General features: G+C 63.9%; 67 protein-coding genes, 1 other RNA gene and 1 pseudogene (2 of these 69 only partly in view). 56 read left to right on the top strand and 13 right to left on the bottom strand.

The window, feature by feature from the left end; all coding sequences use genetic code 11:
* The 8 genes and pseudogenes from rpsA to gyrA form a co-directional block, all read right to left on the bottom strand.
* Positions 1–1391, bottom strand: partial view of a 30S ribosomal protein S1 gene (gene rpsA / locus AQ610_RS05590; RefSeq protein ID WP_006025716.1) — the 5' portion only. Its footprint begins 322 nt before the window's first position; only the first 1391 of its 1713 coding nucleotides appear in the window; its start codon is at positions 1389–1391; the stop codon falls past the left edge of the window.
* Positions 1392–1538: 147 nt separating this feature from the next.
* Complete coding sequence (gene cmK, locus AQ610_RS05585) at positions 1539–2225, bottom strand: cytidylate kinase CmK (protein WP_006025715.1); 687 nt, start codon at positions 2223–2225, stop codon at positions 1539–1541.
* Positions 2226–2241: 16 nt separating this feature from the next.
* The gene (aroA, locus tag AQ610_RS38045) at positions 2242–3546 is read right to left on the bottom strand and encodes a 3-phosphoshikimate 1-carboxyvinyltransferase (protein ID WP_009916402.1); all 1305 of its coding nucleotides are present in this window, start codon (positions 3544–3546) and stop codon (positions 2242–2244) included.
* Positions 3547–3699: 153 nt separating this feature from the next.
* Positions 3700–4386, bottom strand: a pseudogene (locus AQ610_RS38040) (prephenate dehydrogenase/arogenate dehydrogenase family protein); the annotation flags it as partial.
* A 305-nt stretch (positions 4387–4691) separates the two neighbouring features.
* A complete protein-coding gene (gene pheA / locus AQ610_RS05575) occupies positions 4692–5774 on the bottom strand; it encodes a prephenate dehydratase (RefSeq protein ID WP_006025713.1) in 1083 nt (360 codons plus the stop codon).
* 34 nt (positions 5775–5808) lie between these two features.
* Entirely contained in the window at positions 5809–6891 is a 1083-nt protein-coding gene (gene serC / locus AQ610_RS05570; RefSeq protein WP_006025712.1) for a 3-phosphoserine/phosphohydroxythreonine transaminase, read from the bottom strand.
* Positions 6892–7064: 173 nt separating this feature from the next.
* Complete coding sequence (locus AQ610_RS05565) at positions 7065–7661, bottom strand: DUF2059 domain-containing protein (RefSeq protein ID WP_009916801.1); 597 nt, start codon at positions 7659–7661, stop codon at positions 7065–7067.
* A 100-nt stretch (positions 7662–7761) separates the two neighbouring features.
* Positions 7762–10362, bottom strand: a complete 2601-nt coding sequence (gene gyrA, locus AQ610_RS05560) for a DNA gyrase subunit A (RefSeq protein WP_043282363.1) — start codon at positions 10360–10362, stop codon at positions 7762–7764.
* A gap of 522 nt (positions 10363–10884) precedes the next feature.
* Between gyrA and ompA the strand changes: the two genes are divergently transcribed.
* The 5 genes from ompA (at position 10885) to AQ610_RS35785 (ending at position 13846) form a co-directional block, all read left to right on the top strand.
* Positions 10885–11559 carry an outer membrane protein OmpA gene (gene ompA, locus AQ610_RS05555; RefSeq protein WP_006025709.1) on the top strand — a complete coding sequence of 225 codons (675 nt, stop codon included), beginning with the start codon at positions 10885–10887 and terminating at the stop codon, positions 11557–11559.
* A gap of 168 nt (positions 11560–11727) precedes the next feature.
* Positions 11728–12426: a bifunctional 2-polyprenyl-6-hydroxyphenol methylase/3-demethylubiquinol 3-O-methyltransferase UbiG gene (gene ubiG, locus AQ610_RS05550; protein ID WP_006025708.1), complete on the top strand. Its 699-nt coding sequence runs from the start codon at positions 11728–11730 to the stop codon at positions 12424–12426.
* A gap of 26 nt (positions 12427–12452) precedes the next feature.
* Positions 12453–13178: a phosphoglycolate phosphatase gene (gene gph, locus AQ610_RS05545; RefSeq protein ID WP_009916803.1), complete on the top strand. Its 726-nt coding sequence runs from the start codon at positions 12453–12455 to the stop codon at positions 13176–13178.
* A gap of 6 nt (positions 13179–13184) precedes the next feature.
* Positions 13185–13554: a transfer-messenger RNA gene (ssrA, locus tag AQ610_RS05540) on the top strand.
* Positions 13555–13573: 19 nt separating this feature from the next.
* Positions 13574–13846 (top strand): hypothetical protein, encoded by a 273-nt coding sequence (locus AQ610_RS35785; protein ID WP_144411920.1) that lies wholly within the window; start codon positions 13574–13576, stop codon positions 13844–13846.
* 41 nt (positions 13847–13887) lie between these two features.
* Here AQ610_RS35785 and AQ610_RS05535 read toward each other — a convergent pair whose 3' ends face one another.
* Both AQ610_RS05535 and AQ610_RS05530 read right to left on the bottom strand, forming a co-directional pair.
* On the bottom strand, positions 13888–14526 hold the full coding sequence (locus tag AQ610_RS05535; RefSeq protein ID WP_009916804.1) for a hypothetical protein: 639 nt from the start codon (positions 14524–14526) through the stop codon (positions 13888–13890).
* A gap of 13 nt (positions 14527–14539) precedes the next feature.
* On the bottom strand, positions 14540–14992 hold the full coding sequence (locus AQ610_RS05530; protein WP_059213559.1) for a helix-turn-helix domain-containing protein: 453 nt from the start codon (positions 14990–14992) through the stop codon (positions 14540–14542).
* A 176-nt stretch (positions 14993–15168) separates the two neighbouring features.
* On the opposite strand from AQ610_RS05530, the gene AQ610_RS32725 reads away from it, so the two are divergent.
* The 48 genes from AQ610_RS32725 to AQ610_RS05310 all read left to right on the top strand — a co-directional run bounded on the left by AQ610_RS32725 (position 15169) and on the right by AQ610_RS05310 (position 49562).
* Entirely contained in the window at positions 15169–15540 is a 372-nt protein-coding gene (locus AQ610_RS32725; RefSeq protein ID WP_231748950.1) for a helix-turn-helix domain-containing protein, read from the top strand.
* A gap of 1 nt (position 15541) precedes the next feature.
* Positions 15542–16057, top strand: a complete 516-nt coding sequence (locus AQ610_RS05525) for a phage regulatory CII family protein (protein ID WP_231748949.1) — start codon at positions 15542–15544, stop codon at positions 16055–16057.
* Positions 16057–18315: a TnsB C-terminal domain-containing protein gene (locus AQ610_RS05520; protein WP_009916808.1), complete on the top strand. Its 2259-nt coding sequence runs from the start codon at positions 16057–16059 to the stop codon at positions 18313–18315. Before AQ610_RS05525 ends, AQ610_RS05520 begins: the two co-directional genes overlap by 1 nt.
* Before the next feature lie 25 nt (positions 18316–18340).
* Positions 18341–19093, top strand: coding sequence for an AAA family ATPase (locus AQ610_RS05515; protein ID WP_045554825.1), 753 nt, complete (start codon positions 18341–18343; stop codon positions 19091–19093).
* Positions 19093–19395 (top strand): hypothetical protein, encoded by a 303-nt coding sequence (locus AQ610_RS05510; protein WP_006025702.1) that lies wholly within the window; start codon positions 19093–19095, stop codon positions 19393–19395. Before AQ610_RS05515 ends, AQ610_RS05510 begins: the two co-directional genes overlap by 1 nt.
* A complete protein-coding gene (locus AQ610_RS05505) occupies positions 19385–20020 on the top strand; it encodes a hypothetical protein (RefSeq protein ID WP_006025701.1) in 636 nt (211 codons plus the stop codon). Before AQ610_RS05510 ends, AQ610_RS05505 begins: the two co-directional genes overlap by 11 nt.
* Complete coding sequence (locus AQ610_RS05500; protein WP_006025700.1) at positions 20013–20372, top strand: hypothetical protein; 360 nt, start codon at positions 20013–20015, stop codon at positions 20370–20372. The genes AQ610_RS05505 and AQ610_RS05500 overlap by 8 nt, the downstream gene beginning before the upstream one ends.
* On the top strand, positions 20372–20677 hold the full coding sequence (locus AQ610_RS05495; protein ID WP_009916811.1) for an HI_1482 family protein: 306 nt from the start codon (positions 20372–20374) through the stop codon (positions 20675–20677). The genes AQ610_RS05500 and AQ610_RS05495 overlap by 1 nt, the downstream gene beginning before the upstream one ends.
* A gap of 54 nt (positions 20678–20731) precedes the next feature.
* Complete coding sequence (locus AQ610_RS32720) at positions 20732–21049, top strand: hypothetical protein (protein ID WP_009916813.1); 318 nt, start codon at positions 20732–20734, stop codon at positions 21047–21049.
* A gap of 11 nt (positions 21050–21060) precedes the next feature.
* Positions 21061–21498: a hypothetical protein gene (locus AQ610_RS05490; protein WP_009916814.1), complete on the top strand. Its 438-nt coding sequence runs from the start codon at positions 21061–21063 to the stop codon at positions 21496–21498.
* Entirely contained in the window at positions 21495–21800 is a 306-nt protein-coding gene (locus AQ610_RS05485; RefSeq protein WP_009916815.1) for a hypothetical protein, read from the top strand. Before AQ610_RS05490 ends, AQ610_RS05485 begins: the two co-directional genes overlap by 4 nt.
* A 33-nt stretch (positions 21801–21833) precedes the next feature.
* Complete coding sequence (locus AQ610_RS05480; RefSeq protein WP_006025696.1) at positions 21834–22451, top strand: DUF3164 family protein; 618 nt, start codon at positions 21834–21836, stop codon at positions 22449–22451.
* A gap of 74 nt (positions 22452–22525) precedes the next feature.
* Positions 22526–22714, top strand: a complete 189-nt coding sequence (locus tag AQ610_RS05475; RefSeq protein WP_009916816.1) for a hypothetical protein — start codon at positions 22526–22528, stop codon at positions 22712–22714.
* Positions 22715–22726: 12 nt separating this feature from the next.
* On the top strand, positions 22727–23425 hold the full coding sequence (locus tag AQ610_RS05470; RefSeq protein ID WP_006025694.1) for a DUF2786 domain-containing protein: 699 nt from the start codon (positions 22727–22729) through the stop codon (positions 23423–23425).
* A gap of 78 nt (positions 23426–23503) precedes the next feature.
* Positions 23504–23902 (top strand): gp16 family protein, encoded by a 399-nt coding sequence (locus AQ610_RS05465; RefSeq protein WP_043282469.1) that lies wholly within the window; start codon positions 23504–23506, stop codon positions 23900–23902.
* On the top strand, positions 23899–24333 hold the full coding sequence (locus AQ610_RS05460) for a Mor transcription activator family protein (RefSeq protein ID WP_006025692.1): 435 nt from the start codon (positions 23899–23901) through the stop codon (positions 24331–24333). The genes AQ610_RS05465 and AQ610_RS05460 overlap by 4 nt, the downstream gene beginning before the upstream one ends.
* A gap of 139 nt (positions 24334–24472) precedes the next feature.
* Positions 24473–24994: a glycoside hydrolase family 24 protein gene (locus AQ610_RS05455; RefSeq protein WP_006025691.1), complete on the top strand. Its 522-nt coding sequence runs from the start codon at positions 24473–24475 to the stop codon at positions 24992–24994.
* An 18-nt stretch (positions 24995–25012) separates the two neighbouring features.
* Complete coding sequence (locus AQ610_RS05450) at positions 25013–25258, top strand: DUF2644 domain-containing protein (protein WP_006025690.1); 246 nt, start codon at positions 25013–25015, stop codon at positions 25256–25258.
* Positions 25239–25859, top strand: coding sequence for a hypothetical protein (locus AQ610_RS05445; RefSeq protein ID WP_006025689.1), 621 nt, complete (start codon positions 25239–25241; stop codon positions 25857–25859). Before AQ610_RS05450 ends, AQ610_RS05445 begins: the two co-directional genes overlap by 20 nt.
* Positions 25860–26093 (top strand): TraR/DksA C4-type zinc finger protein, encoded by a 234-nt coding sequence (locus tag AQ610_RS32715; protein ID WP_006025688.1) that lies wholly within the window; start codon positions 25860–25862, stop codon positions 26091–26093.
* Positions 26084–26386: a hypothetical protein gene (locus tag AQ610_RS05440; protein ID WP_231748948.1), complete on the top strand. Its 303-nt coding sequence runs from the start codon at positions 26084–26086 to the stop codon at positions 26384–26386. The genes AQ610_RS32715 and AQ610_RS05440 overlap by 10 nt, the downstream gene beginning before the upstream one ends.
* Positions 26383–26592, top strand: a complete 210-nt coding sequence (locus AQ610_RS05435) for a hypothetical protein (protein WP_006025686.1) — start codon at positions 26383–26385, stop codon at positions 26590–26592. The genes AQ610_RS05440 and AQ610_RS05435 overlap by 4 nt, the downstream gene beginning before the upstream one ends.
* Positions 26593–26595: 3 nt before the next feature.
* The gene (locus AQ610_RS05430; protein ID WP_043282361.1) at positions 26596–27093 is read left to right on the top strand and encodes a DUF1804 family protein; all 498 of its coding nucleotides are present in this window, start codon (positions 26596–26598) and stop codon (positions 27091–27093) included.
* Positions 27094–27105: 12 nt separating this feature from the next.
* Entirely contained in the window at positions 27106–27303 is a 198-nt protein-coding gene (locus tag AQ610_RS35780; RefSeq protein ID WP_006025684.1) for a hypothetical protein, read from the top strand.
* A 1-nt stretch (position 27304) separates the two neighbouring features.
* Positions 27305–29089 carry a hypothetical protein gene (locus AQ610_RS05425; RefSeq protein WP_006025683.1) on the top strand — a complete coding sequence of 595 codons (1785 nt, stop codon included), beginning with the start codon at positions 27305–27307 and terminating at the stop codon, positions 29087–29089.
* Between the two features lie 11 nt (positions 29090–29100).
* Positions 29101–30690 carry a DUF935 domain-containing protein gene (locus tag AQ610_RS05420; protein ID WP_043282360.1) on the top strand — a complete coding sequence of 530 codons (1590 nt, stop codon included), beginning with the start codon at positions 29101–29103 and terminating at the stop codon, positions 30688–30690.
* Positions 30680–31993: a PBECR2 nuclease fold domain-containing protein gene (locus AQ610_RS05415; RefSeq protein ID WP_006025681.1), complete on the top strand. Its 1314-nt coding sequence runs from the start codon at positions 30680–30682 to the stop codon at positions 31991–31993. Before AQ610_RS05420 ends, AQ610_RS05415 begins: the two co-directional genes overlap by 11 nt.
* Positions 31994–32096: 103 nt before the next feature.
* A complete protein-coding gene (locus tag AQ610_RS05410; protein ID WP_006025680.1) occupies positions 32097–32681 on the top strand; it encodes a phage virion morphogenesis protein in 585 nt (194 codons plus the stop codon).
* 199 nt (positions 32682–32880) lie between these two features.
* A complete protein-coding gene (locus AQ610_RS05405) occupies positions 32881–33990 on the top strand; it encodes a phage protease (protein WP_006025679.1) in 1110 nt (369 codons plus the stop codon).
* A 66-nt stretch (positions 33991–34056) separates the two neighbouring features.
* A complete protein-coding gene (locus AQ610_RS05400; RefSeq protein WP_006025678.1) occupies positions 34057–34467 on the top strand; it encodes a hypothetical protein in 411 nt (136 codons plus the stop codon).
* A gap of 42 nt (positions 34468–34509) precedes the next feature.
* Positions 34510–35403: a Mu-like prophage major head subunit gpT family protein gene (locus AQ610_RS05395; protein ID WP_006025677.1), complete on the top strand. Its 894-nt coding sequence runs from the start codon at positions 34510–34512 to the stop codon at positions 35401–35403.
* 118 nt (positions 35404–35521) lie between these two features.
* Positions 35522–36055: an HI1506-related protein gene (locus AQ610_RS05390; RefSeq protein WP_006025676.1), complete on the top strand. Its 534-nt coding sequence runs from the start codon at positions 35522–35524 to the stop codon at positions 36053–36055.
* A gap of 6 nt (positions 36056–36061) precedes the next feature.
* On the top strand, positions 36062–36475 hold the full coding sequence (locus tag AQ610_RS05385) for a gp436 family protein (protein WP_006025675.1): 414 nt from the start codon (positions 36062–36064) through the stop codon (positions 36473–36475).
* 4 nt (positions 36476–36479) lie between these two features.
* Positions 36480–37148, top strand: a complete 669-nt coding sequence (locus AQ610_RS05380; protein ID WP_006025674.1) for a DUF1834 family protein — start codon at positions 36480–36482, stop codon at positions 37146–37148.
* Positions 37145–37372, top strand: coding sequence for a DUF2635 domain-containing protein (locus AQ610_RS05375; RefSeq protein WP_006025673.1), 228 nt, complete (start codon positions 37145–37147; stop codon positions 37370–37372). The genes AQ610_RS05380 and AQ610_RS05375 overlap by 4 nt, the downstream gene beginning before the upstream one ends.
* A 3-nt stretch (positions 37373–37375) precedes the next feature.
* Positions 37376–38797: a phage tail sheath C-terminal domain-containing protein gene (locus AQ610_RS05370; RefSeq protein WP_006025672.1), complete on the top strand. Its 1422-nt coding sequence runs from the start codon at positions 37376–37378 to the stop codon at positions 38795–38797.
* Between the two features lie 29 nt (positions 38798–38826).
* Complete coding sequence (locus AQ610_RS05365) at positions 38827–39204, top strand: hypothetical protein (protein WP_006025671.1); 378 nt, start codon at positions 38827–38829, stop codon at positions 39202–39204.
* Positions 39201–39599, top strand: coding sequence for a hypothetical protein (locus tag AQ610_RS05360; protein WP_006025670.1), 399 nt, complete (start codon positions 39201–39203; stop codon positions 39597–39599). Before AQ610_RS05365 ends, AQ610_RS05360 begins: the two co-directional genes overlap by 4 nt.
* 130 nt (positions 39600–39729) lie before the next feature.
* Positions 39730–41982 carry a phage tail tape measure protein gene (locus AQ610_RS05355; RefSeq protein ID WP_006025669.1) on the top strand — a complete coding sequence of 751 codons (2253 nt, stop codon included), beginning with the start codon at positions 39730–39732 and terminating at the stop codon, positions 41980–41982.
* Position 41983: 1 nt separating this feature from the next.
* Complete coding sequence (locus tag AQ610_RS05350; RefSeq protein ID WP_006025668.1) at positions 41984–43294, top strand: DNA circularization protein; 1311 nt, start codon at positions 41984–41986, stop codon at positions 43292–43294.
* Positions 43278–44402, top strand: coding sequence for a phage baseplate assembly protein (locus tag AQ610_RS05345; RefSeq protein ID WP_009916826.1), 1125 nt, complete (start codon positions 43278–43280; stop codon positions 44400–44402). Before AQ610_RS05350 ends, AQ610_RS05345 begins: the two co-directional genes overlap by 17 nt.
* On the top strand, positions 44399–45001 hold the full coding sequence (locus AQ610_RS05340; RefSeq protein ID WP_006025666.1) for a phage baseplate assembly protein V: 603 nt from the start codon (positions 44399–44401) through the stop codon (positions 44999–45001). Before AQ610_RS05345 ends, AQ610_RS05340 begins: the two co-directional genes overlap by 4 nt.
* 65 nt (positions 45002–45066) lie before the next feature.
* A complete protein-coding gene (locus AQ610_RS05335; RefSeq protein WP_006025665.1) occupies positions 45067–45417 on the top strand; it encodes a phage GP46 family protein in 351 nt (116 codons plus the stop codon).
* On the top strand, positions 45417–46484 hold the full coding sequence (locus tag AQ610_RS05330; RefSeq protein ID WP_006025664.1) for a baseplate J/gp47 family protein: 1068 nt from the start codon (positions 45417–45419) through the stop codon (positions 46482–46484). Before AQ610_RS05335 ends, AQ610_RS05330 begins: the two co-directional genes overlap by 1 nt.
* Positions 46445–47053 carry a YmfQ family protein gene (locus AQ610_RS05325; protein ID WP_231748947.1) on the top strand — a complete coding sequence of 203 codons (609 nt, stop codon included), beginning with the start codon at positions 46445–46447 and terminating at the stop codon, positions 47051–47053. The genes AQ610_RS05330 and AQ610_RS05325 overlap by 40 nt, the downstream gene beginning before the upstream one ends.
* A gap of 2 nt (positions 47054–47055) precedes the next feature.
* Positions 47056–48216, top strand: coding sequence for a hypothetical protein (locus AQ610_RS36770; RefSeq protein ID WP_052687564.1), 1161 nt, complete (start codon positions 47056–47058; stop codon positions 48214–48216).
* 9 nt (positions 48217–48225) lie between these two features.
* Positions 48226–48618, top strand: coding sequence for a tail fiber assembly protein (locus AQ610_RS05315; RefSeq protein WP_009913259.1), 393 nt, complete (start codon positions 48226–48228; stop codon positions 48616–48618).
* 149 nt (positions 48619–48767) lie between these two features.
* Entirely contained in the window at positions 48768–49562 is a 795-nt protein-coding gene (locus tag AQ610_RS05310; protein ID WP_009913260.1) for a DNA adenine methylase, read from the top strand.
* 84 nt (positions 49563–49646) lie between these two features.
* On the opposite strand, the gene AQ610_RS05305 is transcribed toward AQ610_RS05310, so the two are convergent.
* On the bottom strand, positions 49647–50432 hold the full coding sequence (locus tag AQ610_RS05305) for a glycosyltransferase family 25 protein (RefSeq protein ID WP_009913261.1): 786 nt from the start codon (positions 50430–50432) through the stop codon (positions 49647–49649).
* 441 nt (positions 50433–50873) lie between these two features.
* On the opposite strand from AQ610_RS05305, the gene AQ610_RS05300 reads away from it, so the two are divergent.
* Positions 50874–51518, top strand: coding sequence for a class I SAM-dependent methyltransferase (locus tag AQ610_RS05300; protein ID WP_006025659.1), 645 nt, complete (start codon positions 50874–50876; stop codon positions 51516–51518).
* 23 nt (positions 51519–51541) lie between these two features.
* Here AQ610_RS05300 and AQ610_RS05295 read toward each other — a convergent pair whose 3' ends face one another.
* Positions 51542–51805 carry a hypothetical protein gene (locus AQ610_RS05295; protein WP_006025658.1) on the bottom strand — a complete coding sequence of 88 codons (264 nt, stop codon included), beginning with the start codon at positions 51803–51805 and terminating at the stop codon, positions 51542–51544.
* A gap of 100 nt (positions 51806–51905) precedes the next feature.
* Positions 51906–53012: a substrate-binding domain-containing protein gene (locus tag AQ610_RS05290; protein ID WP_009913262.1), complete on the bottom strand. Its 1107-nt coding sequence runs from the start codon at positions 53010–53012 to the stop codon at positions 51906–51908.
* 130 nt (positions 53013–53142) lie between these two features.
* Between AQ610_RS05290 and AQ610_RS05285 the strand changes: the two genes are divergently transcribed.
* Entirely contained in the window at positions 53143–53616 is a 474-nt protein-coding gene (locus AQ610_RS05285; protein ID WP_006025656.1) for an NAD(P)H-dependent oxidoreductase subunit E, read from the top strand.
* Positions 53613–54377: the 5' end (the start) of a formate dehydrogenase beta subunit gene (locus tag AQ610_RS05280; RefSeq protein ID WP_006025655.1), read on the top strand. It continues 804 nt past the right edge of the window; the window shows 765 of its 1569 coding nt (coding positions 1–765); it begins with the start codon at positions 53613–53615; its stop codon lies off the right edge, out of view. The genes AQ610_RS05285 and AQ610_RS05280 overlap by 4 nt, the downstream gene beginning before the upstream one ends.

Here is a 54377-nt window from a genome sequence, read left to right as displayed (position 1 = left end):
TCGACGATCGAGCCCTTGTCGTTCATCGCGACGTAGTTGCTGAACGGATCGCCTTCGAGCTGCTTGATGCCAAGCGAAATGCGTTCCTTCTCGACGTCGATGCCGAGCACGATTGCCTCGACTTCGTCGCCCTTCTTGTACTTGCGAACCGCTTCTTCGCCCGCTTCGCTCCACGACAGGTCCGACAGGTGGACCAGGCCGTCGATGCCGCCCGGCAGACCGATGAACACGCCGAAATCGGTGATCGACTTGATCGCGCCCGTGATCTTGTCGCCCTTCTTGAAGTTGCGGCTGAAGTCGTCCCACGGATTCGGCTTGCACTGCTTCATGCCGAGGCTGATACGACGACGGTCTTCGTCGATCTCGAGCACCATGACTTCGACTTCGTCGCCGAGCTGAACGACCTTCGACGGAGCGACGTTCTTGTTCGTCCAGTCCATTTCCGACACGTGCACCAGGCCCTCGATGCCCGATTCCACTTCGACGAACGCGCCGTAATCGGTGATGTTCGTGACCTTGCCGAACAGGCGCGTGCCCGACGGGTAGCGGCGCGAGATGCCTTCCCACGGATCATCGCCAAGCTGCTTGATGCCGAGCGACACGCGGTTCTTCTCTTGGTCGAACTTGAGGATCTTCGCGGTGACTTCCTGGCCGACCGACAGGACTTCGCTCGGGTGACGCACGCGGCGCCATGCGATGTCGGTGATGTGCAGCAGGCCGTCGATGCCGCCGAGGTCAACGAACGCGCCGTAATCGGTGATGTTCTTGACGACGCCGTTGACGATCGCGCCTTCCTTGAGCGTCTCGAGCAGCTTCGCGCGCTCTTCGCCCTGCGTGGCTTCGATCACCGCGCGGCGCGACAGCACGACGTTGTTACGCTTGCGGTCGAGCTTGATCACGCGGAATTCGAGCGTCTTGCCTTCGTACGGGGTCGTGTCCTTGACGGGACGCGTGTCGACGAGCGAGCCCGGCAGGAACGCGCGGATGCCGTTGACCATCACCGTCATGCCGCCCTTCACCTTGCCGGTGATCGTGCCCGTGACGAGTTCGTTGTTGTCGAGCGCCTTTTCCAGCGACAGCCACGAAGCGAGGCGCTTCGCCTTGTCGCGCGACAGGATCGTGTCGCCGTAGCCGTTTTCCAGCGCGTCGATCGCGACGGAAACGAAATCGCCCGCCTGGACCTCAACCTCGCCCTGATCGTTCAGGAATTCCTCGATGGGAATGTAAGCCTCGGACTTGAGGCCTGCGTTGACGACCACGAAGTTGTGGTCGACACGCACGACTTCGGCGGAGATCACCTCGCCGGCGCGCATGTCTTGGCGGGTGAGCGACTCTTCGAACAGAGCCGCGAAGGATTCGGTATTCGGGTTGGAGGTTTGCAGGTCGGACATAAAAATCGGTTTGTGCGTGGTTTCGCTCTACCGCCCGCGCCGGCCGCAACGGCTGGCGACGCGCCCGCGAATCCACACGGGGTTAAGGGTTTAACACACGCTTCGCGCGTCGCGCGAAGCACCACTACCTACGCTTTCGCCCCTCTTTCAAGCGGGCTGGCCGAGCTCCCGATACCACGCGAGCACCTGTTCGACCGATTGCTCGATCGTCAAGGCCGACGTGTCGAGGGGCCTGGCATCCGCCGCAGGCCTGAGCGGCGCGGCGGCGCGATTGCTGTCGCGTGCGTCACGTTCGCGCAAATCCTGAAGCAAGTTATCTATGCTAGCAGAAAAACCTTTTTGCATCAATTGCTTATGCCGGCGCGCGGCGCGCGCCTCGACGCTCGCCGTCAGGAACACCTTCAGCACCGCGTCCGGAAAGATCACCGTCCCCATGTCGCGGCCGTCCGCGACGAGCCCCGGCGTCTTGCGGAACGCGCGCTGCCGCGCGACGAGCGCCGCGCGCACCGGAGCGTGGACGGCGATCGCCGACGCCCGGTTGCCGACCGCCTCCGCCCGGATCTCGTCGGACACGTCGATGCCGTCGAGCTGAGCACAGCCCTCGCGAAACGTGATGTGCAGGCCGTCGACCAGCTTGGCGAGCGCATCGGCGTCATCGGGCGCGACCTGGTAGCGGATGCTCGCGAGCGCCGCGAGCCGGTACAGCGCGCCGCTGTCGAGCAGGTGAAAGCCGAGGTGCGCGGCGACGAGCGCCGCGACGGTGCCCTTGCCGGACGCCGTCGGGCCGTCGATCGTGATAACTGGGGTCGGGTGAAAAGGTCGAGTCGATTTCATCGGGTCAATGCGGACGTCACGCGGTCGCGAGCGCCAGAAAACGGTCGAAATAGTCGGGGAACGTCTTGCCGACGCACTTCGGATCGTTGATGCGCACGGGCACGCCGCCCAGGCTCACGAGCGAGAAGCACATCGCCATCCGGTGGTCGTCGTAGGTGTCGATCGACGCGTTCGGCGCGAGTTGCGCGGGCGGCGTCACGACGAGATAGTCGGCGCCCTCCTCGACCGTCGCGCCGAGCTTGCGCAGTTCGGCCGCCATCGCGGCGATCCGGTCGGTCTCCTTCACGCGCCAGCTACCGATGTTGCGCAGCGTGCTCGTGCCGCCGGCGAACAGCGCGGCGACGGCGATCGTCATCGCAGCGTCCGGAATCAGGTTGAAGTCCATGTCGATCGGCGCGAGCTTGCCGTGGTCGTGGCCGATGCCGCGCACCTCGATCCAGTCGTCGCCCATCGTCACGTTCGCGCCCATCTGCATCAGCGCGTTCGCGAAGCCGACGTCGCCCTGGATGCTCGCGCGGCCAACGCCCTCGACGCGCAACGGCCCGCCGCCCAACGCGCCCGCCGCGAGGAAGTACGACGCCGACGACGCGTCGCCCTCCACCATGATCGCGCCGGGCGACCGGTAGCGCACGCCCGCCGGCACCGTGAAGCGCTGCCAGCCGTCGCGCTCCACCGTCACGCCGAAGCGCGCCATCAGCTTGATCGTGATCTCGATGTACGGCTTCGAGATCAGCTCGCCGTCGATCTCGACGACGCTCGCGCCATCCTTCGCCTTCACGAGCGGCAACGTCATCAGGAGCGCGGTCAGGAACTGGCTCGACACGTCGCCGCGCACGCGGATCGGCGCGTCGACCGAAATCGCCGCGGGCCGGATCCTGAGCGGCGGGAAGCCCTCGTTGCCTTCGTAGTCGATCTGCGCGCCAATCTGGCGCAGCCCGTCGACGAGGTCGCCGATCGGGCGCTCGTGCATCCGCGGCACGCCGTGGATCCGGTAGTCGCCGCCGTTGACCGCGAGCGCCGCAGTCAGCGGCCGCACCGCGGTGCCCGCGTTGCCGAGGAAGAGATCCGCGGTCTTCGCGGTGAACGCGCCGCGCGTGCCGCCGACGACGCAGGTGTCGCCGTTGCGCGACAGCTTCACGCCGAGCTTCGCCAGCGCGTCGAGCATCACGCGCGTATCGTCGGAATCGAGCAGGTTCGTGACGGTCGTCTCGCCCTCCGCGAGCGCCGCGAGCAGCAGCACGCGGTTCGAGATGCTCTTCGAGCCGGGCAGACGCACCGTGCCTTGCGCATGGGAGAACGGGCCGAGATCGAGATGTTCCATGTGAGATCCTGTTCCAGGAGTGTCTGAACGGACAGCGGGAGCGGGCTTCGCGCCACGCTCGCGCCATGCGGCGCGCGCGGCGCGCGAGCGCGCGAACACGGCTTCGAGCGCCGCGCCGTCGCCCGCGTCGATCGCCGCGCGCAACCGCGCGAGCACGGCGGTGTACGCGTCGAGCTCGTCGAGGAGCGCCGCGCGGTTCGCGAGGCAGACATCGCGCCACATTTCCGGGCTCGACGCGGCGATGCGCGTGAAATCGCGGAAACCACCCGCCGCATACGAAAACTTCAGCTCGGCGTCGGATTCGCCGAGAATCTGCTCGACGAGCGCGAACGACAGCACGTGCGGCAGATGGCTCACCGCCGCGAACACGCGGTCGTGCCGCTCGGCGCTCATCGCGCGCACGTCGGCGCGCGCCGCGCGCCACATCGCCTCGATGCGCGCGAGCGCGTGCGGCGCATTCTCCGGCAGCGCACACAGCACGACATTGCGGCCGACGTACAGATCGGCGAGCGCCGCTTCGACGCCGCTCGCTTCACGCCCGGCGATCGGGTGCCCCGGCACGAACTGGCCGATCCGCGCGCCGAGCGCCGCGCGCGCGGCCGCGACGACGTCCGACTTCGTGCTGCCTGCGTCGGTGACGATCGTCGATGCGTCGAGAAACGGCGCGATTCGCGCAAGAAGCGGCCCCGTCTGCGCGACGGGCGCCGCGAGCAGCACGAGGTCCGCGCCCGCAAGCGCGTCGCGCAGTTGCGCGTCGTCGTCGAGCGCAGCCGCGCGGTCGATCACGCGCCGCGCGAGCGCGCGCTCGATCGACGCCGCCGAGCGGCCGACGCCGACCACCTCGCGCCTGCCGCCCGACGCGCCTTCGCGCAATGCGAGCGCGAGCGAGCCGCCGATCAGCCCGACGCCGAAAATCACCAGTTTGTCGAAAGAAAAGCCTGACACGACGAGAGCCAAGTAACGCGCGTCCGGGACGGGCCCGGGCGCGCAAGGGTCAATATCGAACGGTCGCCTGCCCGAGGCGCGCGGCCGGGCCGCGAAGTCGGCCGCCACGCGCCTGCGCCAGCCGTCGCTTTACGCTCGTTGCCACTTCGGCCGACGCGGCCAACACGACTGCGGGGACGCGCGGCGCAGCGCGACGCGCATCACCGCGCGCGCGGATACGAACCGAGAATCTTCAGGAATGCCGCCTTCTTGCCGAGCTCCGCGAGCGCGCGCTGGACGGCGGCGTCGTCGCGGTGCCCTTCGATGTCGATGTAGAAGTAATACTCCCACGTGCCGACCCGCGCCGGGCGCGACTCGAAGCGCGTCATCGACACGCCGTGCCGCGCGAGCGGCTCGAGCAGCTTGAACACCGCGCCCGGCTCGTTCTTCACCGATACGATGAGCGACGTCTGGTCATGCCCGCTCGGCCCGGCCGGCTCCTTGCCGATCACGGCGAAGCGCGTGCGGTTGTGCGGGTCGTCCTGGATCAGCGCATACGCGATCTGCAGCCCGTAGTGCGTCGCCGCGCGGTCGCCCGCGATCGCGGCGATCGTCGCGTCATCGGCCGCGAGCCGCGCGGCTTGCGCGTTGCTCGCCACCGCCTGCCGCTCGAGATGCGGCGCGTTCGAGGCGAGCCATTGCTGGCATTGCGCGAGCGCCTGCGCGTGCGCGCAGACGCGCTTCACGCCGTCAAGCTTGCCCGTCTGCGTGAGCAGGTTGTGGTGGACCGGCAGCGACAGCTCGCCGCCGATCAGAAGCTGCGTATGCAGCAGCAGATCGAGCGTGCGCGACACCGCGCCTTCCGACGAATTCTCGACCGGCACGACGCCGAACGTCGCGGCGCCCGCCTCGACCGAGCGGAACACTTCGTCGATCGACGGGCAAGGCAGCCCTTCGATCGATTGCCCGAAGTAGTCGAACATCGCCTGTTCGCTGTAGGTGCCGACGGGCCCGAGGAACGCAACGTGGATCGTCTGCTCGAGATCGCGGCTCGCCGCCATGATCTCGCGCCAGATCGCGCTGATGTGCTCGCTCGCGAGCGGCCCGGCGCTCATGTCCTGCAAGCGCGCGATCACCTGCTGCTCGCGCTCCGGCCGGAACACGGGCGCGTTGAAGTGCTTCTTGACCTCGCCGACCTCGAGCGCGACCGCCGCGCGCTGATTCAGCAGCGCGATGAGCTGCGAGTCGATCGCGTCGATGCGCTCGCGCAGGGGTTTCAGGCGGGAATTGAGTTCGTCGTCCATGAATTGGCCAGCAATGCGTAAGGAGCGGCGCGCGTCACGCGCAGCGCCGCTCGAAATCCTTCATGTACTCCACGAGCGCCTGCACGCCCGCGAGCGGCACCGCGTTGTAGATCGACGCCCGCATGCCGCCGACGGACTTGTGGCCCTTCAACTGCAGCAGCCCGCGCTCCTTAGCGCCGGCGAGGAAGTCTTCGTTGCGCGACTCGTCGGCGAGGAAGAACGGCACGTTCATCCGCGAACGCGCCGACTTCTCGACCTTGTTCAGATAGAAGCTGCTCGCGTCGATCGCGCCGTACAGCAGCTTCGATTTTTCGATGTTGCGCGCCTCGATCTCGGCCAGGCCACCCTGCGCCTTCAGCCACTTGAACACCAGCCCCGCGATGTAGATCGCGTAGGTGGGCGGCGTGTTGTAGAGCGAATTGTTGAGCGCGACCGTCTTCCATTCGAACGCCGACGGGCAGATCGACAGCGCACGGTCGAGCAGATCCTCGCGCACGATCACGAGCGTCACGCCCGCCATCCCGATGTTCTTCTGCGCGCCGCCGAAGATCGCGCCGTACTTCTCGATGTCGATCGGGCGCGACAGGATGTGCGACGACACGTCGGCGACGAGCGGCACGTTGCCGAGATCGGGGATGTCGAACGTCTCGACGCCGTCGATCGTCTCGTTCGTGCAGAGGTGCACGTACGCCGGATCGTCGGACATTTGCCATTCGGAGAACGCCGGCACGCGCGTGAAGCCCGCGTCCGTCCTGCCCGTCGCGGCGAGATGCGGCGTGCAGTATTTCTTCGCCTCGTTGAACGACTTCTGCGACCACGAGCCCGTGACGACGAAGTCGGCCGTCGCGCGCGAGCCGAGCAGATTCATCGGCACGATCGCGTTCTCGGCGATCCCCCCGCCCTGCAGGAACAGGATCCGGTAGTTCGCGGGCACGTCGAGCAGCTCGCACAGGTCGGCGAGCGCGGCCTCGTGGATCGACATGAACTCCTTGCCGCGATGGCTCATTTCCATCACGCTCATGCCGCTGCCGTTCCAGTCGAGCATTTCGGCGGCCGCCTGACGCAGCACTTCCTCGGGCAGCGCCGCGGGACCGGCGGAGAAATTAAAGACGCGCATCGTGAAAAACCTCGGAAGGGACCCGGCCGCTTCGAACCGGCCGAATGCCGCGCGGGAAAAGGAAATGGCCGCTTGCGCTATCGCGCAAACGGCCATTATCGCACTGTCCTGACGAACCCGCCAAACCCGCGCGACGAACGCCGCCCGGGCCGGCGAGCCTCAGCCTATGCGGCTTACTTGCCCGGCTTGACTGCCGCGACTTCCTTGTCGGCCTGGTCGCGCGTCGCCTTGATCGCCTGCGGCATGTACTTCTGCATCAGGCCGTTCACGACGTCGCGGCCGACCTGATCCTGCACCTGAATGAACTTGCGGCCCGTCGGGCTCTTGTAGAACGTCGTCAGATCCTTGATCTCCGACGTGCTGTAGTACTTCGCATACGCGTCGTACTGGGCCTGCATCGCATCGCTCGTGAACTGCTGCGTGCCGAACACCTTGCCCGCGCCGTCGACGAGCTTCGGCACCGCGTTCTTCTGCAGCGTCGGCACGGCGGCCTGCTTCTGCTTGTCGTTCAGCGTCTTGTTCTCCGACAGCGCGTCCGACAGGATCGCCGGCACGAGCTGCTTCGACTGCATCTCGGCGCTGTTCGCGATCGCCGACACGAGCTTCGGCGCGTCGATTGCGTCGAGCAGATCCTTGATCGCCGCCTTCTTGTCTGCGTCGATCGGAGCAGCGGCCGCCGGAGCCGAAGACTGATTCGACAGCGATTGCGCCATTGCGAATGCCGGAACCATCGCCGCCAGCAGGACCAGTTGCTTGAATCGTTTTTGCATCATCACTCCCTCATGGAAATATGTACAGTTTATACGCCGCGCCCTTCACGCCACATCTTTGCGTGCGCGCCGGGCGGCGGCTCGACGGTCACAACCTGACTCAGGCGTCGCCGCCCTCCGACGCGTCGTCGTCGGCATCGGCGTCCGCCTCGGCGATCTGCTGCAGACCCGAAAGCTTGGTGCCTTCATCGAGGCTGATGAGTGTAACACCTTGCGTCGCCCGTCCCATTTCGCGAATCTCCGACACGCGCGTGCGGATCAGCACGCCCGCCGTCGTGATCAGCATGATCTGATCCTCGGCGTCGACGAGCGTCGCGGCGACGACGCGGCCGTTGCGCTCGGACGTCTGGATCGCGATCATCCCCTTCGTGCCGCGGCCGTGGCGCGTGTACTCGGTGATCGGCGTGCGCTTGCCGTAGCCGTTCTCGGTCGCGGTCAGCACCGACTGCTCCTCGCTGCCCGCGACGAGCATCGCGATCACCTGCTGCGCGTCGTCGAGCTGCATCCCGCGCACGCCGCGCGCCTCGCGGCCCATCGGCCGCACGTCGTTCTCGTCGAAGCGCACCGCCTTGCCGGCGTCGGAGAACAGCATCACGTCGTGCGCGCCGTCGGTGATCGCCGCGCCGATCAGGTAGTCGCCGTCATCCAGGCCGACCGCAATGATGCCCTTCTTCATCGGGCGGCTGAACGCCTCGAGCGGCGTTTTCTTGACGGTGCCCAACGCCGTCGTCATGAACACGTACTTGTCCGCCGAGAATTCCTTCACGGGCAGCACGACGTTGATCTTCTCGCCGTCCTGCAGCGGGAACATGTTGACGATCGGGCGGCCGCGCGAGTTGCGCGAGCCCTGCGGCACCTCGTAGACCTTGACCCAGTACACGCGGCCGCGGTTCGAGAAGCACAGGATGTAGTCGTGCGTGTTCGCGATGAAGAGCGTCTCGATCCAGTCGTCTTCCTTCATCTGCGTCGCCTGCTTGCCGCGGCCGCCGCGCTTCTGCGCGCGGTATTCGGACAGCGGCTGCGACTTCACGTAGCCCGCGTGCGACATCGTGACCACCATGTCCTGCGGCGTGATCAGGTCTTCGGTGTTCAGCTCGGTCGCGTTCAGCTCGATCTTTGAGCGGCGCGCGTCGCCGAACTCCGCCTTCACCGCGGTCAGCTCCTCGCCGATCATCACCGTGATCCGCTCGGGGCGAGCCAGGATGTCCAGCAGATCCGCGATCTGCGCCATCACGTCGCGGTATTCGCCGATGATCTTGTCCTGCTCGAGGCCCGTCAGGCGCTGCAGGCGCATCTGGAGGATTTCCTGCGCCTGCGTGTCGGACAGCCGGTACAGGCCGTCGCCCTGCATGCCGAACGCCGGGCTCAGGCCCTCCGGCCGGTACGCGTCGCGCCCGCCGGCCGCCGCGTTCTCGGTTTCGGCGCGCGTGAGCATGTCGCGCACGAGCGACGAATCCCACGATTTCGCCATCAGCTCCTGCTTCGCGATCGGCGGCGTCGGCGCGGCCTTGATGATCGCGATGAACTCGTCGATGTTCGCGAGCGCGACGGCGAGGCCTTCGAGCACGTGGCCGCGCTCGCGCGCCTTGCGCAGTTCGTAGACGGTGCGTCGCGTCAGCACTTCGCGCCGATGCGACAGGAAGCACTGCAGGATCTCCCTCAGATTGAGGAGCTTCGGCTGGTTGTCGACGAGCGCGACCATGTTCATGCCGAACGTGTCCTGCAACTGCGTCGCCTTGTACAGGTTGTTCAGCACGACCTCGGGCACTTCGCCGCGCTTGAGCTCGATCACGACGCGCATGCCGCTCTTGTCGGACTCGTCGCGGATGTCGGAGATGCCCTCGAGCTTCTTCTCGTTGACGAGCTCCGCGATCCGCTCGAGCAGCGAGCGCTTGTTGACCTGGTACGGCAGCTCGTCGACGATGATCGCCATCCGCTGGCCGCGGTCGATCTCCTCGAAGTGCGTGGCCGCGCGCATCACGACGCGCCCGCGGCCGGTGCGATAGCCGTCGCGCACGCCGGCGACGCCGTAGATGATGCCGGCCGTCGGGAAATCGGGCGCGGGGATGATCTCGATCAGCTCGTCGACGCTCGCCTGCGGATTGTTCAGCAGGTACAGGCATGCGTCGACGACCTCGTTCAGGTTGTGCGGCGGAATGTTGGTCGCCATGCCGACCGCGATCCCCGACGAACCGTTGATGAGGAGATTCGGAATCCGCGACGGCAGGATGAGCGGCTGCATCTCGCTGCCGTCGTAGTTCGGGCCGAAGTCGACGGTTTCCTTGTCGATGTCCGCGAGCAGTTCGTGGCCGATCTTGGCCATCCGGATTTCGGTGTAGCGCATCGCGGCCGCGTTGTCGCCGTCGACCGAGCCGAAGTTGCCCTGACCGTCGACGAGCATGTAGCGCAGCGAGAAGTCCTGGGCCATCCGGACGATCGTGTCGTAGACCGCGGTGTCGCCGTGCGGATGGTACTTACCGATCACGTCGCCGACGATGCGCGCGGACTTCTTGTACGGCCGGTTCCAGTCGTTGTTCAGTTCGTGCATTGCGAACAGCACGCGCCGGTGCACGGGCTTCAAGCCATCACGAACATCCGGAAGGGCACGACCGACGATCACGCTCATGGCGTAATCGAGATACGACTTGCGCATTTCCTCCTCGAGGGAGGTGGGCAGGGTCTCTTTGGCGAATTGATCCATGTATCCGTATCTTTTCGGAGCGAAGACGGGGCCGCCTTTCGCGTGGGCGCCGCTCGCGCGACGCAACACGCAATTCTAACATGCGCCCCAACCCGCCCCAACGCGGGCCCCTCTATATAAGAAAGGCGAAACTCGCGCGAGTGAATCGCCCGCCGCCTCGCTCCCCCGCCCGCCGATGCGCGCACAAAAAAACACAAAACGATTGGCGAAAGGTTCGCACTTCAAAAAATCCGCAATTTCCCGCCAACAGACTTGACAATTTTCGAAACATGCGGCAAGCGGTGTTGCACTCGCGCCACAATCGATAGAGCGATGTTAGGGTGGGGAGGATTTTTTTTCGTGGGAAGGGAACGATATGGCAAAATGCCAACGCACTGAAAGTTAGACGCTGCTCGAAGTCTACACAGAGCGGTGCCGCGTTTTTTGTGCCGCACCAATGTTATACTTCGAGCAATGTATGACTTGTCATCGTCAACAGGCTCGCAGTAAACCTGCGGTAATCTCAATTTCGAGAGGAGAAATATGAATAAACTTTCAAAGCTCGCGTTCATTGCAGCTACCGCAGTTATGGCTGCATCCGCTTCGGCACAGTCGGTGCCGGCGTCGCGACAAGCCGTGAATGACAACTGGGTGAATGGCACGGGCGAATGGGTGTGGATGAACGGCACGAACGAGCTCTGCTGGCGCGATGCGTTCTGGACGCCGGCCACCGCCAACGCGAAGTGCGATGGCGCACTGGTCGCCCAGGCACCGGCACCGGCCCCGGTCGCACCGGCTGCTCCGGTCATCACGAGCCAGAAGATTACGTACCAAGCCGATACGCTGTTCGACTTCGACAAGGCCATCCTGAAGCCGGCCGGCAAGCAGAAGCTTGACGAACTGGCCTCGAAGATCCAGGGCATGAACGTCGAAGTGGTCGTGGCCACGGGCTACACCGACCGCATCGGTTCGGACAAGTACAACGACCGTCTGTCGCTGCGCCGTGCGCAAGCCGTCAAGTCGTACCTCGTCAGCAAGGGCGTCCCGGCGAACAAGGTCTACACGGAAGGCAAGGGCAAGCGCAACCCGGTCACGGGCAACACGTGCAAGCAGAAGAACCGCAAGCAGCTCATCGCCTGCCTCGCACCGGACCGCCGCGTGGAAGTCGAAGTGGTCGGCACGCAGGAAGTGCAGAAGACGACCGTTCCGGCGCAGTAAGCCCCGGATCGAACGCATCTGCTTCAAAAGCCCCGCTTCGGCGGGGCTTTTTCATTGACGCGGCCCGGGCATCGCGCGGCCGCGTTCCTGGCGACCTCGCCCGCTTAGCTTATATACTCGTGGCTTGACGGGCGCGCCGCCGCCCTCTTTCCCCATCCGCTTGCCGACATGACGAATGCCGATCCGCACGAACTCCAGAAATTCAGCGACCTCGCTCACAAATGGTGGGATCCGAACGCCGAATTCAAGCCTCTGCACGACCTCAATCCGGTTCGCCTGAACTGGATCGACGCGCACGCGCATCTGCCCGGCAAGCGCGTCGTCGACATCGGCTGCGGCGGCGGCATCCTGTCGGAATCGATGGCGTCGCTCGGCGCGCAGGTCAAGGGCATCGATCTTGCGACGGAAGCGCTCGGCGTCGCCGATCTGCACAGCCTCGAAAGCGGCGTGAGCGTCGATTACGAGGCGATCGCGGCCGAAGCGCTCGCCGCGCGCGAGCCGGGCGCATACGACGTCGTCACGTGCATGGAAATGCTCGAGCACGTGCCGTCGCCCGCGAACATCGTCGCCGCGTGCGCGACGCTCGTGAAGCCGGGCGGCTGGGTGTTCTTCTCGACGCTGAACCGCAACCTCAAGTCGTACCTGCTTGCCGTGGTCGGCGCCGAATACATCGCGCAGATGCTGCCGAAGGGCACGCACGACTATGCGCGCTTCATCCGCCCGTCCGAGCTCGCACGCTTCGTGCGCGCGGCCGGCCTGCAGTTCGTCGAAATCAGGGGCATCACTTACCATCCGCTCGCGAAGCGCTTCGCGCTGTCGAACGACACCGACGTCAATTACCTCGTCGCATGCCGCCGCAGCACCTGACCCGCCACCCGCACCGATCCGCGTTCATGAGCTCTTCGTCGCCCTCCTTCGCCGCTCCGCCGTCCGTCGGGCCGCACCTCGACGCCTGCGAGGCCGTGCTGTTCGATCTCGACGGCACGCTCGCCGACACCGCGCCCGACCTCGCGGCCGCGATCAACAAGATGCAGCGCTCGCGCGGCGCCGCACAAACGCCGCTCGATGCGCTGCGTCCGCTCGCGTCGGCGGGCGCTCGCGGCCTGATCGGCAGCGCGTTCGGCATCGTGCCCGCGGACGCGGAATTCGATGCGCTGCGCGACGAATTCCTCGCCAACTACGCGGCGGATCTGTGCGTGCACACGACGCTCTTTCCAGGCATCGGCGCGCTGCTCGACGACCTGGACGCGCGCGGCGTGCGCTGGGGCATCGTGACCAACAAGGCCGCGCGGTTCACCGATCCGCTCGTCGCGCTGCTCGGCCTCGCGGCGCGCGCGGCGTGCGTCGTCAGCGGCGACACGGCGTCGCACCCGAAGCCGCATCCGGCGCCGCTGCTCCATGCCGCGCGGAGGCTGTCGCTCGCGCCCGAACGGATCGTGTACGTCGGCGACGACTTGCGCGACATCCAGGCGGGCAGCGCGGCCGGCATGTCGACGGTCGCGGCCGCATACGGCTATTGCGGCGAAGGCGCCGCGCCCGCCGACTGGCAGGCGCAGCATCTCGCCGAGACGACGGACGACCTGCAGCGGCTGCTGCGCGTGTTGCGCTATAATGTCTGATCCGCTGGGGGCGACCTGGTTTCGACAGGGGTTGTGAAGCGGCTAGGGCATGTCGAGGACCCGTCACCTCGTTAATCAATGGGAAAAACGTAACTGCAAACGACGATACGTTCGCACGGGCAGCCTAAGGGCCGCCGTCCTCTGCCTAGTTCACTGACGGGCTAGTGTCGCAAGACCGGTAGCAATACCGACAGAGGTCATATACGTCAGTTAAGCCTGTCCGGCGTCACGACGGCCGGGTCGAAAATCGAGTGAATCGCCGTAACGGAGCGTGTTCGTCCGCGACGTCACGGTTAAATCAAATGACAGAACTAAACATGTAGAACTGGTCGTGGACCGCTTCTGGACGCGGGTTCGATTCCCGCCGCCTCCACCACCCGACACCCCGAAAGCCCTTGTTCAACAAGGGCTTTTTCTTTTTGCCGCGCTTTTTCGCCACTCTCCGTCGCGCTCCTCTTTTATCCGGCTCCGGCGATTCACGCCGCGCCATCATCGGCCGGCGCAATGGCGCGGCTTGCGCGCCGCCGCTTCGTGTGGGGTGGTGCTCGATATGGCATCAGCTAAGGCAGCCGGGAACTTGGCGCAAAGCCAATAACGGCGGGGCTGACGGGCTAATTGGCTGCGCGAGCCAGTTTGGCACCGATTGTGCGAAAACCGAGCAGCACTGAGCAAACTTTGCGCAGAACTTGGCACCAATCGAGCCCCCGCGTCACTTTTTCCCCATGACGGCCCGATAGAGGCGCTCCAATTCGTCATCGCCCAAGTCAATCATCGATCCCTTACCGAAGGTGCGCTGCATGTAGGTGCGTCGCCACGTCTCAAGCTCACGCTCCTTGCAGCGGGCGTGGATGGCCGCTATGCGGCGATTCCGCCAATCGGCGAGCTTTTTCGGCGCGGATGCCATGCCGACAAGCATCGCGCGCTGCTTCTGCATGTACTTCAGCGCCTTTTCAAAGCTTTCAGCCAGAATCTCGTGATACGTGTTCACGTTCATGTGCTTGTTGAGTCCGTACATGACGCTCTGCGGTGTCTTTGGCTTCTTTTTAACCTCCGACGCTTTGACGATGTCGTCCCGGAGATCGAGTAGCTGCCGCTTCTGAGCCGCATCGACCACGCCTACGCCGGTCTGCACAACGACTGGAGGCGGTACGACCTTCTCGATATGGTACGTGTTGTGGATGTCGCCGCCGGCAACCTGGCCGGCGCTTCCGCTGACGACAATGCTGAGATTGGGCCTCGTTCGTGGCCGTTTAACTGCGGGTTGTCCGTCGAGTCGCGGCGCTTCCACACTCGTTCCGTCGGCCATCAATTTCGCAGCTAACTCTCTGATTTTGTTCTTGTCTTCCATCTAAACCCCTACATCAGTGGTTTGAAACAAGTTCCATGAGCTGGGCGACATAGGCCGTAGCTTCTGTTTCTGCCTTCTCAATCAGGAAATACTGGTACACCAACGCACCGAGCTTCCCTCGCGTCTCAGGTGGTAGTTTTAACCGGCGCTCGGCTGCGATCTTTTCCACTGCGGCCAAGGCCATGCCGAGAACCTCCCCATTGACCGAGCTGGTAGACGTATCGAGATCGGCGACGAGCATCGACCCTTTGCCTGTTAAGAGCCAGTTAATGCTCAGACCGTTCTGCGCCAGCCCGGTAAGCAATTTGCTGTTCGGGGCTGTTCGGCCGGCCTCATTGTCCTGAATTCCTCGCTTCGTTCCGCCGACCAGCTCCGCCAGCCGGTCTTGGGACAGGCGAGAGTGCTCTCGGTAGGCACGCAATCTTTCGCCTATCTCGACGGAAATGCGTGTCGCACTTTCAGTCATTCACTCACCCCAGAAAGTGCGACACGCGTGTCGCACTTTCGCGGCTCGTGTCGCACTTCAAAAATATCAAATCAAATCAGCACGTTACGTAAAACTCCCGAGTAGCACGCAAAAACCGAAGTGCGACACGCAAAACACGTTGCGAAGCACGGTTTTGCGTGCTATCGTTCATTCCCATGAACACGCTAAACATGTCAAAAAAACCAGCCGAGCAGGTTGCCCTGCAAGACTGGCATCGCGCCGACATCAAGGCGGCGCTGGAAAAGGCCGGATGGTCGCTGCGGCGACTGTCGATGGCGCACGGCTACACGCCCGGCGCGTTAAAAAATGCACTCGACGTGCCTTGGCCGAAGGCCGAATCGATCATCGCAGCGACGATCGGCGTACCTCGTCATCTCATTTGGCCGAGCCGTTATCACATCGACGGCACTGCACGTAGCGGACGCGGTGAGCGCGGTTTCGGCCGACGCAAAGCGGTCGCGTCAACGGAATGTAAGTCTATCACCCGGTCTGACGCGTGCAACGTCAATTGTGCGGGCGGAGCTTGACATGTCGGCACGTAAAACTACTCGAAAAGCCACTTCCGGCCAGATGGAACTGAGCTTCTTTGACGTTCCGCCGACGCCGCGCCCCGAAGCCGGCGGCCTCGACGTTGCACTCACGGTTCGCGAGACCCTCGCGGACATGCTCGGCACCGTGTCTAGTCGCGGTATCGACCGGCACGAGGTGGCCGCGCAAATCTCCCGTCTGTCCAATTACGAAACGACGAAGAACATGCTCGATCGTTACTGCGCGCCGAGCGCCGAAGGCTGGCGTTTTCCTGCCGAAGCCATTCCCGCGCTTACGGTCGCGACCGGCGATTACCGGATGCTCGAAATGCTCGCCGACCGCTGCGGCTGCCGCGTGTATCGCGGCGAAGAAGCCATGCTCGCCGAGATCGGGGCACTCACCTTGCAGGAGCGCTCGGTAAAGGCTCGCCTGGGTGAGCTTCGCAAGAACGTGCCCGACACCGTCATGGACCGGCTTGTCGACGAGGTAGTTCGCCGGCTTGGAGGGCGTGCGTAATGATCGACTTTGAGCTGATTGCCGCAGCCCTCTCTATTACGAAGCGCTCGGCCGAACGTCGTGCCACTCGCGAAAACTGGCCCTTCGATCTGGAAGCCGTGCGCGGCGGCCAGCGCAAACTGTTTGACTTGGCGAACCTGCCGGCCGACGTGCGCAAGGCCGTCGAGCGATATCGGGAAATCAAGGTGCGCGGCGACGCGGCCGGCCGCACGCTCAAGTTGATTGAGCAGGTTCGCGCCGATGCCGAAGCCGAGCGCGCAGCGAAGAATCAGCGTGCGCAGGAAAGCCTCAAGAAGCTGACGGCCGAACTGCCGCCGGGCGTGCAGGCACGGTTCGACGCGCGCTACGAGATCGTCAAGAGTTGGGAGACGTGGTTCGTCACGGTGCAGCCGATGAGCCGCCGCGTGTCCTGGCCGACCTACACAAAAGCATACAACCTGAAGGAAATCGAGGTTGCGGCGGCGGTCCGGTCGACGATCCCGTCGATCTCGCCGCGTTCGCTGCAGCGGTGGGTGCTCGAATACGAGCGCGTCGGCCTTGCGGGCCTGATCGACGAGAAGGACGGCCGGCATCAGCGCGACGTGAACGTGTTCACGAAGCAACCCGAGCTGGAAAAAACAGCGCTCGCGCTGCTCATCGACCGACCGAACCTCGGCATCCAGCACCTCGTCAATCTGCTGAACCAGGCATCTGTCGACGCCGACTCCGGTGAAATCCTGTTCGCCGCGCCGTCCTACGATGCGACGTATCGGTTCGTGACGGCGTGGCGGCGCAAGCACGACGGCCTGTTCACGGCTGCCACCAATCCGGACGAGTGGAAGAACAAGTATATGACCGCGTTCGGTGATGCGTCGGCCGACGTCGAGCGCCTGAATCAGCGATGGGAAATGGACGCGACGCCGGCCGACTGGATGCTGACCGACGAAGACGGCGTCGAGCGTCGTTATTCCGCGTCCGTCGTGATCGACGTGTACAGCCGGCGCAAGCTGGTTGTGCTCGCTCCTACGCCGAAGACCGAGACGCACAAGTATGCGTTGCGCCTTGCCCTGCTGCTGTGGGGTGTCCCGGAGGAAATCGTTACCGACAACGGCCAGGACTACAAGAGCCGCAACTTCATCGAGACGCTTGCAGCACTCGGCATTGCGCACTACGTCACGGCGCCGTTCTCGCCGTGGCAGAAACCGCACGTCGAGCGCGGCATCCAGACGATGCTGCACTCGATCCTGGAAGGACTGTCCGCGTTCATCGGGCATAGCGTCGCCGAGCGTAGCGCGATCGAAGCGCGCCGCGCGTTCTCCGAACGCCTGTTCAAGAAGGGCGAAGCTGTCACGCTTGCGATGCCGGCATCCGAACTGCGCGCGCTCATCGAGCAATGGATCAGGGGTGTCTACGAACACGCGCATCACGAAGGCATCGGCATGTCGCCCTATCAGCGGGCATCGAGCTATACCGGCCCCGTGCATCGCATCGAGGACGAACGTGCTCTCGATGTGCTGCTGGCACCGCCCGCCGGCAAGGGACGATACACCGTCACGAAGAAGGGGCTGCGCATCGACAACGCGCAATTCATCGCCCCGGAGCTGGCGCTCTACGTCGGCAAGGATGTTGCGGTACGCATCACGCCCGATCTCGGCGAGGTCATTGTCTATCACGAAGGCGAGTTCGTTTGCGTGGCGCGCAATCCGGAGCGTACCGGTGTGTCACGTGCGGAAATCGCCGTCCTGGCTCGCCGTAAGCAACGCGAACACGTGAAGCAGCAGATGCACGCCATCAAGGGCACAAAGGTCGATACGGATCGCCTTGTGCGGGATCTGGTGGCTGACAAAGCGGCGCAGGCCGGCAAGCTCACCGCACTGCCGACGCGCACCGCCACGCATACGACCGATGAACTCAAGGCAGCCGGCACGGCAGCGCGCGCACTCGATCGCGTCGTGCCGAAAGCAGACATTCCGGCCGACCTGCAGCGGATCATCGACGCTCGGCAGGCTGCAAGCCAAGTGCAGCCCACACCTGAGAGCAACGTGAAGAAGATTCGGCCGGTTCCGGAAACGCCGGAGCTGCGGTTCCGCAAGTGGCAGGAACTGGACCAACTGGTCGCGGCCGGCGGCACGATCGACGATCCGATTTTGACGCGCTGGTACGGCCAATACCCGCAGACCCCTGAATTCGCAATCGCCATGCGAAAACACCGCCAGGCATCCAGCCCGGCGGTGCCCGGCACGGCCACGGTCGCCACCGTGACGCTTGCATTCAACTAACCCCTTGACGAGAGGCATTGACATTATGGTGAAAACCACCCCTGCAATCAATCGCCCGGCCGGCGGCATTGCACCGATCGCCACGCTGGACCTTGTGGCGGCAACCATCGAGCGACTGAATCAGCGTCGCGGCGGTGTGCCGGGCATCGGTGTCCTGCACGGCCCGGCCGGCTGGGGCAAGACCTTCGCGACGAACTCGATCGCGGTGGAATCGCGCGCCTACTACGTGCAGATGCGCAGCGCTTGGAGCGCGAAAGTGATGTTGGAAAAAATTCTCTACGAGATGGGCGTCAAGCATGGCCGCGCGACCAAGTCCGGCCTGCTCGATCTGGTCTGCGAGCAATTATCTGCCTCGCGCCGCACGCTGATTATCGACGAGTTCGACTATTGCGCGAAATCTGACGCCCTCATCGAGCTGACGCGAGACATCTATGAGGGTTCGCAGGGATCGCTGCTGTTGGTTGGCGAAGAGCTGCTGCCGAAGAAGCTGGAACAGTGGGAGCGCTTCCATTCACGCGTGCTGACGTGGGCACCGGCGCAGCCGGTCAGCGTGAGCGATGCCGGCAAGCTTGCCTCGATCTACGCCCCCGATCTCGCGATTGCCAACGATGTGCTGTCGCACCTGGTCGAACTGTCTCGCGGCTCCGTGCGGCGCGTATGCGTGAATCTCGTTTCGATCCACGAGCACTGCATGACGCGCGGCATGGCTGACTTCGAGCGCTCGGACCTCGATTCCATTGCCCTCTACACCGGCCGTGCGCCGGAACGGAGAGTGTAATGGACGTGAGCCTGACTATCGACGGCCTTCGTGACGCACGAATTTTTGCCGTGAACGATCAAGGTGAAGAGTTCGATTCCGAGATCGCAGACTCCGGTGACATTGGGATTACATGTCGGGAAGGTGACGGCTTCGCGTTGCTTACCATCTATTTCAATGGACTCACCTACCAGGGCGGTCAGCGGCTCGCCGATCTCTTCCTGAATCGCCGTGAAATGCTGGCCCTCGCGCGCGCACTTCAATCTGCTGCGGAAGTTGTGAGCGACATTGATCCGCGAATGGAGGGTTCTCATGGCGCGTAAGCCGATCAACCTCGAAATGAAGGGCGGCAAGAATCCTCGCCAACGTATCTGGGAAGCAATTCGCAATGCTCGCGATGCGTTCCAGCAACGCGAGATTGCGATCGCCTCCCGTACTGAGATCAGTGCTGTCCAGGACTACATGAAGGGCTTGCTCAAAGGCGGCTATGTCGAGGTCGAGCAGGAGGAACGACTCGGAGGCGCAGCGGTACGTCGCACGTATCGACTTGTGCGCGACAACGGCGTTGAGGCTCCGCGTCTGACCCGCAATGGGGGTGAAGTCGTACAAGGCTCGATCAATGAGGCGATGTGGTCGACGATGCGCCGCATGTTCGTCGCGCAGGACTTCAACCACGTCGAACTTGCGGCATTTGCCAGCACGGCGTCTCGCCCGATTTCGGAAGCCACCGCAGCGACCTATGTCGGCAAGCTTGCAGCGGCCGGCTATCTCGAATGCATCGCTTCCGCGAACAAGCGCTCGAGGTACGCCGCACCGGCTCGTTACCGGTTGCGTAAGGACATGGAGTCCGGGCCGAAAGCGCCTCTTGTTCAACGAACGAAGGTCGTTTTCGATCCGAACTGGAACCGCGTCATGTGGATGGAACACCAGGAGATCGCCGATGAGTAAGCCCGCCTACATGCAGGAAGACTGGTTCGTGAACGGCCTGATGAGCGAGGTTCGTGCGATCAATGTTACCCAGGTCGCGGCGCGGATGGGTGTTGCGCGCAAAACGCTTTCCATCTTCGTCAACGGCAGCGGGGCCTACGGCACCGGCAAGGCAAAGCCCGACCGGATCAGAGCGCGTTACCACGCTGCATTCGGACGCGTTGTCTGCCCATTCAGCCACGCCGAGGTGGACGGAGAACATTGTCGCGAGTACGCGTTGCAGAAGGCCCCGATCCACAATCCGATCAAGCTTGAACACTGGCGCACATGCCAAACCTGCCCGCATCGCCCCGTCAAAGGAGAGTCCAAGTGATGACGAAATGTAACGCCCTCAATCCGGCCGTGCCGCCGATCAATCAGCTCATGCAGCTCACGGCGCTGCGTCTCGCAGCGACGATCGGGACGCTCACCACGCAGGGCTTCACGGTCATCGGCATCGAGTTCTCGAACGGCTCGAAGCCGACGATCCAGGTACAGAACTGCGCGGTCTGCACCGACATGGTCGCGAAAGGCGAAGCCACGTACTACCGCACGGGTGGCTCGGGCACCACGCGCTATCGCACCGGCCAGTTCAAGGTCGGCGATATCCGCGTGCTATGGACGGAGCGAGGACACTAAAAATAGAAGCAACGCCTTCCTCGAAGATCATCAAACTATATTAGGAGTCCTTTTATGAAGCTACACGTTTTCACATGCTCTGACGAAGGGCGTCGTGCCCGTCGTATTGCGGTCGATGGCGATCGCATCGATTTTCCCGAATATCCGACGGAGCTGTTTGCCGCTCATGCCAATCCGGTTGCAACAACGGCGGGCGAGCCGGCATTTGTCGTGACGCACGTTGGCACGGGCTTTCGTATTGCAGGTGGCAAGACGCAAGCCGCTGCGATTTCGATGGCGAAACGTCTCATCAAAAAGAAGCCAACAGAAGAGTTCTGGCACGGAGTTTCGGTCGCTCGCAAGCTCATCAAGGCATATCAAACCCTCTCTTGAAAGGAATGAACATGGCATCCGTACAGCAGATTCTCCTAGCCATCATCGACCACCCGGGTTCGTCCGGCGCGCAGCTCGCCGAGATGCTCGACATGGATGCGAAGGACATCCAGCCGCGCATCGATCCGTACATCCGCCAGGGGCGCGTGATCCGCGACAAGAAGGTCATGGATGGCTCGTCCCCGATCAATCTGTACTACCCGAGTGACGATCTTGTGCGCGAGTTCGACGGCACAAAGCAGACCGTGACAAATACCGCGCGAAAAGCGCCTGCATTCACGCCGGCCGATGCCGCGCCCGGCGAGTTCGTTTGCGGCTTTTCTACGGCCGGCCGTCTGACAGTCACCAAGGGGCGAAAGACGATCGAGCTGACGCGCGAGGAGACATCTCGTCTGCTCAAGTTTGTCGACTGCATCAACATCGAAGCGATCGCGGGAGCGCAAGCATGACTATCCATATCACCCAAGGCCCGCCCCTGACCGACCCCGAGGCATTAAGCAGTGTGGCCGAACTGCGATGCGAGTTGCACCGCGCGAACAAGACGGTGCAGCGGCTCCTGACCAAGATCGCACAGTACGACGAGGTTGGTTCACAGATGGTTGGCTCGGTGAATCACATCCTGACGCTCCACGTTCAAGGAAATATCACTGGTCTCGTTGAATGGCTGGACAAGTACCTGTCGGAACGGCCACGCGTGCGAGAGAGGATCGAAGAGGCGATCGAGAGCAAGAATCTCCGGCGCATGCACTGACCGGTCAATCCATTTTCCTATCAGGAATACGCTATGACGAAGAATCAAATCCCGGTCGGCTACGTAAAAGACGCACGTGGCCGCCTCATTCCGGAATCGCTGGTCGAGCCGATCGACCAGTTGCGTGATCAAACGATCACGTCGTTGGTGGCCGAAGCCAGGCGTCTTCAGTCGGAGATGGCTGAGTTCAAGACGCGTGCATTCGGCGACATCGCTGCGTTCGTCGCAACCAGCCATGAGCAATACGGCGTCAAGGTCGGTGGCGCGAAGGGCAACATTTCGCTGATCACGTTCGACGGCCGCTACAAGATCGTGCGCCAGATCGCCGAGCACCTCCAGTTCGACGAGCGCCTGCAGGCGGCGAAGGAGCTGATCGACGAATGTCTGCGCGAGTGGACCGAAGGCAGCAACGACAAGATCAAGGTGCTGATCAACGAAGCATTCCAGGTCGACAAAGAAGGCAACGTCAACACCGGCCGCATTCTCGCGCTGCGTCGTCTTGCGATCGACGATTCGAAGTGGACCAAGGCGATGCGAGCGATCGTCGACAGCATTCGTGTAACGGGCAGCAAGCCGTATATCCGGCTGTACGAGCGCGTCGAGGACACGGAGGAGTATCGCGCGATCAGTCTCGACCTTGCGGCGATCTGACCATGGCGACGAGAAAAACCACTACGCGTAGTCGCGATGTCGCCTGCCTCCGAATCAGCTACCAGGAATACCTGATGGATGCCGACAAGGCAATGCAGGCACTCAAGCTGTTTCAAGGCGCGATCAAGTGCGATAAGCACTATCACGATCAGGGATACCGGTATATCGCTCAGGAGCGTCCGGAACTGCAGATGACGATGGTCGATCCGGACGATGTCGTGATGCCGAGCAGCAATCCTGCACTTGAAGATCGCAGACGTTAAAGCGGGGGTAACGTGGATAAGAAAACTGCAATCGAGAAAATCCGTAAGTGCCTGGCGCTGTCGAGATCGAGCGAGCCGCACGAAGCAGCCGCCGCGCTTCGCCAGGCTCAGAAGCTGATGGAGCAGTTCGGCATCGACCATCCCGAACTGCTCGCGGCCGGTGCTCGCGAGGAATGGTCGAAGAGCGGCGCAGCTCGTCGGCCAGTGCGATACGAGGTAGCACTCGCGAGCGTTGTCGCTGGCGCGTACGGTTGCGAACTGCTGTTTACCCGGCAGGTCAACAGCACCTGTACCGACATCGTCGGCGGTTACACATTCGTCGGCGTTGCACCGGCGTCGGAGGTAGCGAAGTACACGTTCGACGTGTTCGCGCGGCAGTTGCGCGTGGCGCGTCGCGATTACATCCAGACGAAGTTGCGCCGTTGCGGTCCGAAGAACAAGACGGCGCGCGCCGACGAGTTCTGCGAGGGTTGGGTGTATGCGGTGCGCATGCAGTTGCAAGATGCCGTGCGCACTGTCGAACACACGGCGATGATCGACGCCTACATGCGTGCGCACCACGCGCAGGTACGTGAATTCGAGCCTCGCACGCGCGACGTGTCTGGTCGACGCACAACCGACGATCACTGGCACGGTATCGAGCAAGGTCGATCGGCCGTTGTGCGTCCTGGTGTCGGCGCACCGGACACGCGGAGAATCGGCCATGTCTGACATCGTTGTCATCCTCGTCGGGATTGTGTTCCTGGTCTGTCTCTGCCGCAAGGAACTGCGGCGCTGGTGGAGGTCGTGATGCTGATCGCGAAAACAACGGTAGCGAAAATCCACATCGCGAAGCAGCAGCTCGCGATGACCGATGACGAATACCGCACGGTGCTGCGCAGCATCGCCGGCGTCAGCTCGTCGAAAGACCTGACGCCGGAAGGCGCGCACAAGCTGCTGAAGCACTTCGAGCGCTGCGGTTTCAAATCGAAGCGCGATGTCGGTCGCAGGCCGAACGTTGCGCAGCCGCGCGCCGCGCAGATCCGCAAGATCGAGGCGCTGCTCGCCGACGCGGACCGTTCGTGGGACTACGTGGGCGGCATGGTGAAGCGAATCTGCAAGGTCGACGCCATCGAATTCTGCGACGACGCGATGCTCGGCAAGCTGATCGCGGCACTTCAATACGATGCGAAACGGAGGTCGGCATGAAATTCGACGGTGTCGAACACCTGTTGCCCGACGTCGTGAAAACGATCGTCAAGCTGATCGGCTTGCCGACGACGGTGCGCCTGGTCGAGCAGCTCGGCGGCACGACCTTCCCGGTAGCGATGCGCCGATCGCGCCTCGGCGAAATCCGTTACGAGGCGCTGGCCGAAATCGTAGGACCGGACGCGGCCGATCAGCTCACCGCGCATTTCGGCGGTGACGTGTTGTATATCCCGCGTTGCGTGAAGGCCATGCGCGAACTAATGTACCGCAGCATTCGTGCGGAGTTCGACGTGCTGACCCGCGACCGTGCTGCAAACCACGTTGTCGCGCAGCTCGCACTTCGCTATCAGATGGCCGACCGTCATGTTTGGCGCATCCTGAAGCGCGCCGACGCATCCGAACGTACCGTTCCCCAGGCGGAGTTGTTCTAGCGTTAGAATCCCGCCATGATTAAACGAAGCCCCGCCCCGTGCGGGGCTTTTTGTTGTTCCCCGCTGACATCGGTCGACTCGTGTCAGTGGCAGTGCAGCATCAACAATGCGGTCATCATTCCACATACCGAGGGTATCGATGGCACGCATTACGGCCAGCGCGGCGGGCGGACAGAACATCGTCGCGTTTCTCGACATGATCGCCGCAAGCGAGATCGACGCATGGACGCGTCAGAACAGTGACGACGGGTATAACGTGCTCGTCGGCTCGCACGGTCCAATGAAGCGCAACGGCAAGGCCATTGCCTCGCGCCTCCTCACATTCCCCTCCTACGCGAAGCACCCCGGCATCTACAACGCGGAGCTGAATTCGACGGCCGCTGGTCGCTACCAGCTCCTGTCGCGCTACTACGCGCCCTACGCGCAGTTGCTCAAGCTCAACGACTTCAGCCCGGCTTCCCAAGACCTGATCGCTATCCAGCAGATTCGCGAGCGCCGCGCGCTGCCGCTGATCGCTGCCGGTCAGCTCGCAGCCGCGATCAAGGCGTGTTCGAACATTTGGGCGTCGCTGCCCGGCAACGATTATGGTCAACGCCAGAATGAACTGGCCGTGCTCACCGTCGCGTACAAGGCGGCCGGCGGCATCGTCGCTATCGCCTGATCGGGAGCGGCTCACTTCATGCGCTTCGCCGATCTCATCACCGGCCACGACGGCAAACTGTCGCACGCGAAGCTCTGGCCGAACATCGCATCGGCCGTCGCGACCGGCATGTTCATCTATCAGGGCTACCGGAACCAGCTCACGTTCGACACGTGGCTAATCTATCTCGGCTGCGTCGGCGGCTACTCGGCCGTCATCCAGGCACTCGCCGCATGGCGGGGCCGTCCCTCCAAGGAAAGGGCAAATGACGATAGCAATCTGTAAGTACGGGAAGCTGGCCGTAGGCATCGTCATTGCCGCACTGCTCGCGTTCGCCTTCGCGAAAACCTACCAGCACGGCTACGAAGTGGCGGCCGCACGTGGCGACAAGGCGTTGGCCGACTACCGCGCGACCGTCGAGCACACGTCCGCATCGGCCGCGAGTGAGGCATTCGGCCGGTACGCGGCCGACGTGGCGCGCGCGTCCGCCGCGGAGTCCGGTTATCTGACCGCACAAACCACTGCAGCACAGAACGCGACGGTACTGAAGGAGCAAATCGATCATGTCGCGCAACCTCACCGCAATCCGCCAGTTCCCGGCCAGCAACCTGATTCGCCTGTTGCTGGTTGCGTGTTCAGCCGTGGCTTTGTCCGCGTGTGGAACGACGCAGCGAGCATCGCCGACGCTGGTGATTCCGCCATGCCGACAAGCGCCGATCCCGCCGCTGCTATTGTCGGTCCCGACACCGATGCCACCGCTGACTCCGGGGTATCACAAGCCGACATCCTCGACTGGTTCGTCGACTACGCGACCCGCGCCCGAAACACCGAATCGAAACTGAAGGCGGTGAAGGCCGCGCTTACGAAACAAGAGGACAAGCAATAGATGGATGACTTTGACCACGCGAGCGACATAGAAGAACAGTATCGCGCGCTCGCGATCGCGGCGGCAACGCGACCGACTCGCACCACCGCCGAATCGGAAGCGCTTTGCCAGAACGAGGCATGCGGCGAACCCATTCCCGATGAACGTCGTCGCGCGATACCCGGTTGCCGCTTCTGCATCGAATGCCAGGAGCGACGTGAGCAGGTGATTAAACGGAGGTATGCGTGCAAGTGACACTCGACCCGGCCGCGATTTTCATGGGGATCATCACGCTTCTGCTCGGCGCTGTTCAACTCTTCGGTGTGTCGTGGATTCGCACCGTGCAGAAAAAGATGGAAGACAACGAGGCGCGCGACGTTGGCATACAGCGTGAGATCGCGGCGTTCCGCGAGACTGTGGCGCGCGACTACGTTCCGCGCAGCGAGCATCGTGAGATGCGCGACGAATTCCGTGACGGGTTGGTGAGCATCGACATGAAGCTCGCCGATATCAATAACAAGCTTGACAGGAAACAGGACAAGCCATGACCGAGGACGTGAAGTCGGGCGACAGCCCGGAAATGCAGATGTTGAAGAAGATCGATGCAGGGATCGACGAGCTGAAGGATCAGGTCGCCAACGTCGAGAAGCGCGCGATCAAATACGGGGCGGCCGCAGGTGCCGGCGCGGGTGCCGTGGCCGGCGGCATCGTCGCGATGGGTATCTCGTTCGCCCGCGCGAAGCTGGGGCTGTAACTCATGGCTCACCCGAAGGAAGTCCGAGACAAGGTCCGACGTGCGTTTGTGTTCGACCGCTTCTCGCTCGAAATCGCGGCGGCTAAGCATGGTGTGTCATATGCAACAGCTCGCCGATGGAAGGCGGATTCGCTTGCTCAGGGTGATGATTGGGATAAAGCCCAAGCGGCGCAGCTCATCGCGGGCGGCGGCATTGAAGGCGCGGCCCGTCAGATGCTGGCCGGCCTGGTCACGCAATACCAGGCGACGATGGACGAACTGGACGGCGCGGAGATGAAGCCGGCCGACAAGGTCGCGCTGCTCGCGAGTCTCGCCGACGCGTACAACAAGACGATCAACGCGTCGAAGCGCATCCTGCCGGAGACGAACGAACTGGCGATCGCGATGGGCGTCGTGCAGCGTCTGGCTGCGTTCATCAAGGATCGACATCCGGAACACGTCGGCGCGTTCGCCGATGTCCTCGGCCCGTTCGGCGACGAGCTGGCCATCGCCTACGGTTGAGGTGACGCCGCCATGCTGATTAAACTGACCCGCGACAACGCGGTGAATCCTGTTCACGTCGTTAGTGCCCGTATCGAACACCGTGATCGCGATACGCGCCTCGTTGTTGAGACGGTGATCGGCAGCGTGATCTACATGACGCACAATCTGTATGACGGCGTCGACGTGTACAAGATCCATCAGGCGCTGCTCGACGCGAAGGCGGACTGACATGGTCCAGAAGTTCACCGAGAAGGATTTTCACAAGGAAATCGCCGAGCTGCAGGCCGAGCTGCGGCGCGACATCGAGGCCCATGCGACGGGCCTCGATCCGTCGCCGGCCGCGCGCATGGAGCGCCGTCGACGCGTGCTCGTCGACGGCGACTACCAGTTCTTCGCGTACACCTACTTCCCGCACCACATTCGCGGCACACCGTCGCTCTTCCAGGCACATTTCTGCGGCCGGTTTCCGAAGCTGCTGCGCCAGGCCGGCGGCACGCGCGAATGGTGGGTTGCACCGCGCGGCGAGGCGAAGTCGTCGATGTGCACGAAGATCGGCCCCGTCTACATCATCGTGCAGGGGCTGCTGCAGCGCGAGGAAATCCGGCGCGAGGTCGGCTGGACCGGCGAGCTGCCGTCGTTTCTCGACTACGTCATCTTGCTCGGCGCGGAGACATCGCTGCCGACCAAGCTGCTCGAAGTCATTAAAACGGAGCTGACCGCTAACGCGGCGCTTCAGCTCGACTTCCCCGAGGTGTGCGGCAAGGGGCCGATGTGGAAGGTCGGCGAGTTCGTCACGAAGAACGGCGTGAAGGTCGAGCCGTTCGGTGCCGAGCAGGCGATTCGCGGCACGTTCCACGGCGCGAGCCGTCCCAAGGTGCTGATGGGCGATGACCTGATCACCGACGCGGAGGCGAAGAGCCCGACCGAACGTCAGAACCGATGGACGTGGCTGGAAAAAGCGATCGACTACCTCGGCCCGCCGGACGGCAGCGTGAAATACATCGGCGTCGGCACGGTGCTCGACAAGGATGATCCGATCTCGCGCGCGAAGCGCACCATCGGCCATATCGTCCATCATTTCCGCGCGATCGCGCAGATGCCGACGAACATGGATCTGTGGCAGCAGTGCGAAGCGCTGATGCTGAACGACGACAAGCCGGCGATCGAAGAGGCCGCCGCGCGTGGTGAGGCGATCGCCGACACCGATCTGCCATCGTATCAGTTCTACCTGGAACACCGGGCCGAAATGGACGCCGGCGCCGTCACGTCCTGGCCGTCGGTGCGCACGCTGTTCTATCTGATGCGTCAGCGTGCGAAATCGCCGCGCGCGTTCGCGACCGAGATGCAGGGTGATCCGCGCACCGAGGAAGACAAGGTGTTCGGCCACATCACGTTTTGGGTGCAGCGGCTGTCGTCCTGGTTGATGTTCGGCGCGTGCGATCCGTCGATGGGCCAAGGCAGGAAGTCGGACCCATCCGCGATCCTGGTCGGTGGCCTGGACATCGTCAGTCGCAAGCTGCACGTCATCCACGCGGAGATCAAGCGCCGCGTACCGTCGAAGCTCGAAGCCGACCTGATCAGCGTCCAGCGCGAGTTTCGCTGTCGGGCGTTCGGTTTCGAGAACAACAACGCATATGAATGGGCGCGGCAAGACCTGATCAAGGCTGCATTGCGAGCCGGCGTCCCGCTGCCGCTCGTCGGTGTGACGGCGAGCGTCGCGCCCGAGCTGCGGATTGATTCACTGGAACCGTTCGTCACGGATCGGATTACGCCGTCGATTCTGTTCCACGCGACGCAGACCGCGCTGCTCGCCGAACTGGATGAATGGCCCGAACCGCAGGGCCATCACCACTTCGACGGCCTGACCGCGCTGCACATTCTTTGGATGATCGCGCAGTCGCGCGGCTACGGCATCACGGACGGTTACAAGGCGGTCACGTCCCGGCCGATCGAGCGCGGCTCTGATGAAGACGACGACTATGACTATCCGCTGTCGAGCCGGCGCGGCTATTGAGGAAACTGAACATGGCTCAAATTCTTGATATGTACGGACAGCCGATCCAGCGCGAGGTGCTGTCCGAGCCGCAGACGTCGAAGCTCGGCTGGATCACGCGCGATTTTGCGCAGCATCCGTCGCGAGGCCTCACGCCGAAGAAGCTGCATTCGATCCTGGAAGCCGCCGAGTACGGCGACCTGATGGCGCAGTCCGATCTGTTCGTCGACATGGAGGAACGCGACGCGCACCTGTTCGCCGAGATGAGCAAGCGCAAGCGCGCGCTGCTCACGCTCGACTGGAACATCGTCGCACCCGCGAATGCCAGCACCGAAGAGAAAAAGCAAACCGCGCAGTTGGATGAGTGGTTCACCGACATCGCCAACTTCGACGACGTGCTATTCGATCTGATGGACGCGGTCGGTCACGGTTTCTCGGCGCAGGAGATCGAGTGGCACCAGGTCGAGAAGGTATGGCTCCCGAAAACGCTTACTCACCGGCCGCAGCGCTGGTTCCGCACGCCGCTGTACGACGGCAACGATCTGCGTCTGCGTGACAACTCGTCGGACGGCCAACCGCTCTGGCCGTTCGGCTGGCTCGTCCACAAGCATCGCGCGAAGAGTGGGTATCTGACCCGCGCAGGTCTGCACCGCGTGTTGGCATGGCCGTACCTGTTCAAGACCTATGCCGTGTCGGACCTGGCCGAGTTCCTCGAAATCTACGGTCTGCCGCTGCGCGTCGGCAAGTATCCGCCCGGTTCGACGAAGGAAGAGAAAGCCACGCTGCTGCGTGCCGTCGCCGAGATCGGCCACAACGCGGCCGGCATCATCCCGGAGGGGATGATGATCGAGTTCAAGGAAGCCGCCGACGGTTCGAAAGACCCGTTCGAGGCGATGATCAACTGGTGCGAGAAGAGCGTGTCGAAGGCGATCCTCGGCGGCACGCTCACGTCGCAGGCCGACGGCAAGACGTCGACAAATGCGCTCGGCAAGACGCACAACGAGGTGCGGCAGGATCTGTTGACGTCGGACGCCCGCCAGGCGCAGCGCACGCTCACGAGCCTCTGTTACATGCTGTCGGCGCTGAACTTCGGCGCATCCGACCCACGCCGCTGCCCGCGTTTCGAATTCGACACCCGCGACCCTGCGGACTTGGCGCTGTATGCCGATGCGATTCCGAAGTTCGTCGGAGCCGGAATGAAAATCGGCCGCCAGTGGGCGCAGGACAAGCTCATGATCCCGGAGCCGAAGGACGGCGAGGACATCCTCACGGTGCCGAAGCCGCAGATGGCGCTGCCGCCCGAGGAACGTGCCGACGAGCTGCCGCGTACCGCGAAGATGCGGTATCGCGCCGTGCTGCGCAATTCGGCCGGCGAGATTGTCTATCCCGACCAGGACGAGCTTGATCAGACGATCGCCGCGCTGCCGGCCGACGCGATCACCGAGGCGCTGCGCGCCACGCTCGGACCGGCGATCGCGGCGCTGCGTCGGGGCGCGACGCCTGACGAAGCGATCGAGATGCTGCTCGAAGCGCAGCCGGAGATGGACGAAACGGCGATGCAGGAGCTGCTCGCGCGCTGCATCTTCGTGGCCGACGTCTGGGGGCGACTGAATGGCGGTTGATCTGGCCTATGCGATCGGCCTCGAACCGGAGAAGGCGATCGCCTACTTCGAGTCGAAGGGCTACCAGATCGGATTCCGCTGGCAGGATGTCGCCGCCGAGGCGCACGCGAAGGCGTTCACGGTGGCCGGCGTGATGAAGGTCGACGTGCTGCAGGACATCCGCCAGGCGCTCGCGACTTCGTTAAAAAAGGGCACGACGTTCGACGAGTTTAAACGGCAGCTCTCGCCGGTCCTGGAGCGTAAGGGCTGGCTCGGCCACGGCGTAATAGTCGACCCGGACACGGGCGAGATCGAGGGCAAGCGGCTCACGCCCCGTCGCCTGCAGACGATCTTCCAGACCAACATGCAGTCGGCCTACATGGCCGGCCGCTACGCGACGCAGCTTGAGCAGGTCGACACGCATCCGTATTGGGAGTATGTCGCGGTGCTCGATAGCCGCACGCGGCCGGCGCACCGCGCGCTCGCCGGCGCGATCTACCGGTACGACGATCCGTTCTGGCAGACGTTCTATCCGCCGAACGGCTACCGGTGCCGATGCCGCGTGCGGACCCGCACGCGCGCGTATGTCGAACAGAACGGCATCCCGGTACGCGACAGCAAGGGGAACATCGTCGAGGTCGAGATCGTCGATCGCTCTGGCGTGAAGCAGCCCGCGCTCGCCTATAAAGACCCGGCCACCGGTCAGAAGCTGCTGCCGGACCCGGGTTTCAGCTCGAACCCCGGCGCGCAGTGGATGAAGCCGTTCACACCGCCGCCGTCCGACAGCTTGCCGCGCACCTTCCCGTCCGGCGTCGAGCTGCCGACGTTGCCGACGCCGACCCCGGTGCCGGCGTCGACCATGCTGCCGGCCGGCCTTCCCCCGCAGCAATACGCGCAGGCGTTCCTGCGGGAGTTCGGCCTGCAGCTTGGCGAGTCGAAGGTATTCAAGGACGTCACGCGCTCGGCCGTCACGATCTCGGAGGATCTGTTCCAGGCCGGCGACGGAAGCTGGAAGGCGGACAAGGATGGACGCGGCGCGTACATGTCGCTGCTCGCGCGGGCGATCCAGGAACCGGACGAGGTATGGCTGCGGTGGGAAGAGAGTCGCGCGCAGCCCGGGACGTGGTTGCTCAAACGGCGCTACATCAAGTCCTGGTTGATCGACGGCCAGGACGGCGCGCAATACGGTCTGAGCGTGTTCGAGCTGGGCCAGGACGGTTGGGCCGGGTCGACGGCCATGATGGCGAACGTCGAGCGCGGTGAAGAAGCGCGTCGCCGCTATATAGAAAAGCAGCGTGACGGCTTTCTGGCGTACCGCAAATAGAACGGCCCGCGACGCCGACTCGTCGCGGGCCACCGTGCAGTTCCTTTGGTCGCGTCAGTCGGGAGCTTGTGCGACTGCAATCGGTATGAACAGAGTATAGCCGATGATTGAAACCCAGGTCGATGACACGCAGTACGAGGCGGCGATGGCGCGGGTGTACGCGTTGATGCAGGATGCCTCGCCGATCACGTCGCTGATCGCCGCGCTGATGCTCGACGCAGTCGAAGAGAATTTCGCGCAGCAAGGGCGGCCGAAGTGGCTCGGGTTGAGTCCGAAGACGCTCAAGCGCCGCCGCGAGGAAGCCGGCACCGGCAAGATTCTGCAGCGCTCGGGCCGACTCGCGTCGAGCGTCACGTCGACGCACGACGCCACGTCCGCCCGCGTCGGCACTAATGTCGTATACGCGGCGATCCACCAGTTCGGCGGCACGATCCAGCGCCATCCCATGTCCGGCTACGTTAGACTGCGCAAGGGCCGCGACGGCATGATCATGCGCCAGGCGAATCATCCGCACCTGGCCGTGTTCGCGAAGAACGGCCACAAGCAGGTCAAGATCGTGAAATGGACCCGCAGCCAGGGCTGGACGATCAAGATTCCGGCGCGTCCGTTCTTCGTGCTGACCGAGGCGGACAACATCGGGATCGAGTCGGAGGTAACTGCCTATCTGCGCCGATTGTTCGACCAGTAATTGCAGCCGTTTTAACCGCCTGTCAGCATACCGGACACCCCGACATAGCCACTCGGGGGCGGCAGGCCGCTAAACCCCCCGCTAAATCGCGCCGGATCGGCATTCTGTCTGCGCATCCTCCCGCGCACCTCTATTCTCTGGACAAGGTACTGACGCCGGTCGCCTAATTTTTGAGCGCCCCGACCGCCAACATGGCGGCATGGCTATCTTCTTCATTGCGGCGCTTTCGTCGCAAATCCAATCCACCGGCACGGCGCTCAAGCTGCTGCCGGCTGGCGAGTTCCGTGCACGGGACGGCCGGCCGACGGAGTGCGCTGCGTGGCGGCTCGACGCGGCTGGCGCCGCACGCCTGATCGCGGCGGCCAGCGCCCGCCGGACGCGCTATGTGATCGACTACGAGCACCAGACGCTGAACGCGGCGAAGAACGGCCAGCCCGCGCCGGCCGCCGCTTGGTTCAAGACGCTGGAATGGCGCGAAGGCGATGGTCTGTACGCGACCGACGTCCAATGGACCGCTCGCGCGTCCGCAATGCTCGACGCGAACGAATACGCCTACCTCTCCCCGGTGTTCGCCTTCGACAAGGCCGGCAACGTGACCGCGCTGCTCAACGCGGCGCTGACCAACGACCCCGCGCTCGACTGCCTCGACGAGGTGCAGCTCACGGCTGCCTGCTCGGCGGCGACGCACGCCTTCGATTCCGCCGCCCACGCGGCGCTTTCCACTGTCCCACCTACCGAGGCTCCCAATATGGATGAACTCCTGGAACAACTGCGCTGGCTGCTGAACATGCCGGTCGGCGCGACTGCTGAAGACGTCACGGCGCAGCTCAAGAAGCTGATCGAGTCGCTGTCCGGCGGCCAAGGCATCGCGGCCGCGAGCGTGAACCTGCCGGTGCTGCTCGACTCGCAGCGCGCGCAGATCGCCACGCTGTCGGCCAACCAGGTCGACCCGGCGCGCTTCGTGCCAATCGCGGTCATGACCGACCTGCGCACGCAGCTCGACGCCGCCAACGCGAAGCTTGCCGGCAACGAAGTCGAGGAACTGGTGACGGCCGCGCTGAAGAACGGCCGCCTGCTGCCTGCGCAGGAAGGCTGGGCGCGCGACCTGGGCAAGAGCAACGTCGCCGCGTTGAAGCAATTCATCTCGACCGCGCAGCCGATCCAGGCGCTCGGCGGCACGCAGACGGGCGGCAACCCGCCGGCCGATGACAAAACGGGCGCTGGCGCGCTGGCCGCCGAAGACATCGCCGTGTGCAAGGCGCTCGGCCTCGATCCGGCGACCTACAAGACGTCGCAGCCGGCCACCTGACGATAGCGCGGCAGCTCGCTTCACTTCCATCGGCAACGCGTTTCACTTCCACCAGGAGATTCACACATGACTGCATTGACCGCCGACCGCGACACCGTCGCCCGTGCCGGCCTGCTGTTCAGCTACCCGGCCAAGAGCGGCGTGCTGTTCTTTACCGGCGCGATCGCCGCGATCGACACCGCGACCGGCTTCGCGACCAAGGGCGCGGAGTCGACCACGCTCAAAGGCGCGGGCATCGTCCAGGAACAGATCGACAACACGGCCGGCGCGGACGGCGCTGTGAACGTGACGATCCGGCGCGGCCAGTGGCGCGTCGCGAATTCGGCCGGCGCTGACCAGCTCACGCTGAAGGATGTCGGTTCGACCGCATACGTCGTCGACGATCAGACCGTCGCGAAGACGGACGGCGGCGGTAAGCGCTCGGTCGCCGGCACCGTGGTCGACATCGACCCGGCCGGCGTCTGGATCGCGTTCTAACGCGGTCCGCCACACCTCTCGACTACTCCATAAGGAAAGCACATGGAAATCAATCGCGCCAACCTGCGCGCCCTGTTCACCGGTTTCAACACGGTATTCCAGCAAGCGTTCGACGGCGCGCCGTCCGACTGGAACCGCGTCGCCATGCCGGTGCCGTCGACCACGTCGCAGGAGGTCTATCCGTGGCTCGGCCAGACCACGCGCTTCCGCGAATGGATCGGCGATCGCGTGATCCAGAACCTGATGACGCATGACTTCTCGATCAAGAACAAGCCGTTCGAGAACACCGTCGGCGTCGACCGCGATGCGATCTCGGATGACACCTACGGCGTCTACAAGCCGGTGATCGCGCAGATGGGCCTGGACGCGAAACAGCACCCGGACGAGCTGGTGTTCAACCTGCTCAAGCAAGGCACGACGAAGACCTGCTACGACGGCCAGTATTTCTTCGACACCGATCACCCGGTGCTGCAGGAAAACGGCACGGTCGGCTCGGTCTCGAACTTCAAGGCCGGCGCAGGCCCGACCTGGTATCTGCTCGACATGACGCGCGTCGTCAAGCCGATCATCCTGCAGCAGCGCAAGCCGTACACGTTCGTCCCGATGGATCAGGAAACCGACGAAGTCGTGTTCTCGGCGAAGACGTACCGCTACGGCGTCGACGCGCGCTGCAACGTCGGCTTCGCGCTCTGGCAGCTCGCGTATGCATCCCAGGAACCGTTGAACGAAGACAGCTACCAGGCTGCCCGCGAAGCGATGACCGGCATGAAGGGCGACAACGGCCGCCCGCTCGGCATCCGTCCGTCGCTTCTGGTGGTGCCGCCGATGTACGAAGGCGTCGGCCGGAAGATCCTCCACGCCGACGCGAACAACTACGGCGCGACCAACGTCTGGAAGGGTTCGGCCGATCTGTTGGCCACGCCCTGGCTGGCGTAACGGGATAACACCCCCGCGAGAGACGGCCGCGCGACGCCGATAAGCGCGGAGGAAGACCGTCCCGGAGCTGCGGCGCAATGGTGGGCTCCGGTTGGGTTCGAATTCACAGGAGAGGTTCATGAGCAAGAAACATCCGGCGATCAAGGTGGCGTCGGCGAAGGAAGGGTTTCGCCGCGCGGGCCATGTGTTCGGGATCGTGCCGAAAACGATCGCGCTGGCTGCGCTTCATCCGGACGCACATGCCGCAATCGTCGCCGACAAGTCCCTGGTCGTGGTCGACACGGCGATCCATCTCAGCGACGAAGAAGCGGCGGCGCTCCCGCACCACGACGCCGACCACGTGATCGCCGCGCTCGCGAATGCAGACACGCTGACGCTCGACGTGAGCGAAGACGACGCGAAGCGCGCGCTGGCGCTGGCCGACATCGAGGCCGACCTGAAGGCTCGCGAGAACGAACTGCGCACGCGCGCCGATGCGCTCGCAGCCGCCGAAGCGGAACTGAAGCGCAAGTCCGACGAACTCGACGAGCGCCTCGCCGGCCTGGTCACGCGCGAAAACGATCTGCTCGCGCGCCTCCAGGCATTCGAGGCTGAGCAGGAAGCCGCGAAATCCGGCGGCAAGTCCGCGCAGTCGGCCGGCAAGAAGAGCTAACGCACCATGTACGCCACCGTCGAATTCATGATCGGCCGCTTCGGACAGCGCGAGGCAATCTCGCTGTCCGATCGCGAGCGCACGGGCGACGCGAACCCCGTGGTGCTGTCAGACGCGCTCGACGAAGCATCCGCCGAAATCGATACGTATCTGGCCGGCCGCTACGCACTGCCGCTCGATCCGCAACCGAAGATGCTTGCAGGCGTCTGCTGCGACATCGCGCGCTATCGCCTGTGCGGCGGCGAAACGGTCATGACCGACGAAATCGACAAGCGTTACAAGGCAGCGATCGCGTTCCTGAAGCTCGTCGCGAGTGGCGACGTCACGCTCGGCTCGACGACGACGGGATCGATCCCGCAACCCGACAACTCCGTTCAGTTCGTGACCGGCACGCGCGTGTTCAGTCGCGAGAACCGATAACGCCATGCCCTACGTTCCGATCGTGACCGCTGTTGAGCTTGGCGTCGTCGACCGCCTCACGCGCGGCCTCGGCAAGATGGTCGCCGAGGTCAAGACCTACGGCGGCGAATTCGATGACGACGAACTGGAATCCGTCGTGCGGCGTTTCCCGGCCGCGTGGGTGACGTTCGGCGGCGTGAAGCGCACCGATCCCGTCGCGACCAGCCGCTCGAAGTGGAAAGCCGAGGCGACCTTCGTCGTGATGGTCGGCGCGCGCAGCGTGCGCAACGAGGAAACCAGTCGGCACGGCGGGCCGGCGCACATCGAGGTCGGCACGAACCTGCTGATCTCGGCCGTGCGCCACCTGTTGAATCAGCAGGACATGGGTCTACCGATCCGACATTTCGCGCCAGGCGCGATCCGCACGCTGTTCAACACGAAGGTCCGCAGCGACGCCATGTCAGTCTACGCGCTGGAGTTTCATACCGCGTGGGTCGAAGACACGCTGTTCGTCGGCGCGTTTCCGCAAGGCAGCGTCGAAGGTCCGCTCGGCGAGGTGTTCGAGCAATACGACGGCCAGCTCGATCCGCCGACGCCGGACTGGAAGTCGACGCTGCTGCGCTACTACCTGCAACCCGGCACCGATCGGTCGGCCGACGCGGTGGATCACATTGAGATGAAGGAGCAACCATGAAAGTGAAAGCCCGTTCCGGGCTGCGTGTCCCGAAGGAACACGCATCGCGCCAGTACATCACGGACGCTGAAGCCGTCGATGTGCCGGATACCGCCTATTACCACCGCCGCGTCGCCGACGGCGATCTGGTTGTGGAAGCTGCGCCGGCCGTGGAGTCGAGCGTCGACGTCGCGCCGAGTCCCGCGGTTGATTCGAGTGCCAAAAAGGCCGCGAAAGGAGCCTAACCGATGGCAAGCCAAAACATCGCTTTCGATACGATCCCGTCGGGCATCCGCAAGCCGGGCAAGTATTTCGAATACAACACGAAGCTCGCCGTGCGCACGCTGCCGGCGAACGATCAGACCGTGATCATCGTCGGGCAGCGTACCGCTGACGGGACGGTCCCGGCGCTGAAGCCGGTCGACGTGTTCTCCGGCGACCAGGCGGCGCTGTACTTCGGCGCAGGCTCGCTCGCGCACATCGCGGCCGTCGCGGCGATCACGGCGAACAAATACGTCAGCCTGACGGTCATCGCCGTCGACGACGCGCAGGCCGGCCAGCCGGCCAAGGGAACGGTCGAGTTCAAGGGGTCAGCGACGGCCGATGGCGCGTTCGCGCTGATCATCGGCAACACCCGGGTCGACATCGCCGTGTACGCGACCGACACGGAAACGGCGATTGCCACGCGCCTCGCGGCCCAGATCGCGCAGAAGACGGCGCTGCCGGTCACGGCGGATTCGGTCAACGGCAAGGTGACGTTGACGACGAAGAACAAGGGCGCTTTCGGCAACGACATCGTCCTGTCGCAGCTCAACCAGGCAGCCGGCGTCACGGCGACGATCACGGCGTTCACGGGCGGCCTGAACGATCCCGACATCGCCCCGGCGCTCGCGGCCGTGTACGGCGCGAAGTACAACGTGTATGCGACGTGCTGGCCGACGAAGGAATCGCTGACGAAGCTGCGCACGCACCTGGACAGCATCTCGGGGCCGCTCGAACAGCGTCCGGCAGTGAGCGTCGCTGGCACGCCCGCGACGCTCGCCACCGCGACCACGCTGGCCGGCGACCTCGACGCGGGCCGGATCACGATCGGCTGGCACCCGGGTTCGGTGTGCTTGCCGGCCGAGATCGCCGCCGCCTATGCGGCCGTCATCGCCAGCGAGACGGACCCGGCACGGCCGCTGAACACGCTCGCGCTGACCGGTCTCGACGTGACGCCGATCCCGTCGCAGCCCGGGCGCACCGAGCAGGAGAAGGCGCTGCACAACGGCGTGACGCCGTTCGAGATCGGCCCGGGCAACGTCGTGCAGATCGTCCGGTCGATCACGACGTACACGAAGGATGCGCAGGGCATCGATGATCCGGCGCTGCTCGACATCACGACGATCCGCACGCTCGACTACGTTCGCAAGGCGTGTCAGCAGCGCATTGCGCTGCGCTTCCCGCGCGAGAAGCTGTCGGAGAAGACGCCGCCGAAGGTGCGTAGCGAACTGCTCGACGTGCTCTACAAGCTGGAAGAGCTGGAAATCATCGAGAACGTCGACGCAAACAAGGACAAGCTGATCGTCGAGCGCGATCTGCAGGACGTCAACCAGCTCAATGCTGCGATCCCGTGCGACATCGTGAACGGGTTGCACGTGTTCGCCGGCCGGATCGACCTGATCCTGTAACACCCTTCGCAACACTATAGGAGCCAGCTATGGCATTGGAAGAATACGTTGGTGCGATCGTGCTCGAGGTCGACGGCCAAGAGGCCGAGGTCGTGAGCGTGTCGCCAACGTCGAAGACCGGCAAGAAGCCGGTCAAGACGATGAACCGCACGGGCCGGGTCAAGGGCTTCGCGCGCGGCGTCGAGGAACACGAGCTGAAGGTGACGGTCGTGATCCCGCTCGACGGCGACGAGATCGACTGGTTCAACATGGAAGGCGGCAAGCTGACCATGTTCCCGGTGTCGCCCGGCGGCCAGCGCGTGAGCTATTACGACTGCGTCACGCTCGACATGGGCGATCAGTACAGCGTGGAAAACGAGGCGCGTCGCGACCTCACCATCTTCTCGACTCGACGGGGGACGGAATGAGCATCATGACGGAAAAAGGTTCGCTGGACTACGGCATCGAATATCCGGCCGGCAGTGGCCAGTATCACTACGACTTCGAGCTGCGTCTCGCGACGGTCGACGACAACATCTCGGCCTATGAGCATCCGTCGATCCTCGGCGGCGGCGTGTCGAACATGCGCGTCAACGCGGCGATCATCTCGTCGTGCCTGCTGTCGCTCGGCACCATCCCGAAGGAAGAGATCACGCCCGAACTGATCGGCACGGCAATCGACGTCGACTATGACCAGTTGCACGCCGTGCAGGAACTGCTCAAAAAAAAGCGAAAGGAAAGGAAACCCACCTCCGCAACTTCCGACTCGCCGTCCTCATCCTCGGACCCTGCGGGTTCAGCGAAGAGCGAGTCCGGAGCCTGAGCGAACCGGAGCTGGAGAGTTACCTGTCCGCGTTCGCCACGCTGCGCGGACAGGGTTCGAACGGTCGCCCTGGGAAGACCGGGCCGACCGTCAAAAGCATGCGGCGCAAACGCCGCAAGGGTAAATAGGAATGTCTCGCGATCTCGCCGTCGGCATGACCATTCGGATGCGCGACCAGGTGTCCGCGCCGGCGCAGCAATCCGAACGCAATGTCCAGCGCAGCGTGCGCCAGACGACGCAGACCTATACCGACGCGTCGCGCGTCGCCGTGTCGACGAGCCGGATGCTGTACAACGTCCGCATGACATCCGGCGCGCAGGCCGAGCAAGCGGTACAGCGCAACGTCGCGCAGACCGAGGCGGCGTATCAGCGCGCGAACCGTAACGTGCTAACCGGGTCGCAACGGCTCGCCAATGCCCGTCAGCAGCTCGACATTCGATCGGAACAGACGATCCGGCGCGAAATTGACCAGACGGTCGCGTCGTACAACCGACTCGCGCGGGCCGGCTTCTCGTCGTCGAACGAACAGGCGCGCGCGTTCGCAGCCGTTCAGCGCAAGGTCGCCGAGCTGAACAAGGAACTTGGCAAGACGGTCGAACGGGAAAGCCTGCTGGCTCGCGGCTCGCACGGCATGCTGCGCGTCGGCGAAGGGATTGCCGGAGCCTATGCGGGCGCGCGCGTGCTGTCCGGCCCGGTGGGCCAGGCAATGCGGTTCGATCAGCATCTGGCGATGATCGCGAACACCAGCTATCGCAACCTTGCACCGAAGGATCGCGTGAAGGCCACCGATGAGCTGCGAGCCGTTGTTTACGCGGCTGTTCAGGAAGGTGGCGGGACGCTCGACCAAGCGATGGAATCCCTCGAAAAACTGATGGCTCACGACGCGCTTGGACACAAAGCCGCGTTCGAGCTTCTGCCGAAACTGCAGCGAGGTGCGCAAGCCGAGGGAGCCGACCCGGTCGACCTGGGCAACGTCGCGGTCAAGGCCGTGCAGAACTTGCGCTTTGAAGAGCACGACACCGGGCGTGTGCTGGACATGGGGGCAGTCGCCAGCCACATGGGTGAATTCAAGTTCCCGGACCTGAGTCATTACCTTCCGGCGCAGATGGCGGCCGCAGGCAATGCGGGTTTCTCGGGCGCGCGCGGCTACGCGAAGATTCTGGCGCTGAACGAAACCGCGATGTCCACGGCCGGCACCGCCGGTCAGGCCGGCACGAACGTGACCGACCTGCTCAACCAGATGTCGAGCCGGGAGCTGGCGCACGCGGCGAAACGCGCCGGCATCAAGGATTTCGAGGGCGTCAAAATGCGGACCCTGGCGCGCGGCGGCGACATGCTCGACGCGATAGAGGCGACGATCGAGACGATCTTCAAGAGCGACAAGAAGTACCAGGAAATCCAGCGCAAACTGAAAACCGCCAAACCGGGCGAGGACAAGGAATTGCTGACGGACATGGCGAACCTGCTGCAGGGTTCGGCGATCGGCAAGCTGTTCGGCAACCAGCAGTCCGTGATGGCGCTGACCGGCTACATCACGCAGAAGCACAAGCGGCAGGAGGTCTATGAAGCTGCGATGCACGAATGGGATCGCGGAGGCGGCACGATCGCGGGCGACTTCGACGTCGTGAAAGCGATGGACGGGTTCAAGGCGCAGCAGCTCAAGAACGAGGCCGAGATCGCGGAGATGGAAGCCCTGCGCGGATTGAATCACCAGCTCGGCGACGCGGCGTCGAAGCTCGCGAACTATGCGAAGGAATACCCGGGTCTCGCGAAAGCAATTGCCGGCACGACGCTCGCATTCGAAGGGCTGACGGCCATCCTCCTGGGCGCGGGTCTGATGCGGTTTGTGACCGGCGGCCGCGCTGCCGGCGCCGTGGCGGCAGCCGATGCCGGGCTGGCGAGCGCAGGTGTCGCAGGCGCGGCCAGCGCGGCGGGATTCGGGGCGCGATTCTCCGGCATGGCGAAAGCCATCGGCATGCGCGGCGGCCCGCTACTGGCCATTGCGAGCGGGCTTGAAGCGATGTCGATCTCGGGCGACCAGTCGAAGCCGGCAGACGAAAAGAAAGCGGCCTATGTCGGCGTCGCGGGCGGTGCTGTCGGCGGTCTCGCCGGCATGGCGGCAGGTGCCGCGACCGGTGCGGCAATCGGCTCTGTCGTCCCTATCGCGGGCAACATCGTCGGCGCGGGCGTCGGGGCCGTCGCCGGATACTTCGGTCACGAATGGGGCGAGAAGCTCGGCAAGATGATCGGCGACGCGATCTTCGCGCAGAAGAAGGATGAGAAGCCGCCCGTGGTTGAAGGCCATTTCACGATCAATCTGGACGGTCAGCATCTCTACGACTTCGTCACGACGGCAGGCCAAAAGGCCGCGCGGAGATTCTGATATGGCATGGAAAGACACCTTGCTCGACGCCGCGTTTCGCGGTGTGCCGTTCGACGTCCAACGCACGTCCGATACGATCGATCGCGACACGGCGGAATACGCGGTGCCGCATGTCGACGGCGAGGATGTGGAAGACCTTGGACTGAAAGCTCACACCGTCAACCTGTCCGCAGTCTTTTTCGGTGACGACTACGAAGACCGGATGAATGCGCTGCTCGGCGCACTCGCGGTTAAAGGCCCGGGTGAACTGATTCATCCGATCTTCGGGTCGATGCCGGACATGCAGCTACTCGGTGCGCAAGTCTCGCATGATGCCGAGAACGTCGACGCTTGCGTGATCGAGATGCGATTCAAGCGTTCGACGCCGGCCAATCCGTTCTTCGTCGAACAGCAGCCGACTCAGACGGCCGATGCGGCCGCGCAGCTCGCGACCGACGCGCAGGACGCGGGCACCAATATGTTCGAGATGGCCGTCGATGCGCTCAAGACGATGAAAGCGGGCTTGCGTCGGCTCAATGCGCTGCGTGACGTGATGAGCGAGACGCTCGGTCCGATCAAGGCGCTCGTCGTCGGCTTCCGTCGTGCGACGGTCGATTATCTGTCGTGGCCAGGCGCTTTCGCCTCCGACCTGATCGGGCTGGTCAGCGGCATCGCCGACTTCCGTTCGTATGATCCGGGACTCGTCATGTCCGACTGGAACGACATGCGCGACCAGATGAAGACAGTCGTGAAGCTGCCGGCAGCATCGGCCACCGGTCAGCCGCTGGCCATTCCCGGCACACAGACCACGACGGTCGCGACCAGTGAGGCCGTTGATCCCGCAGCGCCTTACGCGCCAGCACGTCCTGGAACCGTGGCAGCCGATGCAGCGGACGTCCAGCTCGTCACGGCCATCACAGCGGTGGTTGTCGCGACGGTCACGACTGGCGTCGCGTCCGACGTCCTCGCAAACGAGGTCGGCACGCCGACACTGACGCCGGCCCAGGTCGAGCAGATTGCGAACGACACGCGCGAGCTGATCCAGGCCGCGATCGACGCCGTGCGAGCAGCCGTGCCCGTCGAGCAGGCACGTCCTGTCATCGAGCCGCTGAAGGATGCCGCGCTGTCGGTGCAGGAATTGGCGATCAAGGTGATCGACGTCCTGCCGCCGATCATTTCGCGTACCGTCGATGCGCCGGCGAACCTGACCTTGCTGGCGCATCGTTGGTACGGGGACTATTCGCGGTCGGCCGAGCTGCTGCGTCTGAATCCACAGATCCGCAATCCGAACTTCATTCAACGAGGAGACATCGTCCGTGGCTTCGCCCAATGACGACGTGACGCTGCTGATCGGTGGCAAGGCGCACAGCGCCTGGTCGTCGTATTCGATCGATTCCGATCTGCTGACGCCGGCCGACGCGTGGGACGTGCGCCTCACGCGCCCGGCCGGCAAGATGCCGGACGCCGTCAATTCCGGCGCGCACGTCCAGGTGAAGGTCGGCGACGACACGGTGCTCGTCGGCTACGTCGACCAGGTGCGTCGCCGCACCAGCAAGACGGAGAAGACGCTGTCGATCAGCGGCCGGGACTATGCCGCGATCCTGCGCGACTGCTCGGCACCGATTTTCACGGCTAAACAGGTCACGTTAGCGGAGGTGGTCGCGAACATCGTTAAACCGCTCGGGATCAGGAAGATTCGTATCGACACGGCGCGCGCGCAGTCGACGTGGGATAAGATCAGCGTCGACCCGGGTGACACGGCATGGGACGCGCTCGTTCACGCGGCCGAGGGTGAAGGTTTGTGGCCGTGGTTCGATCCGGACGGCACGCTCGTGGTCGGCGGGCCGGACTACAATGCCCCGCCCGTCGCGAGCCTGATCCTGCGCGAGGATGGCAAGGGCAACAACGTCGAGTGGTTCGACGAGGATTTGTCGATCGCCGAGCGACACTCGGAAGTCACGGTGCTCAGCCAGGCGCACGGCACCGGATCGAAGGCCGGCAAGCACGCGATCAAGGCGACCGTGAAAGACAAGGATGTGCCGGTGTACCGCCCCAAGATAGTCGTCGACCACGACGCGCCCAATCTGGCAGCGGCCGAAGCGCGTGCGCGCAAGATCATTTCCGACTCGGCGCTCGCGGCGCACACGCTGCGCGCGAGCGTCAAGGGACACCGAACCTCGGACGGCGTGCTGTGGAAGCCGGGCCAACGGGTGCACGTCGTATGGGAGGAATACGGGATCGACGCCGTCTACTTCCTGATGGCGCGTCGATTCACGGGGGGCCGTCCAGGCGGCACGCACACGACGCTGACCCTGAAGGAAGATGGCGTGTGGATTCTCGACGCGCATCCGCATTCGGGACGCAAGCATCGGAAGAAGAAACGCGGCGGACCATCGATCGAAGTCACGGACGCCACCATCGACGCGAGCATCATGAAATGATCAAGGACATCGACAAGCGCATCCAGCGTGCGGTTTCCGGCATTCGGCAAGCCTTCCGAGGAATGATCGGTGGCGTGCAGACAAACGGCCCGACCGCGACCGTTCGCGGCGAAGGTCTCGCTGGCGAGAACATGGTCGACCTCGAACTATTCCAACACTACGGCTACACCAGTTCGCCGCCGGCCGGCACGATGATGGTCGTGGTGCCGGTCGGCGGCAAGACGAGTCATGGAATCGTCATCGCGACCGAGCATGGTCAGTATCGGTTGAAGGCGTTGAAGGCTGGCGAGGTGGCGCTGTACACGGACGAAGGTGATTCCATCGTCCTCGCTCGCGGCCGCGTCATCGACATCAAGACGAAGACGCTGAACATCGAAGCCGAAGAGTCGGTGAACTTCAAGACGCCGACCGTCAACATGGATCACGCGCTCAACGTGGCCGAGCAGATCACCGGCAAGGGCGGCATGTCGATGTCGGGTGGCGACGGCGCGCGCATCGACAGCCTGAACGTCGACAAGGATGCCGTGATCAGCGGCAAGAGCTTCAACGGCCACAAGCATCCGGAAACGGGCAGCATCACGGGCACCCCTGTTGCCTGACATCAGCGGCACTCACTGACCTCCATCATCTGAATTGTCCACGCGCGCGCGATCACAATCGCGGCATGGACGCACTTCTGAACCCGCAAACTGGCGGATATACCGGCACGCAAACGACGACGCTTGCGAATGCCGTGTATATCCGCCTCGCCACACCGCTCGGCTCCTGGTGGGCCGCGCTCGACGTCGGGTCGCTGCTGCACACGCTGGCGCGCGAGAAAGATACGCCCCGCGTGCGCCGTCTCGCCGTTCAATACGCCGAGCAAGCGCTCGCCCCGTTGGTTAAGGACGGCCGCGCCCGTGAGGTGTCGGTGTCGTCCGCCTCCGCCGAAAAAGGCTGGCTCATTCTGCTCATCGAAGTGGTCGACGCCACGGGCGACGTTCGCCACTTCCAACATTCGGTCAAGGTGTCGTAATGCCGGCAACCGTTCTGACTCTCGACCAGATTCGCGAAAACATTCTTCGCGAGATCAAGAATCAGCGCCCGGAAGCCGACGTCGGGCCGGATTCGGATCACTTCGTGCGCGCGAGCGGCACGGCCAGCGCGATCGAAGGGCTGTACGCGCACCAGGTCTGGACCGCCAAGCAGATTTTTCCGGACACGGCCGACGAAGACAAGCTCATTCTTCACGCGCGCCTGCGCGGCATCGAGCGCAAGCCGGCCGTCGTCGCGAGCGGCACCGCGCGCGCGACGGGCAAGCCCGGCGTCCAGGTCGCCAGCGGTATGAGCGCGAAGTACCAGGACGGCACGGCCTATGTGACGACGAGCGGCGGCACGTTCGACGCGACGGGCAATCTCGTTGTCGCCGTCTCGGCCGTCGACGCCGGCATCGTCGGGAATCGCCAGGATGGTGACGCGCTCACGCTCACCGTGCCGCCGGTCGACATCGACGCGACGCTGACGATCGTGAGCCTGCGCGGCGGCACGCCGATCGAAACGCTCGACAGCCTGCTCGCACGCCTGTTGCAACGCATCCGTCGTCCGCCAGCCGGCGGCAACAAATACGACTACTGGCAATGGGCGATGGAGGTGCCGGGCGTGACGGCGGCGTTCGTTTATCCGCTGCGACGCGGACTCGGCACGGTCGACGTGGTGATCGTGACCGAGGATGGTCTGCCCTCTGACGACGTGTTGAAGTCGGCCCAAGCGCACATCGACGATCAGCGGCCGGTGCGAGCCAAGGATACGCGTGTCGTCGTGCCGTCGATCAAGCCATACGACGTCACGGCGGCCGTCAAGCTGAACGGCATCACGCTCGATGCGGCCCAGGCCGCCGTGGAATCCGGTCTCGAAGCCTATAACGCGATCGTATCGCCCGGTGACACGGTCATTCGCAACCGCATCGGCGGTGTCATCAACGACACGCTCGGCGTCGACGACTACGTACTGGATAGCCCGGCGGCCAACGTCGTTCCGGTGGTCAATGCGCAGGTGATCGAGTGGTGCCGGCTCGGCAAGGTGACGTTGAGGCCGATGGTATGAACGAACACGCCGAGCTGCTCGGGCGGCTGCTTCCTCCCGTCTCATACGATCCGCGTGAGTCGCATCTCGCAGTCGAGCTGGCTGCCGAGGGGAAGGCGCTCGATCGCGCGTTCGCCGACGCCGAAACGATCGTGAACGGCATCACGCCGTTCTTTGCACAGCAGCTATTGCCGGATTGGGAGCGTGTGTGTGGCATCACGCCGGCCGTGGACACGACGCTGCAGCAACGCGTGTCGATCGTCGTCGCGAAGGTCAATGAGACCGGCGGCATGTCGATTCCGTATTTCACGCGCCTCGCGGCCGCGCTCGGTTATCGCATCGAGATCATCGAGCCGGACCCGTTTCGCGTCGATGAAAACTCGGTGGGTGACGCGCTATGGATCGAGGACATCATCTACGAATGGGGCGTTGTGGTACACGGCGCGCCGACGCTGGAAATCTATTTCCGCGTGGACGAAAGCGCGGTCGGCGAGCCGCTTCTGACATTCGCAGACCCGATCCTCGAAGCTGTATTCGAGGATCTAAAACCGGCCGACACCTTCGTCTACTTCATCTACCAGGAAGAGTAACCATGCAGCGAATCAACACCCCCGATGGGAATTTCCATGCCGGCGACCCGTCTGCCGGCGTGAAGGGTACGGTTGTCACGCAGCCTTTCATGCAAGCCGTGCAGGAGGAGCTTGCGGCCGTGCCGGAGAGCGTTGGGATCAAGCTTGATCCCAACGACAACGGCCAGCTCCTGAAGGGCATTCAGAAGATCGTCGGTAATGCTGGCGCGAACTATCAGCCCGTACTCGGATACACCCCGGTTCAACAGGGTACTGGCGCGCTGCAAGGCCAAAACGCGGTAAAAATCGGTTGGGCGACGGATGGTTCAGGTCTGCGTGTGACGATCGATACAACCGACGTCGGCGTGGTCGCGTTCGCGAGTCAACTTGCTGCATATGCATCGCAGCAGTGGGTGCTGAACAACGCCGTTCCCAAGGGCGGAGGGGCAATGACTGGTCCGTTGGCGGTGCCACAGGTTCAGTTGAGCCAGGGGTATGCGGACAACGACGGCACGAAGCCGCTGATCTACAACGACCCGTCCGTCAGAAACGTTGTTTTCCGAACTGGTCCATCGAACGCGTACAAGTACACGGTGATCGATGAGAACGGCGTAATGAACCTTCCGGCTCGACCGAGTTTCGCAGGATCGACGCCTTGGGACACGGGTAACTTCGATCCAAACTCGAAGCTGAACACGTCCGGCGGAATTGTTGGCGGCCGCTTAGCGCTCAGCAAACAAGGCTGGCAGGCGGACTTCCAGCTCAGAAACTGGCGAGATGGCCAAGACGTTAGCTCGTACCTCCGAGCGCGCGATGGCGGCGGTATCGAAATCATCAACAACGCGTACAACGGCGTCATCTGGTCGGTCAACGATTGGGGCGACATGTACTTCCGCGACCAGCATCGTGCTACTCCGGGCGGAAACTGGTTTTTTGAAAATCACGGCTGGTCCAACGACGTGCTGAACGACTTGTACAACCGGGACAATAGCAAAGCGAATGCAGGCGCAACGTGCCAGCCGTACGATTTTGCTGAGTTCGGCCCACTTCGACAAAGCACCGGCACGACAACTGTGGATGCGCCGGACTCATGGTTCGTGAAGGGCATCCGAACCGACAACTGGAACGGTGATGCTGCACCGCGCACGTTGTTCTTGCGATGCACCCGTATTCGCAACACGTAAGGAGGCTACTTGGTCGAGCACGAACTTCTCATCATGGCGATTGAGGATCGCTGGCCGCAGCTCGTACACGGGCGCGATTATTGGGTAGGCCATCCACTAGATCGGCAAACGGGACTTCAGTGCGGCGATGCGTTCATCGCGCAATGGAATTGCTCCGTTGTGCCGCCGGACGTTACGGACCTGCTTAAGCGTGGCGAAGAACTCCGCCCGGTCCTCGCCGCACAGAAGGCGCGAGAACAACGGGATTCACTCCTTCGTGCGTCTGACTGGACACAAGCGCCCGACGTGTCGGCGGTAACTCGGGAGAAGTGGGTAGCCTATCGGCAGACGCTTCGCGATCTGCCGGAACAACCGGGCTTCCCGCTGGATGTGCGGTGGCCGGATGCGCCCACAAGCGAGTAACACTTCATTTTTGTTCGGAACAAGGCGGCCGGCACGAGTGTAGTGAGCACTCGTGCCGGTCACTTACTCACTGCGCGGAACAGTGAGAAGCCAAGGCCCTGCCACCTTCGCGAAGGCAGGGCGAGTTTAACAGACAATTCGCACCCTAAATGGCACAACCCATCATTCCGTGGCTCGGTGGCAAGCGTCGCTTGGCCGAGCAACTCATTCCGCTATTCCCGCAACACGAATGCTATGTCGAGGTGTTCTGCGGCGGTGCCGCCTTGTACTTCCTACGGCCGATGCCGGCACCAGTCGAGGTGCTGAATGACATCAACGGCGAACTGGTGAATCTATACCGCGTCGTGCAGCACCACCTTGAAGAGTTCGTGCGGCAATTCAAGTACGCGATTTCGAGTCGACAGGTATTCAAATGGCACCAGCTCGCGGTTCCGGAAACGCTTACCGACATACAACGCGCAGCACGGTTCTACTACCTACAGCACCATGCCTTCGGCGGCAAAGTTGAAGGGCAGACGTTCGGCACCGCTACGACCGCGCCGTCGGTCAACCTGTTGCGGATCGAAGAGAGTCTGTCAGCCGCACATCTGCGGTTGGCCGGCGCACACGTCGAAAACCTGCCTTGGTACGAGTGCATGGCGCGGTATGATCGGACGCACACGTTCTTCTATTGTGATCCGCCGTACTGGCAGACCGAGGGATATGGCGTTCCGTTCCCGTTCGAAGAATACGAACGGATGGCGGCTATGATGCGCGCCTGTAAAGGCAAGGTGATGGTGAGCATCAACGATCATCCCGACATTCGTCGAGCGTTCGATGGTTTTCCGATGCTCGGACTGTCAATCAAGTACAGTTTGAACAACGCAACTGGCGGCGCGCCAAAGAGCCGCGAGCTTGTGATTACGAACTGGGAGCCCGGAACGCTGACAGGCGGTTTGTTCTGACAGCAATCATTCGACGAGCTGGCGGGAAAGGTCGACGGTTTATTGGCAGGCGCTTTGCGTTCGCGCCTGCCGCCGAGCTATGTTTTACGCGGGTGTCGGCGTTGCGTCGACATTGGCAGGCGCGATTTCGATTTGAATCGGGCGCTTTGGCCGATGCTCGTCGTTGAAGCGGCGTGACGTGCGCCGCTCGACCTTACGGTAATACTTGGCTTTCAATCGCTGCACGAGCGTTCGACTATCAGGCCTGTCAGTGATCGTCGTCGGCGCGCCGGTGTCTGCTACGAACTGCGGAGACGTGACATACATCCGTTGCCCGTGCTCCCAGTTGCGATCGAACGCGATATCAATCGCATGCGTGATTTTCGCCGTGTAGTCCAGCATGCGTTGCGCGGCGGTTCGCGTGATCATGTAGCACTGCAAGCCCACTGGGTTTTCCATCCACATCAATCTGGTCCCGCTCGGAAGACGCGCATACTCGGATTGCTGACGCTCGTTGATCCACATCAGCCGCACCATATCCCAATGCTGGCGGGCGGCGTAGAGTTCGAGCGTAGCGGCTTTGAACCCGTCGAGCAGCGTGATGTCGTCTTCCATGACGCACATTGCTTCCTTGCCGGATTGCACCAGTTGGAGCCACGCCGCACGATGGCTAAGGTAGCAACCGACCTCCCCGCGAGAAAGCTGCCAGCCATAGCGCCGCTGGCGACCGGCTGCGTCGTAACCCGGTATGGCTTCGACAGTTCCCTTCAGGTCAAATGCATCGAAGAACCGTGCATTAATGCCGTGATTGGCAAACTGCTCCACCATCTTGGTGCGCCGGTCTTGCGCACGGGTAAGCGAGATGCAGACATACGAGATACCCCGTTCCACTTCTTCCCTCGATTTTTTGGCATGCGCGACACGCGCATTACTTTGTTCTTACGGAAATGTTTCGAGAGTATAGCGGAACCTTGCGCCGACGCCTCGCCGGGCGGGCTGAGGTGAAGCTGCCAGCGCCCATTTTTCGGTGCAGTGGGCGGCAATCGGGACGTGCGTCCCTCGCACGGTGCCATGTGCATTCACCGTGACAAATCCGGCGCAAAAGCGGCAGATCAGGCAGTGACAAACATATCGCTAAACGGTGACAAATCGCGCGCGACGTTACACTTCGCGCCATCGCCTCGCTTCATGCGCGAGCGCAATACAGCGGGTAATACACGATGGCCGGTGTTTTTGAACGTGGCAGGCTAGCTTGCCGATCGTAGCGTCGGAACCGATTTCGTCCGAACGATGCCGCGTTCCGCTTGCTGCTCAATTCCTCAGGAATGAATCATGCGAATCCCCGAACTCGCGCTCTTCCTGCGTGCCTGGCTGCGCAATCCGCGGCAGGTCGGCGCGCTCGCGCCGTCCAGCCCCGCGCTCGCCGCCCTGATGACCGCCCAGATCCCCGGCGAAAGCGCGCGCGTGATCGAGCTCGGCGCGGGCACGGGCGTCTTCACGCGCGAGTTGCTGTCGCGCGGCGTCGCAGCGGAGCGGCTCGTGCTCGTCGAAGCCGATCCCGCTTTCGCCGCGACACTGCGCCGCCGCTTCCCCGCGCTGCGGGTCATGAACATGGATGCAGCCGAACTCGGCATCACGCACGGCCTGTTCGGCGACGCGCGCGCGAGCACCGTCGTCAGCGGCCTGCCGCTCGTCGCAATGCCGGTCGAGCAGGCGATCGCGATCGTGCACGGCGCGTTCGCGATGCACCTCGGCCCGGGCGGCGCGTTTTATCAGTTCACCTATCTGCCCCGCTGCCCGATTCCCGCCCGCCGGCTCGCGGCAATCGGCATTCGTGCGGAGCGCATCGGCATCGCGTGGGCGAACGTGCCGCCCGCAGCCGTCTATCGGCTGCAGCGCTACGCGGACTTCTCGGGGTCCCCGTCGTCGATCGGCCATTCGTGGCCGCGCGCGCAGCCGCCCTCGACGGCCGCGTGACGTCGCGCCGCGCATGCGCATCGTCAGTTCATCGGGCACTTCAGGTTGCAGCCGTTCGGGTCGCCCATGTCGCCCTTCCTGCGCAGGTCCGATTTCTTGCCGCTCTGATATTTCTTCGTCGGCGCCGACGCGGCGAACTGCATTTGCGGATGCTCGTTCAGCCGGAACTGGTCGTTCAGGATGCCGCCCGGCACGCCGGGCGAGTTCTGCGCGAACGCGGCCGTGGCGGCCGCGACAAGTGCGCCCGCCACAGCGGACGCGACGGCGAGTTGGGTCAGGAGCTTCATCGATGTCGAACGCCTGTCGGCGCTTTGGATCACACGAAAGGAAGCGGCAAGCGTAACGCAAATGCGCGCGCCTTGCAGCGCTGTGCGCGCAGCCGCTTCGTTACAGCAGATGACCGCCGGCGCGCGCATCGTCGGCCGTGCCCGCGAGGCCCGCCGCCACATCGACGAGCGTGCCGCACACGCTCGGATCGTAGCCGTCGAGCCGCGCGACGGCAGCGTGGTAGCCGTCGTCGCGCAGCAAAGCAAGCGCGCCCGCGAGCGGCGCGCCGCCGAGCCGCGAACGCTCGCACGCGAAGTAATAATCCTCGTCGACGATCGGAATGAAGTCGAGCCCGAAGTGGCGCGCCGCCGGCTCGACGCCGAAGCCGAGATCGGCCATCCCGCTCGCGACGAACGCGGCGATCGCCGAATGCGTGAGCTCCGCCGATGCATAGCCGTCGATCCGCTCCGGATCGATGCCGATGTCGCGCAGCGCGAGATCGAGCAGCATACGCGTGCCGGAGCCCGGCTGCCGGTTGACGAAGCGGATGTCGCCGCGCGCGAGGTCGGCGAGGCCCGCCACCCGCTTCGGGTTGCCGCGCGGCACGAACAGGCCCTGCTGGCGGCGCGTCAGATGGATCAGCACGTGATCGGCATCGTCGAGCCACGGCCGGTAGATCTGCGCGCAGGGCGCGCGAAACGCGCCGCGCGGCAGATGAAAGCCCGCCAGATCGCATTCGCCGCCCGCGAGCGAGCGCATCGCCTCGACGCTCTCGCGGTACTTGATGTCGACGGGCGAACCGGCTTCGACGAGCGCGGACACGAGCGCCGCAACCGCGTAGCCGTGCGACGCGTGGATCCGCAGCGCGCCCGCGTGACGCGCGAGCCGCCGGTTGAGCCCGCTCGCGACTTCCGCCGCGAGCGCGCGCAGGTTGCCGTCGAGACGCTCGCGGGCGAGCCGCTGCGCATCGACGACCGCCTGCCCGAGCTCGGACAGCGACGAACCCTTGCCGCGCACGGTTTCGATCAGCGCGCCGCCGACGCACGCCTCGAACGCGCGCAGCAGCCCCCACGCGTGCCGGTACGACAGCCCTCTCGCGTCGGCCGCCTGCGCGATGCTGCCCGCCGTCGCGACGAGCTCGAGGAGCGGCGCCACATCGGTCAGGCTCGCCGTACGGCCGTCAGTGTCGCGCACGATCAAATGCGCGTCGCATTCGACTCGAATCATTTATGCAATCCTGTTTCCTATTGCGACCGTCATTCTATCGATTTATCGTTGATACACATCAATATCTCAAGGTCTGTTTGCGCTCTATATGAACCATAAGCGCATATATGGCTTCGGAGGAGGCAACAGGATGTCCCCCAGTTCCGTCGCGCCCGACGCGCTCGTGCGCGCGCATGCGCAACCCGGCAGGTCGCTCGTCGCGATCCTGCACGCGATCCAGGACGACGCGGGCTACGTGCCGCCCGCGTGCGTCGAGCCGCTCGCGAAAGCGCTCAACCTGTCGCGCGCCGAAGTGCACGGCGTGCTGACCTACTACCACCATTTCCGCACCGCGCCGCCCGCGCGCGTGACGATCCGGCTCTGCCGCGCGGAAGCGTGCCGCAGCATGGGCGGCGAGGCGCTCGTCGCGCACGCGCAGGCGCGCGCCGGCTGCCGGATCGACGGCGGGCACGGCGGCGAGGTCGCGCTCGAATCGGTCTATTGCCTCGGCCTTTGCGCGCAGTCGCCGTCGCTCACGATCAACGACGAGCCGCATGCCAAGATGTCGCCCGCGCGCTTCGACGCGCTCTTCGACGCGGCCGTCCGCACGGAGGAGCCCGCATGAGCACGCGCATCCATGTGCCGCGCGATTGCGCGGCGCTCGCGGTCGGCGCGGACGCGCTCGCGCGCGCGATCGAGGCGGAGGCGGCGAAGCGCGGCGTCGCGATCGAACTCGTGCGCAACGGCTCGCGCGGCCTTCTGTGGCTCGAGCCGCTCGTCGAAGTGGGCACCGCGGCGGGCCGCGTCGGCTACGCGAACCTCACGCCGGCCGATGTCCCCGCGCTCTTCGACGCCGGCTGGCTCGACGGCGGCGAACATCCGGCGCGCGTCGGCATCGTCGACGAAATTCCTTATCTGAAGCGCCAGCAGCGGCTCACGTTCGCGCGCATCGGCATCACCGATCCCGTGTCGATCGACGACTACGTCGCGCACGGCGGCCTGGCGGGCCTGAAGAACGCGCTCGCGCTCGACGGCGCCGTCGCGTGCGAGACGCTCGTCGAATCGGGCCTGCGCGGACGCGGCGGCGCCGCGTTTCCGGCGGGCATCAAGTGGCGGACCGTGCGCGAAGCCGCGGCCGCGCAGAAATACATCGTCTGCAACGCAGACGAAGGCGATTCCGGCACGTTCTCCGATCGCCTCTTGATGGAAAGCGATCCGTACTGCCTGATCGAAGGGATGATCATCGCGGGCGTCGCGACGGGCGCGACGGTCGGCCATATCTACGTGCGCAGCGAATATCCGCACGCGATCGCGGCGTTGGGCGAAGCGATCGCCCGCGCGCGCGCGGCCGGCTGGCTCGGCGCGAGCGTGCTCGGCACCGCGCAC

Source organism: Burkholderia humptydooensis, from assembly GCF_001513745.1.
Taxonomy (GTDB): Bacteria; Pseudomonadota; Gammaproteobacteria; order Burkholderiales; family Burkholderiaceae; genus Burkholderia; species Burkholderia humptydooensis.
The sequence above is the reverse complement of the archived record's forward strand: the minus strand, read 5'-3'. Positions and strand labels throughout refer to the sequence as shown.

Bases quoted from the DNA above. Each gene is read 5' to 3' on its own strand.
- cmK (WP_006025715.1), bottom strand. From the start codon at position 2,225: ATGAAATCGACTCGACCTTTTCACCCGACCCCAGTTATCACGATCGAC.
- aroA (WP_009916402.1), bottom strand. From the start codon at position 3,546: ATGGAACATCTCGATCTCGGCCCGTTCTCCCATGCGCAAGGCACGGTG.
- pheA (WP_006025713.1), bottom strand. From the start codon at position 5,774: ATGGACGACGAACTCAATTCCCGCCTGAAACCCCTGCGCGAGCGCATC.
- serC (WP_006025712.1), bottom strand. From the start codon at position 6,891: ATGCGCGTCTTTAATTTCTCCGCCGGTCCCGCGGCGCTGCCCGAGGAA.
- AQ610_RS05565 (WP_009916801.1), bottom strand. From the start codon at position 7,661: ATGCAAAAACGATTCAAGCAACTGGTCCTGCTGGCGGCGATGGTTCCG.
- gyrA (WP_043282363.1), bottom strand. From the start codon at position 10,362: ATGGATCAATTCGCCAAAGAGACCCTGCCCACCTCCCTCGAGGAGGAA.
- ompA (WP_006025709.1), top strand. From the start codon at position 10,885: ATGAATAAACTTTCAAAGCTCGCGTTCATTGCAGCTACCGCAGTTATG.
- ubiG (WP_006025708.1), top strand. From the start codon at position 11,728: ATGACGAATGCCGATCCGCACGAACTCCAGAAATTCAGCGACCTCGCT.
- gph (WP_009916803.1), top strand. From the start codon at position 12,453: ATGAGCTCTTCGTCGCCCTCCTTCGCCGCTCCGCCGTCCGTCGGGCCG.
- AQ610_RS05535 (WP_009916804.1), bottom strand. From the start codon at position 14,526: ATGGAAGACAAGAACAAAATCAGAGAGTTAGCTGCGAAATTGATGGCC.
- AQ610_RS05530 (WP_059213559.1), bottom strand. From the start codon at position 14,992: ATGACTGAAAGTGCGACACGCATTTCCGTCGAGATAGGCGAAAGATTG.
- AQ610_RS32725 (WP_231748950.1), top strand. From the start codon at position 15,169: ATGAACACGCTAAACATGTCAAAAAAACCAGCCGAGCAGGTTGCCCTG.
- AQ610_RS05525 (WP_231748949.1), top strand. From the start codon at position 15,542: ATGTCGGCACGTAAAACTACTCGAAAAGCCACTTCCGGCCAGATGGAA.
- AQ610_RS05520 (WP_009916808.1), top strand. From the start codon at position 16,057: ATGATCGACTTTGAGCTGATTGCCGCAGCCCTCTCTATTACGAAGCGC.
- AQ610_RS05515 (WP_045554825.1), top strand. From the start codon at position 18,341: ATGGTGAAAACCACCCCTGCAATCAATCGCCCGGCCGGCGGCATTGCA.
- AQ610_RS05510 (WP_006025702.1), top strand. From the start codon at position 19,093: ATGGACGTGAGCCTGACTATCGACGGCCTTCGTGACGCACGAATTTTT.
- AQ610_RS05505 (WP_006025701.1), top strand. From the start codon at position 19,385: ATGGCGCGTAAGCCGATCAACCTCGAAATGAAGGGCGGCAAGAATCCT.
- AQ610_RS05500 (WP_006025700.1), top strand. From the start codon at position 20,013: ATGAGTAAGCCCGCCTACATGCAGGAAGACTGGTTCGTGAACGGCCTG.
- AQ610_RS05495 (WP_009916811.1), top strand. From the start codon at position 20,372: ATGACGAAATGTAACGCCCTCAATCCGGCCGTGCCGCCGATCAATCAG.
- AQ610_RS32720 (WP_009916813.1), top strand. From the start codon at position 20,732: ATGAAGCTACACGTTTTCACATGCTCTGACGAAGGGCGTCGTGCCCGT.
- AQ610_RS05490 (WP_009916814.1), top strand. From the start codon at position 21,061: ATGGCATCCGTACAGCAGATTCTCCTAGCCATCATCGACCACCCGGGT.
- AQ610_RS05485 (WP_009916815.1), top strand. From the start codon at position 21,495: ATGACTATCCATATCACCCAAGGCCCGCCCCTGACCGACCCCGAGGCA.
- AQ610_RS05480 (WP_006025696.1), top strand. From the start codon at position 21,834: ATGACGAAGAATCAAATCCCGGTCGGCTACGTAAAAGACGCACGTGGC.
- AQ610_RS05475 (WP_009916816.1), top strand. From the start codon at position 22,526: ATGGATGCCGACAAGGCAATGCAGGCACTCAAGCTGTTTCAAGGCGCG.
- AQ610_RS05465 (WP_043282469.1), top strand. From the start codon at position 23,504: ATGCTGATCGCGAAAACAACGGTAGCGAAAATCCACATCGCGAAGCAG.
- AQ610_RS05460 (WP_006025692.1), top strand. From the start codon at position 23,899: ATGAAATTCGACGGTGTCGAACACCTGTTGCCCGACGTCGTGAAAACG.
- AQ610_RS05455 (WP_006025691.1), top strand. From the start codon at position 24,473: ATGGCACGCATTACGGCCAGCGCGGCGGGCGGACAGAACATCGTCGCG.
- AQ610_RS05450 (WP_006025690.1), top strand. From the start codon at position 25,013: ATGCGCTTCGCCGATCTCATCACCGGCCACGACGGCAAACTGTCGCAC.
- AQ610_RS05445 (WP_006025689.1), top strand. From the start codon at position 25,239: ATGACGATAGCAATCTGTAAGTACGGGAAGCTGGCCGTAGGCATCGTC.
- AQ610_RS32715 (WP_006025688.1), top strand. From the start codon at position 25,860: ATGGATGACTTTGACCACGCGAGCGACATAGAAGAACAGTATCGCGCG.
- AQ610_RS05435 (WP_006025686.1), top strand. From the start codon at position 26,383: ATGACCGAGGACGTGAAGTCGGGCGACAGCCCGGAAATGCAGATGTTG.
- AQ610_RS05430 (WP_043282361.1), top strand. From the start codon at position 26,596: ATGGCTCACCCGAAGGAAGTCCGAGACAAGGTCCGACGTGCGTTTGTG.
- AQ610_RS35780 (WP_006025684.1), top strand. From the start codon at position 27,106: ATGCTGATTAAACTGACCCGCGACAACGCGGTGAATCCTGTTCACGTC.
- AQ610_RS05425 (WP_006025683.1), top strand. From the start codon at position 27,305: ATGGTCCAGAAGTTCACCGAGAAGGATTTTCACAAGGAAATCGCCGAG.
- AQ610_RS05420 (WP_043282360.1), top strand. From the start codon at position 29,101: ATGGCTCAAATTCTTGATATGTACGGACAGCCGATCCAGCGCGAGGTG.
- AQ610_RS05415 (WP_006025681.1), top strand. From the start codon at position 30,680: ATGGCGGTTGATCTGGCCTATGCGATCGGCCTCGAACCGGAGAAGGCG.
- AQ610_RS05410 (WP_006025680.1), top strand. From the start codon at position 32,097: ATGATTGAAACCCAGGTCGATGACACGCAGTACGAGGCGGCGATGGCG.
- AQ610_RS05405 (WP_006025679.1), top strand. From the start codon at position 32,881: ATGGCTATCTTCTTCATTGCGGCGCTTTCGTCGCAAATCCAATCCACC.
- AQ610_RS05400 (WP_006025678.1), top strand. From the start codon at position 34,057: ATGACTGCATTGACCGCCGACCGCGACACCGTCGCCCGTGCCGGCCTG.
- AQ610_RS05395 (WP_006025677.1), top strand. From the start codon at position 34,510: ATGGAAATCAATCGCGCCAACCTGCGCGCCCTGTTCACCGGTTTCAAC.
- AQ610_RS05390 (WP_006025676.1), top strand. From the start codon at position 35,522: ATGAGCAAGAAACATCCGGCGATCAAGGTGGCGTCGGCGAAGGAAGGG.
- AQ610_RS05385 (WP_006025675.1), top strand. From the start codon at position 36,062: ATGTACGCCACCGTCGAATTCATGATCGGCCGCTTCGGACAGCGCGAG.
- AQ610_RS05380 (WP_006025674.1), top strand. From the start codon at position 36,480: ATGCCCTACGTTCCGATCGTGACCGCTGTTGAGCTTGGCGTCGTCGAC.
- AQ610_RS05375 (WP_006025673.1), top strand. From the start codon at position 37,145: ATGAAAGTGAAAGCCCGTTCCGGGCTGCGTGTCCCGAAGGAACACGCA.
- AQ610_RS05370 (WP_006025672.1), top strand. From the start codon at position 37,376: ATGGCAAGCCAAAACATCGCTTTCGATACGATCCCGTCGGGCATCCGC.
- AQ610_RS05365 (WP_006025671.1), top strand. From the start codon at position 38,827: ATGGCATTGGAAGAATACGTTGGTGCGATCGTGCTCGAGGTCGACGGC.
- AQ610_RS05360 (WP_006025670.1), top strand. From the start codon at position 39,201: ATGAGCATCATGACGGAAAAAGGTTCGCTGGACTACGGCATCGAATAT.
- AQ610_RS05355 (WP_006025669.1), top strand. From the start codon at position 39,730: ATGTCTCGCGATCTCGCCGTCGGCATGACCATTCGGATGCGCGACCAG.
- AQ610_RS05350 (WP_006025668.1), top strand. From the start codon at position 41,984: ATGGCATGGAAAGACACCTTGCTCGACGCCGCGTTTCGCGGTGTGCCG.
- AQ610_RS05340 (WP_006025666.1), top strand. From the start codon at position 44,399: ATGATCAAGGACATCGACAAGCGCATCCAGCGTGCGGTTTCCGGCATT.
- AQ610_RS05335 (WP_006025665.1), top strand. From the start codon at position 45,067: ATGGACGCACTTCTGAACCCGCAAACTGGCGGATATACCGGCACGCAA.
- AQ610_RS05330 (WP_006025664.1), top strand. From the start codon at position 45,417: ATGCCGGCAACCGTTCTGACTCTCGACCAGATTCGCGAAAACATTCTT.
- AQ610_RS36770 (WP_052687564.1), top strand. From the start codon at position 47,056: ATGCAGCGAATCAACACCCCCGATGGGAATTTCCATGCCGGCGACCCG.
- AQ610_RS05310 (WP_009913260.1), top strand. From the start codon at position 48,768: ATGGCACAACCCATCATTCCGTGGCTCGGTGGCAAGCGTCGCTTGGCC.
- AQ610_RS05300 (WP_006025659.1), top strand. From the start codon at position 50,874: ATGCGAATCCCCGAACTCGCGCTCTTCCTGCGTGCCTGGCTGCGCAAT.
- AQ610_RS05295 (WP_006025658.1), bottom strand. From the start codon at position 51,805: ATGAAGCTCCTGACCCAACTCGCCGTCGCGTCCGCTGTGGCGGGCGCA.
- AQ610_RS05290 (WP_009913262.1), bottom strand. From the start codon at position 53,012: ATGATTCGAGTCGAATGCGACGCGCATTTGATCGTGCGCGACACTGAC.
- AQ610_RS05285 (WP_006025656.1), top strand. From the start codon at position 53,143: ATGTCCCCCAGTTCCGTCGCGCCCGACGCGCTCGTGCGCGCGCATGCG.